Consider the following 57,671-nt stretch of genomic DNA (forward strand, 5'->3'; position numbering starts at 1 on the left):
TTCTTCCGCCGTGACATTCCCAAGGCCTACGACCCTGAACAGCTTGAACATCCGGAAACCGCCATCCACGACAAGGCCACGTTCTACGCCGGTTGGGCCGTGTTGCTGATTCTGTTGATCGGTTGTTTCGCGCTGGAGCCGCTGGGGATTCCGATCAGTGCGATCTCGGCGGTGTGCGCGGCGCTGTTGCTGGCGATCGCCGCGCGCGGGCACAAGATTTCCACGCGCAAGGTGATGAAAGAGGCGCCCTGGCAGATCGTGATTTTCTCGCTGGGCATGTACCTGGTGGTCTACGGACTGCGCAACGCCGGGCTCACCGATTATCTGGCCGGGTGGCTGGATGTGTTCGCCGGGTACGGTGTGTGGGGCGCTGCGATGGGCACCGGGGTGCTGACGGCCTTGCTGTCATCGATCATGAACAACCTGCCGACGGTGCTGGTCGGGTTGCTGTCGATCGATGCCAGTCAGGCCACGGGTGTGGTGAAGGAAGCGATGATTTACGCCAACGTGATCGGCAGCGACCTGGGGCCGAAAATCACCCCGATCGGCAGTCTCGCGACCTTGCTCTGGCTGCATGTGCTGGAGCGCAAGAATATCCGGATCGGCTGGGGGTATTACTTCAAGGTCGGGATCGTGCTGACCGTGCCGGTGCTGTTGGTCACCTTGGCGGCACTCGCCGTGCGGTTATCCCTTTAGAACCAGTTGGCTTCAATCGCTAGCAAGCTAGCTCCCACAGGTTATGCGGTGAACACTGAACCTGTGGGAGCGAGCTTGCTCGCGAAGGGGCCAGATCAGACACAACAGAAATCAGGATTGGCCAGGCACGTTCGGCCACAGATCCGACACCAGAAACAGCCGCTCGGCTTCTTCCCATTCGCCCCGGGCATTTTCGGTCAGGCGCACCATCAGTTGCGCCGGGGCCAGCGGTTCGAGTTCATCGAGCCAGGCCTGCAAGTGTCCGGTGCTCCAGGTCTGATCCACCGGGTAGTGCGCCGGCGCCAGCCAGGCGTGGCGGGGCAGGGGTTGCCAGCGCCCGTCCGGGCGCTGGGCGACAAATGCCGACCAGTCTTTCTGATGCAGCCAGCTGCCACGCAGATGCTGCGGGTGGGCGCCGCTGGGCGGCACGGACTGGCCGGGCCACGGATACAACAGGTACCCGCCAAGCCACAATTGCGCACTGAACGACCCGACATCCAGCGCCGCCAGCACTTCGCGGCTTTCCGGGCGCGCGGAGATCGGCAGCTGATGTTCGCTCAAATGCGCCAGTTTGCGATCCAGCCGATCATGACAGCCCGGCCCCAGCCATGACGCCGGATCATGACCGTTGCCGTTCTGCGGGCCGAGGTAGAGCTTGATCGCCAGTTCCAGGTGATGCACGCCGTCGCGGTCGCGCAGCAGCATGTCCAGCTCGCCGAGGGTGTGGCCTTCGCGGCGGATCGGCAGGTTGGCAGCGATCAGCTCGATGCCCGGCGCGTGTTCCACCGCAAATTGCCACAACCGCTCGTAATACAGGCCCAGGCGCCGGGTGCGGGCCTGGGACAGCCAGTGCAGCAGGCCGTAACTGTCGCGGTCGAGCTGGCGCAGCCAGTGTTCCAGGCGCTCGGGGTCGCTGACCCAGTCGCTGCCCGCCAGCGGATGGCGCTGCGGCCACGGGGTCGTGGCGAGCATCGGCGGGGCGAGGATCACCCACGCCAGATCACGCACCTCGGGGTGGCGTAACTGGTGGGGCAACTGCAGCAAATCGGGAAATAGGATCATCTTGCGAGCATAGCCTCAAACACCGGTGCATCCTCGGGGCTGAAAGGATTTTGTCTATCCGGCGCTTTCGCCCATAATCGTGTTTTTCGCCGTCTCAGTCCCCCGCAGGAGTCCCATGGAGCAATTTCGTAATATCGGCATCATCGGTCGCCTGGGCAGCTCCCAGGTGCTGGATACCGTCCGCCGACTGAAACGCTTCCTGCTCGATCGTCACCTGCATGTGATTCTCGAAGACACCATCGCCGAAGTCCTGCCGGGCCATGGCCTGCAAACCTCGTCGCGCAAGATGCTCGGTGAAGTCTGCGACATGGTCATCGTGGTCGGCGGTGACGGCAGCCTGCTCGGCGCGGCGCGGGCACTGGCCAAACACAATATTCCGGTGCTCGGGATCAACCGTGGCAGCCTCGGTTTTCTCACCGACATCCGCCCCGACGAACTGGAAATCAAGGTCGCCGAGGTGCTCGACGGCCACTATCTGGTGGAAAACCGCTTCCTGCTGCAGGCCGAAGTCCGTCGTCACGCCGAGGCCATCGGCCAGGGCGATGCGCTGAACGACGTGGTGCTGCACCCGGGTAAGTCGACGCGGATGATCGAGTTCGAGCTGTACATCGACGGCCAGTTCGTCTGCAGCCAGAAGGCCGACGGCCTCATCGTGTCGACCCCGACCGGTTCCACCGCGTACGCACTGTCCGCCGGCGGCCCGATCATGCATCCCAAGCTTGACGCTATTGTGATTGTGCCGATGTACCCCCATACCTTGTCGGGCAGACCGATCGTGGTCGATGGCAACAGTGAGCTGAAAATCGTCGTGTCCAAAGATATGCAGATCTACCCGCAGGTCTCCTGCGACGGGCAGAACCACTTCACCTGCGCGCCGGGCGACACCATTACCGTCAGCAAGAAAGCGCAGAAGCTGCGGCTGATCCATCCGCTCGACCACAACTACTACGAAGTCTGCCGCACCAAGCTCGGCTGGGGCAGCAAGTTGGGTGGTGGAGGCGACTGATGCTCGATCCCGCGCGCAGTTATGACCTGATTGGTGACGTGCACGGATGCGCCCTGACCCTGGAACACCTGCTGGACCGACTCGGTTACCACAAGCAGGGCGGGGTCTGGCGGCATCCATCGCGCATGGCCGTGTTTGTCGGCGACATCATCGACCGTGGCCCGCGGATTCGCGAGGCGCTGCACATCGTTCATGACATGGTCGAGGCCGGTCAGGCGTTGTGCATCATGGGCAACCACGAGTTCAACGCCCTCGGCTGGAGCACTCCGGCGCCTCCCGGCAGCGGCAAGCAGTTCGTCCGTGAACACACGCCGCGCCATGCCCGTCTGCTGCATGAAACCTTGACTCAGTTCGAAGACCATCCGGGCGACTGGCACGACTTCCAGCAGTGGTTCTACCAACTGCCGCTGTTCGTCGATGCCGGACGTTTCCGCGTGGTGCATGCCTGCTGGGATGCCGGCCTGATCGAGCCGCTGCGCGCGCTGTTCCCCGATGGCTGCATCGATGAGCACTTCCTCCAGGCCTCGGCCGTGCCCGGCAGTTTCGCCTGCACCGTGTTCGATCGCCTGCTGCGCGGCACTGACATGCGCCTGCCGGATGGCCTGACCATGACCAGCGGCGATGGCCTGGTGCGTTCGTTCTTCCGCACCAAGTTCTGGGAAGACGACCCGCAAACCTATGGCGACATCGTGTTCCAGCCCGACGCACTGCCCGAACCGGTGGCGCAAAAGCCGCTGACCTCCAGCGAAAAGAATTCCCTGCTGCGCTACGGCGTCGATGAGCCATTGCTGTTCGTCGGCCACTACTGGCGCAGCGGCAAACCGGCGCCGATCCGCCCGAACCTCGCGTGCCTGGATTACAGCGCGGTGCTCTACGGCAAACTGGTGGCCTATCGTCTGGATCAGGAAACCCGCCTCGATCCGCATAAATTTGTCTGGGTCGACGTCGAGCGGCCGGAGGTGCTGCGATGAGTGCCATAGCCGTCTTGCGTGTGCCGTTGGCGGCGGACCTGAGTGGTTTCGTCAAACTGCTGCAACGCATGCAAGTGCCCCATCGCGTCAGCGAAGAGGCGGGCGAGCAGGTGTTGTGGGTGCCCTCGGAAATCAGCGACGACGTACGCTCGCTGTACGAGCGTTTCCCGGCGGGCGACCCGGATCAGCAACTGGAAATTCCGGCGGCGCCGACGTTCAAGCGCCCGAGCTTTGCCGAGCAACTGAAACACGCCAAGGCCACCGGGTTCATTCTGCTGCTGAGCCTGATCGTCGGCGGGTTGACCTTCCTCGGCGATAACCTCGAGACGATGCGCTGGCTGACCTTCCTCGATTTTCGCGTAATCGGCGACTACATCCACTTCACACCGCTGGCCGACAGCCTGGCGGCGGGGCAGTGGTGGCGCCTGTTCACGCCGATGCTGATTCACTTCGGCATCCTGCACCTGGCCATGAACGGCATGTGGTACTGGGAGCTGGGGCGGCGCATTGAGTCGCGCCAGGGCAGCGTCAACCTGATCGGCCTGACGCTGCTGTTCGGCCTGGTTTCCAACTATGCGCAGTTCGCGTGGGGCGGCCCGAGCCTGTTTGGCGGCCTGTCCGGCGTACTTTACGGGCTGCTCGGTCACTGCTGGATCTTCCAGTTGCTGGCGCCGAACCCGGCCTATCGCCTGCCGCGCGGCGTGCTGGCAATGATGCTGGTGTGGTTGCTGGTGTGCATGTCCGGGCTGGTCTCGATGATCGGCTTCGGCGAAATCGCCAACGCCGCCCACGTCGGCGGGTTACTCATCGGATGCTTCACCGGTTTGTTGGGCGGTTTGTACAACCGCCGTAAACTGGCCGCCTGAATTTTTTGAATAAAGAGCACGGAGACCCTGATGTCCTCTTTTAACGATTTGATCAAGAACATCACCCCCGACATCTACCAGAGCCTGAAACTGGCCGTAGAGATCGGCAAATGGTCGGACGGTGGCAAGCTCACCGCCGAACAGCGTGAACTGTCGTTGCAGGCGATGATCGCCTGGGAAATGCAGAACCTGCCCGAGGAAGAGCGCACCGGTTACATGGGCCCGCAGGAATGTGCGTCGAAGTCGATCGAAGTGCCGAACATTCTGTTCAAGTCGGACGCCCTCCATTGATCGAGCTCGGCCGCGGTGCAATCAGCAAAATGTCGGCGCGCCTGGACGGGCCGAACGTGCAGTACGCGTTTCGTCTGGATGACGTCGAGGTGCCGGTCAACCCGTTGATCGGCAGCACGGTGCGTCTGGAATACCTGGGGGCGATTCACTGCACCCATTGCGGGCGCAAGACCAAGACCAGTTTCAGTCAGGGTTACTGCTACCCGTGCATGACCAAACTCGCCCAGTGCGACATTTGCATCATGAGCCCGGAGCGCTGTCACTTCGAGGCCGGCACCTGCCGTGAGCCGGAGTGGGGCGAGAAATTCTGCATGACCGACCACGTCGTCTACCTGGCCAATTCGTCGGGGATCAAGGTCGGCATCACCCGCGCCACCCAGTTGCCGACCCGCTGGCTCGACCAGGGCGCCAGTCAGGCGCTGCCGATCATGCGCGTTTCGACGCGGCAGCAGTCGGGCTTCGTCGAAGACCTGTTCCGCAGCCAGGTGGCGGACAAGACCAACTGGCGCGCCTTGCTCAAGGGCGACGCGGCGGCGGTGGATCTGGCGCAGGTGCGCGATCAACTGTTCGAAAGCTGCGCCCCGGGCCTGCAAGGTTTGCAGGAGCGTTTCGGCCTCCAGGCCATTCAGACCATCGCCGATGTCGAGCCGCTGGAAATCCGCTACCCGGTCGAGCAGTACCCGGCCAAGATCGTCAGCTTCAACCTGGACAAGAACCCGATTGCCGAAGGCACGCTGCTGGGGATCAAGGGCCAGTACCTGATCTTCGACACCGGCGTGATCAACATTCGCAAGTACACGGCCTATCAGCTCGCCGTGCATCAATAAGGACTTCAGCATGCGCACCGAACAACCGAAGATGATTTACCTGAAGGACTATCAGGCGCCCGAGTACCTGATCGATGAAACACACTTGACCTTCGAGTTGTTCGAGGACCACAGTCTGGTCCACGCGCAACTGGTGATGCGCCGCAACCCGGCCCGTGGCCCGGGCCTGCCGCCGCTGGTGCTCGACGGCCAGCAGCTGGAGTTGCTCTCGGTGACCCTGGCCGACCAGGAACTGAGCGCCGCCGACTACCAGCTGACGGAAAATCACCTGACCCTGCAACCGGCCAGCGAAACCTTCACGGTCGACACCAGCGTCAAGATCCACCCGGAAACCAACACCGCACTGGAAGGCCTGTACAAGTCCGGCACGATGTTCTGCACCCAGTGCGAGGCCGAAGGCTTCCGCAAGATCACCTATTACCTCGACCGCCCGGACGTGATGAGCAAGTTCACCACCACCGTGGTCGCCGAACAGCACAGCTATCCGGTGCTGCTGTCCAACGGCAACCCGATCGCCAGCGGCCCCGGCGAAGACGGCCGGCACTGGGCGACCTGGGAAGACCCGTTCATGAAACCGGCGTACCTGTTTGCGCTGGTGGCCGGTGACTTGTGGTGCGTTGAAGACAGCTTCACCACCATGACCAATCGCAACGTGGCGCTGCGCATCTATGTCGAGCCGGAAAACATCGACAAGTGCCAGCACGCGATGAACAGCCTGAAGAAGTCGATGCGCTGGGACGAAGAGGTCTACGGTCGCGAGTACGATCTGGACATCTTCATGATCGTCGCCGTGAACGACTTCAACATGGGCGCGATGGAGAACAAGGGCCTCAACATTTTCAACTCCAGCGCCGTGCTGGCTCGCGCCGAAACCGCCACCGACGCCGCGCACCAGCGGGTCGAGGCGATCGTCGCCCACGAATACTTCCACAACTGGTCGGGCAACCGCGTGACCTGCCGCGACTGGTTCCAGCTGTCGCTCAAGGAAGGCTTCACGGTGTTCCGCGACGCCGGTTTCTCCTCTGACATGAACTCGGCCACGGTCAAGCGCATTCAGGACGTGGCGTACCTGCGTACCCACCAGTTCGCCGAAGACGCAGGTCCCATGGCCCACGCCGTGCGCCCGGACAGCTTCATCGAGATTTCCAACTTCTACACCCTGACCGTGTACGAAAAGGGCTCGGAAGTGGTCGGCATGATCCACACCCTGCTGGGCGCCGAAGGCTTCCGCAAGGGCAGCGACCTGTACTTTGAACGCCACGACGGCCAGGCCGTGACCTGCGATGACTTCATCAAGGCCATGGAAGATGCCAACGGCGTCGACCTGACCCAGTTCAAGCGCTGGTACAGCCAGGCCGGCACACCGCGTCTGGCGGTGAGCGAGTCTTACGACGCCGCTGCGAAAACCTACAGCCTGACCTTCCGCCAGAGCTGCCCGGAAACCCCGGACAAGGTTGAAAAGCTGCCGTTCGTGATTCCGGTGGAGCTGGGCCTGCTCGACAGCCAGGGCAACGAGATTGCCCTGCGTCTGGCCGGCGAAGCCTCGGCCCAAGGCACTAGCCGAGTGATCTCGGTGACCGAAGCCGAGCAGACGTTCACCTTCGTCGACATCGCCGAACAACCGCTGCCGTCCTTGCTGCGTGGCTTCTCGGCGCCGGTGAAACTGAGCTTCCCGTACAACCGCGATCAGTTGATGTTCCTGATGCAGCACGACAGCGATGGTTTCAATCGTTGGGATGCCGGCCAGCAACTGTCGGTGCAGGTGCTGCAAGAGTTGATCGGCCAGCAGCAGAAGGGCGAAAGCCTGGTGCTCGACCCACGTCTGGTTTCCGCGCTGCGCACCGTGCTGTCGGACGAGTCGCTGGATCAGGCAATGGTCGCGGAAATGCTCTCGCTGCCAAGCGAAGCCTACCTAACCGAAATCAGCGAAGTCGCCGACGTGGACGCGATCCACACCGCCCGCGAATTCGCCCGTCAGCAACTGGCGGACAATCTGTTCGAGGCGCTGTGGCTGCGTTATCAGGCCAACCGCGACCTGTCGAAGCAAACCCCGTACGTGGCCGAGGCCGAGCACTTCGCCCGTCGCGCGTTGCAGAACATCGCGCTGTCGTACCTGATGCTCAGCGGCAAGCCGGAAGTGCTGGCGGCAACGCTGGAACAGTTCGACAGCTGCGACAACATGACCGAGCGCCTGACCGCGCTGGCGGTGCTGGTCAACTCGCCGTTCGACGACGAGAAGGCCAAGGCGCTGGCCAGTTTTGCCGAGCACTTCAAGGACAATCCGCTGGTTATGGATCAGTGGTTCAGCGTGCAGGCCGGCAGCACGTTGCCGGGCGGTCTGGAACGCGTGAAAGCGCTGATGCAGCACCCGGCGTTCAACATCAAGAACCCGAACAAGGTGCGTGCGCTGGTCGGTGCTTTTGCCGGGCAGAACCTGATCAACTTCCATGCGGCGGATGGCTCGGGCTATCGCTTCCTCGCGGATCTGGTGATCGAACTGAACGGCTTCAATCCGCAGATCGCTTCGCGTCAATTGGCGCCGCTGACCCGTTGGCGCAAGTATGACGGCGCTCGTCAGGCGCTGATGAAGGCGGAGCTGGAGCGGATTCTCGCGTCCGGTCAGCTGTCCAGTGATGTGTATGAGGTGGTCAGCAAAAGCCTGGCGTAAGGGCTTTTGGCAACATTGCGGTCACCAGCAAAGAGAGCGTGTCAGATGACAAGCTGTCGTCTGACACGCCGGATGCGCTAGCAACTGGTTCCCTGACTGACACACGTCAGTTGATCAATCGTGTCAGGCAACGAAGCGGCAACACACGCATCCGTTGCCGCCCTCAATTTCTTTGCTTTGCGATATACCCATCGCGCCATTGCGCCCATTCCAGGTAAGCCTTCGCCACCTGCTGCAAGTGCTCATCAGGATGTCGAGTGCATTTCGCCATGAAGCGTGGCAGGCGACGACACCGGTCCACATATTCGATGGCGCCCAACCAAAAGGCGGAAGGTGTCAGGTTCATGTTGTCGCTTTGTGCAAGCTCAATGGGTGCCCAAGGCTCAAGCGCCAAGGAAAGTTGATGCGATAGCTTCGCAAAGTCCGACGAAGATTGACTGGCGCTGGTCAGTGCCAAGCGAATGAGGACACGCCACTCAGGGTCATCACTCACCATTCCGTAGGTAAGTTGAGCCAGAGTTTCACCTCTGATCTCTTTTCTGAACGAGCCAATTACCGCGTCCGCAAACGAGTCGGAAAACTGGCCTAGAATCATCCCCAGTCTCAAGTGGTTTTCAAGCCGTTCACTGAAATCCTGCGCAAAGTTGTTGAACAGAGCAACGTTGCCGCCCAGTTTTTGTATCGAGTGTGCAATGGCGTTGAAGAATTCCGGTGTTGGCTGGAATATTCCCGCCAACACTTGCCGTGGTGCTGCGACTATTTGCCGGGCAGTGTTTATCGCCTTGAGTGAGCTGATTCTGAGATATTGAGTTGCATTGGTGATTTCCTCTCTTTTTTCGATCCAGCGGGAGGTGTCGTGATTGACGGTCAGTTCGAGATGATGCTGCGGGTCAATGATTGCCTGAAAATAAATGTTCTCGAGAATCGTACCTGTCAGAAATGGACTGTTGGCGTAGCTCAAACCTTCGACTTGTTTGTTTATCACTTGCGCCAGGACATTCAACATGGCGGTTGATTGAGCTGGATCGATTCGACGCAGAACCCCGGCCAGGAGGTAGTGATAAGAAAGGTACTGATCGGATGAAGAAAATGTTTCTTCGTTGATCGGTCTCATCTCATGCCATCTTCCTGACTGAAAAATGGCGGTTGCGTACCAGTGTCCAGGCGTTTGATTGGGGACAAGTTCGTTCCACATGTCGATTGTCTGCGAGACCTGACCCAACCGAATCTGTTCATTTGCGCGCTCCGTCATCCATGTCGTGCGACGAATCTCGGGTAGCAGCCGGGCATCGGCAAGGGTTAGTTTTCGTTTGAGTTGATCAAGGATCAGGACGCGCTTGGTGGGGCTGAAATCACCAACAGAGTTAACCAGGCGTGCCAGCGATAATCTGCTCGCCGTTCTAACTAGCCAGTCTGCCTCGTTCGGATCGGCAAGCGTAATGGCATGATACAGGGCCTCGGCTTTGTCTTCGTCCGAACGGTCAGCACCGGCATACCATTGCACGGCTGCCTGGTGAATGTAGCGGATCTTGTCACTGTACAGTGGGTCGGCATTCATCATGTCAAGCATCACACGCCGTATCTGCGGCACATGCATCAGCACCCCATCATGCATTTCGACCAGCCAGACCTCTCGAGAAAGCTTTTGAAATATGTTGTCGGCGCTCTCAAGTGAAAGCTCACCCAGATTACAGGGTATGGCTAAGACATCTTTGATGAGTTGCGGCGTCACCTGTCGGAGCGCGAGCCCCGGGTGAGCCAGCTTTCTGGCTTGCGGGTCAACGATATGATCGAGGAAGCGTTTATAAAGAATGCCTTGGCAGATGATGCTGCTTACCCCTTTGAGCTCAGTGTTCGCACCCTCGAGAAAAGACGCCTGCGAATCTTTCGACAAATTGTTGAAATAACGAGCCGCCAGTTTGAGTGACAGCGGAATGCCACCAACGATCGCGGCCAGGCGGCTGGCAGCCTTTGCCGGTACGTCGAGCGATTTAAGGAGTGCGCTGCTTTCAGTGTTATTCAGGTGTTCAAGTTCAATGGAAGCACTGACGATTCCACGCTTTCTGGACGAAACCGATGCGCGCCCGCTGATAATGATGCCAACCGCGAGATTCCATTCATTCTGCACAGAGCTTAGCCAATCCAGAATGCGATTGAAGGGCGCCTCAGCGTCAGAGCGGTCGTAGTTTTCACGCTGCCACTCCTCAAACGTATCGATCACGAGAATCAAGGCGCGCTTGTCGATGCGATAGAGTTCGATGATGTCTCTCGCCCGCCAGTCGAACTCAGAGCCTTGCCGCGAAAAGGCTTCGGTGCCTGCATCGACTGAACTCTTGGAGTGTTCGCCACGCTCAACACGTTCACGACCCGTTTGCTCGCGAAGTTGTTCAAAGGCGTCACTGGCGGCGGGTACGATTTGCCCCAACTGGCGGGTCAATTCAAAAGAGAGTTCCAGTTCCGCACCGATCAGGAACGCTCGACGATCGAAGTCGAGATAGACGATCATCGGCGCGGAAATATCTTCAAAGGATCGGATTGTCAGTGGGCGCAGAGCCGCAGCCAGTAATGTCGATTTACCAGAGCCGCCAACTCCCGTGATGGACAGTATGGAAATCCGGCGCTCGGCGGTGAGTGCGGTGGCAAACGCGTGAATTCGGGAGATTTCCGCACTTCGGCCAAAAAAACCATCCTTGAGCAAGTAATCGTATGAACTGAGCAATGACGCCAGATACGCGTCCCGGCGCAGGGCTTTGAGCTGCGGCTCGATGTCGGGTCTCACGGGCAGGGCCCAGGTCAGCGCTTGCAAGTCTGCATCAACATTGGCGGGCGACAGCAAGGTCGGTGAGGTGTCGGCTTTGAGGGTCTGGCGCAGTGTTTCGCCACTCTGGTCAGTGGCGATTGCTGAAGCCTTCTCCACCAGGACCTGTAGCTCGGCGGGGTCGAGGTTTTTCAGAATCCGGGTTCGCCGATCGCTTTTCAGCGTCCAGAGCCATGATTTATCGCCAAGAGTACGGTCAAAGCTCGGCGCCAGTTGGTCGAGCAGTTGATGACGCAGCGGGGGAGGGACGCCCGCCACCAAGTCCTTGGGTTGCAGGGCGCCGGAGAGTGCCGCATGCCGTTCGATCGAGGCAATCAGGTCAGCATCCAGAGGTATAGGCGTCGATGGTTCGACGCTCGACAGGTTTTCCGTCTCCAAGGCAGGCTTGAACTGGGGATAGTTTGCAGTGGCTTGTTGCACGGAAGTGTCGGACGATGCGTCATCACTTTGCTCTTCCACGGCCTCGCGAGCCCAGGCGCTAGCTGTCTCGTCCATGCCGATAGCGGGGGCTGATTCCGAATCAATGAGTGCGTCCGGTGACACCCCGGTCGACTCCGCGAAGGCGTTGCGTTCCGAAGGCGAGCGGGTGCTCCAGGCGCTTTTCAATACTGCCCCTAACAGCTCCAGTTGGGTATCGTCGGTCGAGAATGTCATCCGGTTTCACCTTGCGGGGCAGCGTGAATATAGGGATCAAGCAGGTTGCGGATTGTCGTTGCCGCGATGGCGACTGCCGCGATCGCCCGAGCGTAAGGTTCGCCGGGTGGTTGAGCACTGAGTGTCTGAGTAACAAAAGAGGTCAGCATCAGTGGCATTCCGTCCGGAGGTTCAAAGCCGGGGGGCGCAAGGGTCAGCCAGAGATGATCAACGATTTCTGTAATTTGAGGTGCGCTGGAGAGTATTTCGAGGTACTTGGTTTCTACCGTGCCTTTCCACCCGATAAGCACCAGTTTCAGATGAGGGGCAGATTTGAGCCCGCTGATCAAACCTTCAACCACTTGAGAGAGTGCGGCCGCAGTGGCGTCACAGATTTCCAGCCCATCCAGCACGATCCACAACGGTTTGCCGGCAGCCGCCAGTTCAATTTCCCGAAGCAATCCAGGCAAGAGCTCGTTCTGCAAGTTGCGAAGAACGGTGGTCAGGCCAGACGTTTCCAGCACGGCGCCGCTGGAGGACGTTCCCAGACTGCCCAGGATTCTTTGCACGAACTGCGGCACGCTGTCCGTCTGCATGTTGCGCACATCAAGTGATGTAATCCGGCATCCTGCTTGCTGGGCAAGTTCCGCCAGAATGCAACCGGTAAATGTCTTGCCGGAGCGTGGCGGCCCCTGGATCACGAAGAGTTGCTCATTGGATTGTTCTGCATCGGTCATGGTCCGCCATGCCCGGGCTTGCAGCAGTTTGCGCCCGAACACAGGGGTACGAACCCGGTTTTCATCCAGTGCATGGGTCAAATAAGGTGTCGGATCAACGTCCTTGACCTTCAACAGATGATCGACGTTATCTGCCCAGGCATAGATGGGGACGGCACGATTCCTCTGCGGCGTCGTCGTGATGATCTTCGTCCCTGCCTGGTGCAGCGCCACCACGCGCCATTCGGTATCGAAGCAGGGCGCTCCAGAGGAGCCGCCATCGGTATTTGCGTTATGGAGCCAGCGCAATGGTGTCGGCTCACCCAAATAATCAGTGACCGTACCTATCGACCAGAGCAAACCCATTGGTGCTCCCATGGGGTTACCGGGGTGGTGCAGGATATGCACGCCTGTCTCTTCCCTTAATGAGGCCCGTCTCATGCGATGTCCGGACAGCCCGGCGCGCGGCGGTGCGCTCAGTCGCATCAGGGCGAGATCCCAAGGGCCATCCGGGGCTGCAATGCCCGCCGTACAATCGATTGCGTACGCCTCATCGCTTTCATTCGGTGCGGGCGGACTGTAATGGATAAGCCATTGTTGATGAAGTGAGGCAGTGATCGGTTTCGCCGCTTGCACTACACCGTCTGCGAGCAGGTCATCGGCATCAAAAAAGGTGATTTCCAACCGTTTGAGACTGTCGGGAGTGGATTGCCCGGTATCAGTCAACAGTCGTGCAATGACGTGTCCGGCGGTAGCCACTACATTAGGTCGGATAAGGATGCCCGATCCTCGGTGCTTGCCATCTATGGCGATGCGGCAAACATGGTCGCATGCCTGCATCAATCGACGTCCGCCAATAAGCGCATTCTGTGGTGTCCACTCACCGTTGACGAACGATTGAAAATTGAAGCCGGTCCCGAGCAAGGGCGCGGCGGCGTCATTCAGTGAGTCGTTGGTGACGCCGCTTTCGGCAAGTCGATTGAGCAAGGCGCGCAAGTGCCCGCCGCCATACGCCAACCAATACGCCTGCCTCAGAAAACTGTGGCGGTCGCTCTCCACCTCGGTATGAAGGTGATAGTTGTACTTCCCGCGAAATTCATTCCAGACGGTCAGAACGGTCGACCATTCCCCGTTCGTTGCATCGGCGAGCGCGACGAATCTTGGATCTGTGAGTTGGGTCATCTTTACGCACCGTTTACCGTTTACGCTTTGCATCAAGCCATGCAATGGCGGTTGCGTTCATACGACAACGTCGCGGGCCATCAATGCTTCACGCAGGCTTCGCTGATCGGGAATGGTTTCGGCACTCAGGCAATCTGCGAGCAGATGCGCCCAATTGGCCCGCGCCCCTTGCCAGGTTCCGCCATAGTGCAAGCCAATCGCATCAAGTGCACCGGCGCCTTTCATAATGGTGAGCGGGGAGCCTGAGTTGCCGTTTATCGTGGTCGCATCATGGGTCAACGTCCAACCGGGCGGGTTGTCGAGCATTCCGGTAAATTCTCCCGGAGCCAGGCGTTTCGATCCGCTATCCCCTTCCAGCAGCCGGGCGATGACCGTTTCGTATTGTGATTGCAGCACAAGGGGGGCGAAGCGCCTCCAGTCGCCAGGGAAACCAACTGTCGCCAGCACCATACCGTCGGTGACGGGGTCGGCATGCGTGCCGATCTTCAGGAACCGTTGGGACAAATCTTCAGACAGTGTCGATTTCGATAACTCCAATACGGCCAGATCCAGCTTGCCGTGATCGACGGGCTGGACTATGGACGCTGTCCCGGCAAACACGATGCTGCGTACCTGGCGGCGATCGTAACTGGAGCGTCCCTTATATTCCCGGCCAAAGTCGACATTGACGTGGTCTTTTACGGTCATCTTCTGCCCGTCGAATTGAGCGATAAGTTGTGCGACATGACGATTGGTGATTGCGAGAGTAGGGGAGATCAAAAAGACGCTACCGATCCCGCTCTCACCTATCTCGACCCGTCCCACACAGGCTGAAAAGTCAGCGAGTGATTCCTGAAACGGGCTCAACGTGGTTCTCCATTGGCTGGTGCACCAGGAGGAATCGAAGTCGATACGGTCCTCCTTTAGAATGAAGGAAGGTCGAGAACCGTCAAAGGCGACAATAGCTTCCAGTGAAGCGTATTCATCATCCGTAGGCGCGCGCTCGTCTTGTGCGAGAACGCTCGCTGCCTCTTGGCTGCTGACTTCAATCTTGTCCACGGTGTCGAGCAGCGCCTGATCTGCGCCGAATTGTTCGATGACAATGCGGCGCATGCGTTCTTTTGCCAGACGAATGCGATCATCGAGTGCAATAAAGTGGGCGTCCGATTCCAGGCTGGATTCCAGCGTGCCGCCCGCGGCGGTCCTGTCGAGTTGCAGTTTTCGGCGCCAGGCGTTTTGACGGATATCGTTTGACTCCATTATTGCGTTCCTCCTATGCCTATTTGGGGCGGCGGGAAAAAACCACATACGAAGAGTAGATAATTTTTCAGCAACTTCCTGCGAGTTGTACTAAATACTTTCAGGCGCTCATCAATATTCAGCTGCGGCTTGAAAGGAGTTAAGTCATGTCACTTCGTGTTCGTGCTCCCGCCCCTCCGTCGGAGTTGGAAAGCGGTTCATTGCCAGAGTCGCCAGACGGATGGGCGACCCGTCTGGCCAAGTTGATGCCCGCTGAGGCGCTGGGCCTCTACGGGGCGGCCGCTGGGCTTGTTCCAGCAGCGTCCGTGGAGTTGACCGTCAGCGCCAGAGTCAATGTGTTGTGGGGCGTGGCTATCGTTTGTCTGCTTTTTTCGGCGGCTATTCGATGGCAAGCCACAAAGCAAAATAGTCAACCTCAAATAATGGCTATCGCGATTTCGTCTATCTCATTTCTTATTTGGTTGATGGCATTGGGTCCTCCTAATTCGCCCATACAACTTTCAAGTGGCTTCGCTTTTGTCGGGCCGCTTATCGCGGTTTTATGGGCAACTGTTGTTTCTTATTTCTATCGTGGTGACTAAACGCTAAATCGAGATATTGATAGATAGCTAGCTTTTAGTTTCACCACTTTAATTGCAATCCACGAAAAAAGGCCATTTCCTATGAATAACAAAGAGCAGTGGCGGCAAAGGTGCACTCAAGAAATTGGCAAGCCCTATATCTGGGGGGCTGAAGGTCCGGATGCTTACGATTGCTCTGGATTTGTCCAGTGGGCATTGCGCCTTTTGAATATGGATCCTTCGGGAGACCAGACCGCAGAAGGCCTCTACCGTTTTTTCTCAAAGGGGCGAAGTCGGCCGGTAGAGACTCAAGAAGCCGATCTGGGCGATCTGGTTTTTTTCGGCACCGAAGATTCGATCACGCACGTAGCCCTGGCGTGGGGTGGCGAGCAGATGCTCGAAGCTGGTGGTGGAGGGCGCAAGACAACCAGTGCCGCGATTGCCAAGCAACAAGGCGCCGCCGTCAGGATACGTCCGGTCAACCGACGCAAGGATCTAGTAGCGATTTTGCGCCTTGACGGGCTGCAGTGGCAGGTAAACGCAGAGCTCGAAGCCGCATTTGGGTACGGTCGATATACCGATGCCCCACCCCTGACTGAGTGGCTTGATGATGGCCGGCATATGCAGTTGAAGCGTCCATTCGGTTACGTTCAGGAAAATGGTAACGAATGGCCCGTACCCACCAATGCCATCGTTGATGGTGCGTCTATTCCGAAGGTGTTCTGGTCGCTGATTGGCGGGCCTTTTGAAGGGCTTTACCGCAACGCCTCGATCGTCCATGACTTCTACTGTAACGAGCGTTCTCGCCCCTGGAGACAAACCCATCAGATGTTCTATGACGGCATGGTGTGCAGTGGTGTCGAGGAGGTCAAAGCCAAAGTCCTGTATTACGCCGTGTATCGATTTGGTCCGCGCTGGACTCTCGGGCCGGCAGCCATGCTGGATCGATTCGAGGCGGCGGGAGAGTTCGAGCAAGTGTCGGCGCCACTGCCAGCCGAGGCATTCGACCCTGCCAGTTTCGAAGCCGATGCGTCTTTTATCATTAAGGCAAATCCTGATCTGAACGCTATCGAGGTATTGGCGGATGGTCGCGGTGTTGCAGGCGCTGGTGAGCCACCGGAGCTGCAGGAGCTGTCGCTGGAAGCCGCCGCTTTGACGGCCCGCAGACCACTACTGGAAAGGTTGGTAAATCTTCAGGAGGGAACGGCGGGCCTGACTGTGGATTCTGGCGAGGGCGATCTGTTGAGCCGTTACAACCGATTCGTTCAGGACCCCGTTCAGACGGTCGAGCTGGAAGCTGCGCCGCTGCTCGAAAGTCTGAGAAGCGAATACGAAATGCTCTACGCCAGTTGTCAGATTCGCCCGGAGCACAAAGGTGAGGTGGCCTGGCACCGGCAGAAATTACTGCAATATCGTGCGCGTTATGAGTCGGTTGCGGCCAAGACAGGCGCTCCGTGGTGGTTTATCGGGATTGTCCATGCCCTGGAAGCAAGCTTCAACTTTAATGGACACCTCCACAATGGCGATCCACTGAGTGGCAGAACGAAACAAGTGCCGAAAAACCGGCCTGCGATCTGGAATCCTCCAAATGACTGGGAATCCAGCGCCATTGATGCGATCAACTATCAGCGGTTCGATGGCCTGAAGGACTGGGATCTGGCCACTGCACTGTACCGATGGGAAAGTTACAACGGGTGGGGATACCATCCTCGAGGCATCCCTTCACCCTATTTGTGGAGCTTTTCCAATCACTACACCAAAGGTAAATATGTGAGCGACGGCAAGTTCGATCCAGAGGCAGTGTCCAAACAATGCGGGGCGGCGGTCATGTTGCGAGCTTTGCAAGACGCGGGCGTCGAGACGATTTAGCGGCGAGTCTGCCTTGAGAAGTTAGCGACCTTACCCACAAAAACGCCGCTCAATGAGCGGCGTTTTTGTGGGTGGATGAAAAAGGTTTATTGCCGCAAATCAAACCGATCCAGATCCATCACCTTCGCCCAAGCCGCAACGAAGTCCGTGACGAACTGCTCTTTCGCATCGGAACTGGCATACACCTCCGCCAACGCCCGCAGTATCGCGTTGGAACCGAACACCAGATCGACCCGGGTCGCCGTCCATTTCACGCTGCCGGTTTTACGGTCGCGGCCTTCGAACTCGGTTTTCGACGTCGGTTTCCATTCCACGCCCATGTCCAGCAGGTTGCGGAAGAAGTCGTTTGTGAGGGAGCCGGGTTTGTCGGTGAACACCCCGTGTTTCGTCTTGCCGACGTTGGTGTCCAGCACGCGCAGACCGCCGATCAGCACGGTCATTTCCGGGGCGGAAAGGGTCAGCAGTTGTGCCTTGTCGATCAGCAACGCTTCGGCCGGCACGCGGTAGGTGTTGGCGGCGTAGTTGCGGAAGCCGTCGGTATGCGGCTCGAGGAAGCCGAATGACTCGACATCGGTTTGCTCCTGAGTTGCATCGGTGCGCCCCGGATTGAACGGCACGGTCACGGTATGCCCGGCGTTTTGCGCCGCTTGCTCGACACCGGCGTTACCGGCCAGCACGATCAGGTCCGCCAGCGAGACTTGCTTGCCTGTCGCTCCAGTGTTGAACTCGTTTTGAATGCCCTCGAGGACTTTCAGCACCTTGTCCAGTTGCTCCGGCTGGTTGGCCTGCCAGAATTTCTGCGGTGCCAGACGCAGACGCCCGCCATTGGCGCCGCCGCGTTTGTCCGAGCCCCGGAAGGTCGATGCGGCCGCCCAGGCAGTGGAAACCAGTTCCGAAACGGACAGCCCCGACGCCAGTACTTTGCCTTTCAGCGCCCTGATATCGCTGTCATCCACCAGTGGATGTTTGGCTTCGGGAATCGGGTCTTGCCACAGCAGTTCTTCCTGGGGCAATTCCGGGCCGAGATAACGCGAGAGCGGGCCCATGTCACGGTGGATCAGTTTGTACCAGGCGCGGGCGAAGGCGTCGGCCAGTTGATCGGGATTGGCCAGGAAGCGCCGCGAAATTTTCTCGTAGGCCGGGTCGAAACGCAGGGCCAGGTCAGAGGTGAGCATGGTCGGGTCGATGCGTTTGTTCGGGTCGTGGGCGTGGGGAATGGTGCCGGCCCCGGCGCCGTTTTTCGGTTTCCACTGATGGGCGCCGGCGGGGCTCTTGGTCAGTTCCCACTCGAAGCCGAACAGGTTTTCCAGGTAGTTGTTACTCCACTTGGTCGGGGTGGTGGTCCAGGTCACTTCCAGGCCGCTGGTGATGGTGTCGGCGCCCTTGCCGGTGCCGAACGTACTTTTCCAGCCCAGGCCTTGTTCTTCAAGGCCGGCTGCTTCCGGTTCCGGGCCGACGTTATCGGCCGGGCCGGCGCCGTGGGTCTTGCCGAAGGCGTGGCCACCGGCGATCAGGGCGACGGTTTCCTCGTCGTTCATGGCCATGCGGCCGAAGGTTTCGCGGATGTCCTTGGCCGAGGCCACCGGGTCGGGATTGCCTTCCGGACCTTCCGGGTTCACGTAGATCAGGCCCATCTGCACGGCGGCGAGCGGATTCTCGAGATTGCGTTCGCCCTGGTTGGTGCGGCTTTCCTCATTACCGTGTTCGGCGGGTTCGGCCACCAGCGTGCCTTCGCCCGGCGGCTGCATGGATTCCGGGTCCTTGCCGTAGCGGTTGTCGCCGCCCAGCCATTTGTTTTCCGAACCCCAGTACACATCTTCATCGGGTTCCCAGACGTCTGCGCGGCCACCGGAGAAACCGAAGGTCTTGAAGCCCATCGACTCCAGCGCGACGTTACCGGTGAGCACGATCAGGTCAGCCCAGGAAATGTTGCGGCCGTATTTCTGTTTGATCGGCCACAGCAGGCGGCGGGCCTTGTCGAGGCTGACGTTGTCCGGCCAGCTGTTGAGCGGAGCGAAGCGTTGCTGGCCGGAGCCTGCGCCACCACGGCCGTCAGCGGTGCGATAGGTGCCGGCGCTGTGCCAGGCCATGCGGATGAAGAGCGGGCCGTAGTGGCCGAAGTCCGCTGGCCACCACTCCTGGGAGTCGGTCATCAGCGCCGTCAGATCGCGTTTGAGGGCCTGGAAATCGAGGCTTTTGAAAGCCTTGGCGTAGTCGAAGTCCTTGCCCAGCGGATCGGATGCGGGCGAGTGCTGACTCAGGATTTTCAGGTTCAGTTGATTCGGCCACCAATCGCGGTTCGTCGTGCCACCGCCGGCGGCGTGATTGAACGGGCATTTCGATTCATTTGCCATGTTCGGGTCCTTATCAGGTCTTCTGCGGCCGGCTCGTGCCGACTTCGGACTAGTAAGGCTAGACCCGACTTGGCAAGTCAGCTAATAGGCCGACTATTGGTGCCTGATAGGCGCAGTCTCTTATGCGAAGTGCGGGGAACCTGCAGGGGCAGGGCGCTGAAATTCCCGTGCTTGAGCGCTGGTTTGCATTTGTCTGGGCGAAACGGGATGGTCATTGGAAATGTTATTGTATAACATAAAAATGATTTCATCTGATTGCCGCCGGTAATACACCCTCTGTAGCGCCGGCATCGATCCTCTCTTTTCTGCCTGACGGATTTCTGAAATGCCTTCCCGTTTCCACACCTTCCAACCCCGCCTGACGCTCATGGCCTCGGCGCTGCTGATCGCTTCGCCCGCATTCGCCGCCGACCCGCTGGAACTGCAACCGCAAGTCATCACCGGCAATCCGCTGGGCAGTCAGACGCTGGCCTCGCCCTCGACCGTGTTGAGCGGCGACAGCCTGACGCTGCAGCAAAAGGGCAGCCTCGGCGAAACCCTGAACAAGCAGCCGGGTGTGTCGTCGTCCTACTTTGGCCCGGGTGCGAGTCGCCCGATCATTCGCGGGCAGGACGGTGATCGCATTCGCATCCTGCGCAACGGCGTCGGCGCGCTGGACGCCTCGTCGCTGTCCTACGATCACGCGGTGCCGCTGGATCCGGTCAACGTTGAGCGCATCGAAATCGTCCGTGGCCCGGCGGCCTTGCTGTACGGCGGCAGCGCCATCGGCGGGGTGGTCAACACCTTCGACAACCGCATCCCGACCGAAGCCATCGAAGGCATTCACGGTGCCGGCGAGTTGCGCTACGGCGGCGCCGACACCACCCGCAGCAGCGCCGGCAAGCTCGAAGCCGGTAACGGTCAGTTCGCCTTGCACCTGGACGCCAGCGCCCGCGAATTCAATGACCTTAAAATCCCCGGCTACGCCAAGACCGGTCGTGAGCGGGCGAACGACGATGGCGATTCGAAGAAACATCGGCTGGCCAACAGCGACGGTCGTCAGGACGGCGGTGCGGTGGGCGGGTCGTACACCTGGGATGACGGTTACGCGGGGCTGTCGTACAGCAATTACGATTTCAACTACGGCTCGCCGGCCGAAGACGACGTGCGCATTCGCATGGAGCAGGAGCACTACGCGTTCGCCTCGGAAATCCGCAACCTCGACGGCCCGTTCAGCTCGGTGAAACTCGACGCTGGCTACACCGATTACCAGCACCGGGAAATCGAGGGTGGCGAGGTTGGTACTACGTTCAAGAACAAGGGCTACGAGGCGCGGGTCGAGGCCCGGCATCAGCCGCTGGGGCCGTTCAACGGCGTGATTGGCGCGCAAGTCAGCCGCAACGAGTTCTCAGCGCTGGGCGAAGAAGCGTTCGTGCCTCACACCGATACCGACGCCGGTGCACTGTTCATTCTCGAAGAGCTGCAAGCCACGGATCGCCTACTGTTCACCCTCGGCGGACGCCTTGAACACACCACGGTCGACCCGGACGCCAAAGGCAACGAGCGTTTCGCCAATGCCGATCGCTCCAGCAGCTTCACCGCCGGCAGCCTGTCATCCGGCGCGGTGTACACGCTGACGCCGGTCTGGTCGGTCGCCGCCACGCTGGGCTACACCGAACGCGCGCCGACGTTCTATGAGCTTTACGCCAACGGCGCCCACGTCGCCACCGGCACCTATGAAGTCGGGGACGCGGGGCTGTCGAAAGAGAAAGCCGTCTCCAGCGACCTGGCCCTGCGTTTCGACAACGGTACGCACAAGGGCAGCGTCGGCGTGTTCTATAGCCATTTCTCCAACTACATCGGCCTGCTCGGGACAGGGCGCACGCTGAATGACGAAGGGGAGGAGGACGCTGACGGCATCCCCGAATACACCTACTCCGGCGTGCGGGCGCGCTTTAGCGGCATCGAAGCGCAGGATCGCTGGACCCTCGGCGAGAACGCCTACGGCAAGTTTGCGCTGGAGCTGTCGGGCGACTACACCCGCGCCAAGAACCTCGACAACGGCCAGGACCTGCCACGCATCGCACCGCTGCGGTTGAACACCGGGCTGTTGTGGGAGCTGGATCGCTGGCAGGCGCGCATCGATGTGGAACACGCCAGTTCCCAGCACCGGGTGCCGGACAATGAAAGCAGCACCGACGGCTACACCACGCTGGGGGCGAATGTGGGTTATCACTTTGATGTTGGCCAGAGCAAATGGCTGGCCTTCGTCAATGCCGAGAACCTGACCAACCAGACCGTACGTTATGCCAGCTCGATCCTGCGGGATATTGCGCCGGCAGAAGGGCGCAGCATTCAGGTCGGTCTGCGCACCACGTTCTGATCGTTCACACCGGATAGGGCGCCAGCGTCGTTGCGACGCTGGCGTCGACCTCAACTCGATTGAGCGGTGTCTTCTTCCGGGATCTCGTCCAGCAGATCCTGTTGCCCCGGCAGTTCGGTGATCACGCTGAAATCACTGACTTCCACGGCGCCCAGGCCATAACCCAGCAAGTGAAACGAGAACGCCTTGCGCGGTTGCGGGTTGTCGAAACTGAAATCCATTTCCAGCGGCTGATCCGCCGTGGCGACCATCTCGGTCGGCAGGCCCAGTTGCACGTCCTGTTCGAACTCCTTGGCCTTGAGCTGAATGTACGCCGCCTGCTGCGGATCGACCGAGCGCACGGTCAGGCGCACGCGGGTGTGGGAGCCTTTAGGCATCTCCAGATATTGCGCGCCGATCAGGTTGTCGGCCCAGTCGTCCTTGATCTGCGCTTGCAGCGGGATGACGTTGGCGCTGCCGAACTGATAGCGCTGGTTCAGCGGGGTACGCAGCAGCGACAGATCCAGGGCCGAGGCGCGGGCGGCGATGTCCCGGGCATTCTGGCCGCTGGCGTTGCCCTTGAATGTGGCGCTTTCGGCGATGAAACCTTCGCTGGCGTAATTGCGGCAACGGCGCGGCATGTCGCATTCGGTCAGGAGGCCGCGACCGTCGTGATAGCGCAGCTTGCCGTTGGTGAACGACATGATTTCGCGGCCTGAATCGTAATCGCGAAACAGCGAGCGACCGCTGAGGGCGGAAGGCACCGGAAAATCGAAGTAATCCAGAATCGACGCGCTCAGATCGACGTGACCGTAGACCCCGGCGTTCAGGCGCGGCAACTGCGCCTGTTCTGGCGCGAGGGTCAGGTTGAAACCCCAGGACGACGCGAGGCGGACGCCGTCGATGCCGTGGGATTCGTCCGAGGTGATGACCACCAGCGTGTCTTTCAGCACGCCCTGGCGTTCGAGGCCGCTGAGAAACTGCTCCAGCGCATCGTCCAGATAACCGACGGCGGCCTGCTTCGGCGTGTCGTAGCGTTGCAGGTAGTCCTCGGGCGCGGAGTAGGGCTGGTGAGTGCCGACTGTGAGCAGCGTGAGCATCCACGGCTGCTTCTGCTTTTTCAGGTCGCCGACGTATTTCAGCGCGCCTTCGAAGAACGCCTTGTCATCCTTGCCCCACGGGAATTCCAGGTAGTTGGCGTTGGTGAACCACTCCAGGCCATGGGTCGCATCGAAACCGATGTGCGGCATGATCTTGTCTTTGGCCATGAACCGCAGCCCTGCGCCTTGCAGGTAGTGCGTGGCGAAACCGTGCTGACGCAACTGGGCCGGCAGACAGGCCTGATTGCGCTCGTGCTGGGTCAGCATTTCCACGCCTTTGGGCGTGCCGTTGTCGAGTTTGTCGTAATCGCCGCAGAGCATGGCGTACAGACCGCGAATGGTCTGGTGGGTGTGCAGCACGTAATCCGGGGTGTTCATGCCGCGCTCGGCCCAGCGGCTGAGGTTGGGCATCAGGTCTTCCTGATAATGGCTGCCGATGGCCTGGCGATTGGCGCCGATGTAGGCGCCGGGAATGCCTTCGAGGGCGACGATCAGCACATTGCGCGCCTGGCCCTTGGTCGCCAGCAACGGGTGACCGTTCAGATCGACATCGGTGAGCCCGGCCATCGGTGGGGGAGCGACTTTTGTATCGCCTTCCAGCCATTCTTCGGCCTGCATCTGCACGTCGGCAACCTGCGCGGCCAGCAACTGGTGCGGCAGGTTGTACAGGCGCCACGGATCGGCATCGCTCGGGTTCAGGTGTTGCGCGCCCCAGTATGCGGAGAACAGCAGCACCGGCGTCGCCCAGGCTGCGCGGGGCAGAGCGGGGGTGGTTGTCGCGCGTCGAGCCCAATGACTCAACAACCACAAGGCCAAAGCCACCAGCAGCGCAACCGCCACGCCGGGATGGGCGAAGCCGCCGCCGGTGGAGTTTTCCACGAACTGCGGGTCGATCAGGTAATGCAGGTCCGCCACGGTCGGCAGGCGACCGACCGCGCTGACCAGCTCGGCGGTTGCTACGGCCAGCAGTCCCCAGAACAGCAGTACCGGCAGCGCCAGCCACCAGGGGCGACGATGCAACAGCACCACCAGCAGACTGCCGATGGCCAGATCCGACAGGTAACCGAACAGGCTCGACCAGCCAAGTGCCGCGCGAAGGCACACCGGCACGATCAGTACCAGGAAAACCAGAGAAAGAAGACGGGCATCCAGGCGCCGCAGCCGTTGAAAAAGAGCGCTCACAAAAAGACCTTCCAGCCATCAAATCGTCATAAAAGTGTGGGCGATGATACCAAGGGTGGGCTGTCTGATCGCCTTTTTAAACGGATGGCTGATCCGGTCACGGAAGTCGCCGTGAGCGGCCCGAACGAGCAGGGGCCTTGATCGGCGACCGTCCTGGCGGTTTTCCGGCCTGAACGCGGCGGCGGTTTTATTGTTTCAGGCTGTTTAACCGGCCTTTGATCCGTTCGTGCTGCATTTGCGAACCAGTGCGATTTACAATGCGCGACCTCTGATGGAGATCAAGCTCCGTGGATGTCCTCACGCAACTCTCTGCGCAGCTCAGCCGCTGGGTGATCGATCCGGTCACCGAGCAGTTCCTTGGCCTGTTCGATTTGAACGGCCGCCTTGGCGTGGTGTTCTTGCTCACGTCCTACGGCGTGGCGTACGGCCTTTATCGCCACCGAAAATCCCGGCATCTGACGCAGGCCCGATCCTTTTGGCAATTTGTCGGCGGCGGTCGCGTTCACGGGCATCGTTCGGCCTGGCTGGATTACCGTTATTACTTCATCAAGGCGATTCTTCGGGTGACGCTGGTGTTGCCCGTGGTCGGCCTCGTCGATCCGCACATTCTGCGTTCAGGCGACTACGCGCAGTTTTTCACTCAGCTCTGGGGCGCGCGCGAACAGGTGCCAGATCATCCGTTGATCGCGTTGTTCTACGGACTGGGCGTGTTCCTATTCAGGGATTTTCTGCATTACTGGATTCACCGCGCCTTCCACTCCCGCTATCTATGGGAATTTCACAAGGTTCACCATTCGGCGCCGGTGCTGGTGCCGGCCACCGCCAGCCGGATTCATATTGTCGAATCGATCGTTGAACGAATCGTCATCACCGCCGGCCTCGGCGCGTTTGCCGGTGTGGTCTGGTACGCCTGCGGCGGCGAGGTCAGCCGCTATACGTTGTTTGGCGTAACGTGGCTGGTGCTGATCATCAACAGCCTGGGCTCCAATCTGCGCCACAGCCATGTCTGGCTGTCGTTCGGGCCGGCGGTCGAACATGTGCTCAACAGCCCGGCCCAGCACCAGATCCACCACAGCGACGCCCCGCGACATTTCAACAAGAACTTCGCGATCAACCTGTCGCTGTGGGACTGGCTGTTCGGCACGCTGTACGTCACCACCTCGAAGCCCGAAGTCCTGCGCTTCGGCACGGGCGAGCAGGACCGCACGCGTTATCTGACGCTGTACAGCCTGATCGTCACACCATTCGTGGACACCGCCAAGCGCTTGTCGTCGAACGCCGGCGGGCTCAGAACCTGGTTCAACCAGCGTACGCCATGAGGGCTTCGCCGAAGGCCTGCGGGGTCGGGCTCTGCGGCCAGCTCGGCAGCCCCTCGGGCAATTTCAGCCAGGGTTGTTTGTGACTGACCCAGATGTGCGCCATCGGTTGCAGTGAGCGACTTTCATCGAGCGTGCCGGCGCGCAGCACTTTCATCCCCGGCGCGGCTGTCGTGGTGTTGCACAGACGCGTGTGGCAGACGCTGCACACCTGATGTTCGGAGCGCTGCCCATTGAGATCGTAGGCATAAGTGGTCAGCGGTCCGCTCAGCGTCAGGGCGTCGGCGGGCAGCAGCGCATGCAGGGCAAAGGCGCTGCCGCTCCAGGTCTGGCAATCCGTGCAATGGCAGGCGTAGATCGCCGGCGGCACGTCGGTGTTCAACTGATAGCGGACGGCACTGCAGCGACATTGGCCGGTGAGTGTCATGGGCAAGGCTCCTTCAACTGCGGGTTCGATGCCGGGCGCAAGGCCCGTGCGGTATGCTCGCGCAGCATGCCGCAGACCCCGGTGAATGAACATCGGCCAAAACTGCCCAACCGCTCACAGGAAATGTATGAACGCTCCACAACTTCAATGGGAAACCCAGCGCGCCTTTCTCGCGGTACTGCGCACCGGCAGTCTGTCCGGCGCCGCGCGCTTGCTGGGCATCGCCCAGGCCACGGCGCGACGGCGGATCGAGGCGCTGGAGCAGAGCGTCGGTGTCAGTCTGTTCATTCGCTCGCCGTCGGGACTGTTGCCGACCGAGACCGCCAGGGAGTTGATCGGCCACGTCGAAGCCATGGCCCTGGCCGCCAACGCCTTCAACCGCGCCGCTTCCGCCGACGTGGCGCAAACCGGCGGCACCGTGCGCCTGACGGCCGGCAAACTGTTGGGCGTCGAGATCCTGCCGCCGATGTTGCGCCGCCTGCGTCAGCAGCACCCGCAATTGGCGCTGGAACTGAACGTGTCGAATCGTCTGCAAACCCTCTCACGGCAAGAGGCCGACGTCGCCGTGCGCATCCGCCGCCCGACCGAAGCGTCGGTGGTGGCGCGCAAGGTCGGCGACCTGCACGTCGGCCTGTACGCCACGCCGGAATTGCTGGCGGAGCAGGGCGTGCCTGAAACGCCTGAGGACTTGCGCCGTTTTTCGCTGATCGGCCCGGATCGCAATGCGGGCGAGATCGAATTCCTGCGCGAGCGCGGCTTCGATTGTTCAGCCGAGCACACGGCCATCCGCACCGATGATCATCTGGCGCAATGGGCGGCGTTGCGTGCCGGGCTGGGGATTGGCGTGAGTTCCCGGCAACTGGCCGAGCGCCATGGTCTGATACGAGTTCTGCCCGCAGACGTGGATTTTACGATGGATGTGTGGATCGCCATGCATCAGGACATGCGCCGGGTGCAGCGGGTTTCAGCGGTGTTCGATGGCTTGGGGTCGGAATTGCACGCGTTTCTGGAAGGCTGACGTTCAGGTGATATCAATATGCGATAACGGTATTTAAATTTCGTTTTTTATAGCGATAGAGTCCGGCCTCACAGATTTCCCGGTAAATCACTGCGAGGTTGTCATGGCCCTACCGTTCAAACGTTCTGCACTGACGCTGCTGGCGGCTTCGCTGGCTGGTGCGCTGCTCGGAAACACTGCTCAAGCCGAAGGCAAGATCAGCATCGCCCAGCAATTCGGCATCGGTTATCTGATTCTGGATGTGGTGCGCGATCAGCAATTGATCGAGAAACACGGCAAGGCCCAGGGCCTGGACATCAAGGTCGACTGGAACAGTATTTCCGGCGCTACCGCCATGAACGAAGCGCTGCTCACCGGATCCCTGGACGTGGTCTCGGCCGGCGTGCCGCCGATGCTCACCGTGTGGGATCGCACCAAGGGCAAGCAGAACGTCAAGGCCATCGCTTCGCTGGGCTCGATGCCTAACTACCTGCTGACCAATAACCCGAACGTGAAAACCCTCAAGGACTTCAGCGACAAGGATCGCATCGCCGTACCGGCAGCGGGTGTGGGCTTCCAGTCCCGCACGCTGCAGATCGAAACGGCCAAGGAATTCGGCAATGACCAATACAAGAAATTCGACGACATCTCCGTCAGCCTGCCGCACCCGGATGCCACGGCCGCATTGATCGCCGGCGGCTCGGAAATCAACGCGCATTTCTCCAGCCCACCGTTCCAGTACCAGGCGTTGCAGAATCCCAACGTGCATAAAGTGCTGAGTTCCTACGACGTGCTCGGCGGCCAGGCCACGTTCAACGTGCTCTACACCACGGAAAAATTCCACGACGAAAACCCGAAAACCTACAAGGCGTTCTACGACGCCCTGGCCGAGGCCGAGAAGATCATCAAGGCCGACAAACCTGCGGCGGCCCAGGCCTATATCCGTGTCGAGCAGTCGAAACTGCCGTTGGCGCTGGTGGAGAAAATCGTCACCGACCCGGAAATCGATTTCACCGTGGTGCCGCAACGCACCTTTATCTATGCAGAGAAATTGCAGGAGCTGGGTGTGCTGAAGAACAAGGCGGACAGCTGGAAGGATTATTTCTTTGAAGAGGCGCATGGCGGGGCGGGGAGCTGAACACTCGTCCTTTCTGAACGGCCCGCCCGGCAGCCTGTGCTGACGGGCGGAGTTTTCGAATCAACTCACTGTGTCATCGAAGATACTCTCAATCGGCATCTCGAACGCCCGGGCAACCTGGAATGCCAGAGGCAGGCTCGGGTCGTAGCGTTCGTTTTCAATCGCATTGATGGTCTGGCGCGAAACGTTCAAGCGTTCGGCCAGATCCACCTGCGACCACTTGCGCTCGGCGCGCAGTTCCTTGAGCCGGTTCTTCATTGGTAGCGGCGCCGCGCGATGCGCAGGCCGACCATCCACATCGCGCCCATCACCGGCCAGACCCAGAACCACGGGATATGGGGGGCGCCGACGTTCTCCAGAAAACCGTAGCTGAAGGTCAGCAAGGCCGAGGCAGCGAAGGCGAAGCCGAGGGCTTCGAACTGGATGCGCAGATACATTTCGTCCAGACGCCTCATGTCGCGTACCACGCTCCAGCACACCAGTGCGGCCGGAATCATCGGCGTCAGAACAATGAGCGTGCGCAGGTAAATGTTGGCGTCCTCCAACGACTGCAGCGCAACCGTCGAGGCAATCAGCACGACGGCATACAGCACCAGCGCGCCGCCCATTTCGAGATGGAATCGATTCATGCTTCACTTCCTGTGTAAAAGACCCTTTACATAGTTACTGAAGCCACTAGTTATGTAAAGCACGCTTTCCATCAGGACTCGATCAACCCTCGGCATTCATCGACCGGATCAGGTTGTTGCGCAACTTGACGATCGATTTCTGCATCTGCGTGAACTCTTCCGTGGTCAGCCCCGTCGCCTCGAACAGGCTCGTGCCCGAAGACACGTTGCGCAGGTCACGGCCACTCTGGGTCAGGCTGATCCGCACCTGGCGTTCATCTGCCGGGTCACGCTGGCGTTGCACATAACCCATGGCCTGAAGTTTTTTCAGGATTGGCGTGAGGGTGTTCGATTCCAGGAACAGCTTCTCGCCCAGGCCGCCGACGGTCTGGTTGTCCTGCTCCCACAGGGAGACGATGGTGATGTACTGGGTGTATGTCAGACCGAGTCGTTCGAGGATCGGTTTGTAGGCCTTGCCGAACGCCAGGTTGGTGGAGTAGACGGCAAAGCACAGGAAATCGCTGAGTTTGAGATCGGTTGGTGCGGTATTGGCGGTGGAATTCATGTTCATCCTCGTGGGTCGGGTGACCGGTGAAACGTATGGGGCGAACTATACGTCGGATGCGATTCTATCGGGAGTGTTGATCATGTTGCCTGAAGTAACCGGTTCGCCATTCTCAGCGCGAACCGGTTAGTTATTCCTTATGCGCCTAAATCGCATGCGATGAGTTTTGTACCAAAAAATTACTCGGTGATGACGTTCAGTGCCACCTCGATGTTGCCGCGAGTCGCCTTGGAGTACGGGCAGATCTGGTCAGCGGTGTGGGCCAGGTTTTTCGCGATGTCCTCAGCGATGCCCGGGACGCGCAGGGTCAGGCGAGCCTGAAGGAAATAGGCGGGGCCGGTCTGGCCCAGATCCACTTCGATGTCTACCGACATGTCGGCCGGCAGCACCACGCCCAGGTCATTGGCCACCAGGCCGACGGCGGCGGTGTAGCAGGACGACCAGGCACCGGCGAACAGTTGCTCGGCGGTCGGGTGGGGCAGGACGTTGGCAAACACGTGCGCCAGTTTGGCACTGCCGGGCGTCGAGAGCTGAATGTCCAGATTGCCGTTGTGACCACGGGAGGTGAGACCGGCGCTGCTGGCGGTGGTGTGGGTTTTGCCGGTGGCCAGGACTTTTTCGATTTTGCTCATGGGGGAATCCTCAAGGTGTTGTGATTGGTTGTGATCGTATACGGTTAGATCGTATGCGATGTAATAATAATCCTCTCGCCCTCTGGTTCTGTCAACCCGCTTGGCGGTGCCAATACGACCGGCGGTTATCCGCAAGTCCGCCGGCCGGGTGAGCGGCAAACCCGCGTCTATAGTGAGAGGGCTGTGTGAAACGGGTGGCGCACCTCAAGGCTGCGACGGGAGGCGCCGAGTGAACAATCTGCTGTTTTTCATTCAGGAGATCGCCATGAGTCAGATCGAAAAAGTCCTCTACACCGCGAAAACCCACACCACCGGCGGACGTGACGGCGCATCGCGCAGTTCCGACGGGATCCTCGATGTAAAACTGTCGTCGCCCGGTTCCAGTGGCGGCGGGACCAATCCGGAACAATTGTTCGCCGCAGGCTGGTCGGCGTGTTTCATCGGCGCGATGAAAGCGGTGGCGGGGCAGCAGAAAATCAGCCTGCCAGCGGATCTGGCGGTGGATGCCGAAGTGGACCTGGGTACCAACTCGGGAGGGTATCTCCTGCAGGCGCGACTGAATGTGAGCCTGCCGGGTATGGAGCGCGGCGCGGCGCAGCAGCTGGTGGATGCGGCGCATCAGGTGTGCCCGTACTCCAAGGCCACGCGCAACAATATCGAGGTCGAATTGAAACTGGTCTGATATCCAGATGCAAAAGGGGCGGCATGATCATCGATCATGCCGCCCCTTTTGTTTTTTGAAACCGTGGATCTGTCAGTCAGCGATCAATGCATCTTGCTGTGATCGTGGCCTTCCATGGTCAGCGCCTTGACCGGCGCTTTCACTTCCACGGTTTCCTTTTCGCCCTTGGCATTTTCGATAGTCAGGGTCAGCGGCACGCTGTCGCCTTCTTTCAGTTGAGCGGTCAGGCCCATCAGCATCACGTGGTAGCCATTCGGGTCGAAGTTGACGGCTTTGCCCGCTGGCAGGTCGACCGATTTCACCGGGCCCATGCTCATCACGTCGTTCTTCATGGTCATTTCATGAATCTGCACGTCCTTGGCCGCAGGCGAGGCAACGCTGAGCAGCTTGCTGTCGCTGTCGGCGGTGACGGTCATGAACGCGCCGCTGGCCGACTGGTTCGGCACGGTCGCGCGCACCCAGGCGTCGTCGACCCTGGTCTGCGCCGATACCTGGAAAGCCAGGCCCAGCAGGGACAGGCCCAGTGCGGCACGTTTGATGTTGTTCAGAAAAGGGTTCATCAGCAGACCTCCATGACGGTAAGCAAATCTTCCGTGCACTCTTGTGCAGAAAGCGATTGAGACAGGCCCACGCGCAACGTGCCCCGGGTGTCGTAGACATAGCTGGTGGCGGTGTGGGAGAGGGTATAGGTGTCGCCGGCCGGGACCTTTTCGTAGAACACGTCGAATTCCTTGGCGGTGGCCTTGGTTTCTTCGAGGGTGCCGTACAGCGCGACGAAGCTTGGATCGAAAGTCTTGACGTAGGCGTCGAGGATTTCCGGGGTGTCGCGTTCCGGGTCGAGGGTGATGAATACCACTTGCAGGATGTCACCGTCCTTGCCCATCAGCTTCTTGATTTTTGCGGCGCGGGCCAGCGTCGTGGGGCAGATCGCCGGGCACTGGGTGAAGCCGAAGAAGATCATCGGCATCAGGCCGCGAAAGCTCGACAGCGACACGGTGTTGCCTTCGGTGTCCTTGAGCTTGAAGGTGCGTCCGAGGATCTTGTCGCTCAGATCCTTGCCGTACTTGTACGACAGTTCGCCGCGGGTGTCGCAGCCGGCGAGCAGGCCGAGACCGAGTACGCCCATTCCCGCAAGCACCTTGCGGCGAGTCAACAAAGCCGTCATTTCATACCGCCCTTTGGAGCCCGCCAGTCGGCAGGACAGGCGGGCGGGTTAACCGTAAAAGCGGCGCATGATACCAAAATGATCCGCTGCGCCGGTTTTCGATCGCCGGGCAATGTGGGATCTGGCGACAAAAGGTGTAAGAAAAAATGACGCAGGGTAAGGAGTGCGATCTCACTGGTTGTATCAAGGGACGATTTTCATATCGTCAGCGATTACAACTCCGCTGGGCGATGATCGGAACAGGCAGTTGACGACAGCGCCCAGGTTGTTCATCAAAAACCATATGGGAAGTGTGCATTCCATCATCGGAGTACTCAGGAAATTCGTCATGTGCAGATCTACCGAACTGTTAGCTCCCGTAAAGATAAGTCTCTCTATGTTTGAGTCGGCCGGGGCTTGAATCTTCGCTCCGGGCGGGCTAATCCGTGCCACTGAGAGAGTCTTTGTCACAGCATCGAAACCTTCGATGTTGTAGGGCAGGAATTTCGTGATTTTATCCGCCATCGAATGTGCTCCCTTCGTTGATCTCGGCAAATTCCGAGTAAAGGGAGCATATGATTCCACCTATTTACCTTCTACTGTCATTTCTGACAGTTGCTCAGACTGATAGGAAATGGTGGGCAACTCCATTTATTGGCTTCGAATATATAGCGTTACTGATGATTTGATCCCTCACCAGCACTCCAGCCACCACCCAGCGCGGTGTACAGGTTCACTTGCGCCACCAGTTGCGCCAACCGGTCGGTAATCAGTCCTTGCTGGGAACTGAACAGCGAACGCTGGGCATCGAGGAACGTCAGGCTGCTGTCGACGCCGCTTCGATATCGGTGCTGCGCCATGTCGTAGTAGTCCTGGGTCGCCTGCACCAGATCGCGTTGGGCCTGGAGTTGTTGTTCGTAGGTCTGGCGCGCCGCGAGGCCGTCGGACACTTCCTGGAATGCCGTCTGAATGGTCTTTTCGTACTCGGCGACGGTGATGTCTTTTTGCAGCTTCGCGTAATCAAGGCTCGCACGCAGACTGCCGGCGTTGAAGATCGGCAGGTTGATCTGCGGCTGGAACGTCCAGGCCCCGGAGCCGCCCTTGAACAGCCCGGAAAGGTCGCGGCTGGACGTCCCGGCATTGGCGGTCAGGCTGACACTCGGGAAAAACGCCGCCCGCGCCGCGCCGATGTTGGCATTGGCGGCGCGCAGCTTGTATTCGGCCTGGAGAATGTCCGGCCGGCGTTGCAACAAATCCGACGGCAACCCGGCCGGCACGGTTGCCACCAGATCACTGTCCAGCGGACGCGCTGGCAGGTGCTCGGGCACCGGCGCGCCCACCAGCAGCGTCAGGCTGTTCAAGTCCTGGGCAACCTGACGCTGATAACGGGCCAGGCTCGCGCGGGTGCTGTCGACACTGGTCTGCGCCTGAATCTGGTCCAGCGCCGAAGACTTGCCGGCCTCGCGGTTGCGGGTGGTCAGGTGCAGGCTTCGTTCGTCGGCGGCCAGCGTCTCCCGGGCCAGCGCCAGCAACTCCTGATCGGCGCGCCACGTCAGGTAGGCGTTGGCGACGTTGGCCACCAGACTCAATTGCGCACTGCGCCGGGCCTCTTCGGTGGACAGCCAGGTCAGCAGCGCCTGCTCGCTGAGGCTGCGCACCCGGCCGAAGAAGTCCAGTTCATAGGCGCTGATGCCCAGGTTCACCGAATAGGTCGAGGTGATCGCCGCCTTGGTGCGGGTCACGCTGGACGGCACCCGCTGACGCAATTCGTTGGCGTTGGCCGACACCGCCGGCAGCAGATCGGCACGCTGGATGCGGTACTGCGCCTGAAACGCCTCGACGTTCAGCGCGGCCACCCGCAGATCACGGTTGTTGACCAGTGCGCTTTCGATCAATTGCTGCAACGCCGGGTCATTGAACAGCGCGCGCCAGTCCTCGACCCGGGGTGTGACCGGGGATTGCGCGGCATACGCCGGACCTTGGGGATACTGCGCCGCGCTCGGCGATGCCGGTCGCTGATAATCGGGAATCAACGAACAACCGCCCAGCAGCAGCGCGGCGGACAGCAGGGAAATCGGCAACCTGGACATCAAACAGCCTCGTTCACGAATGAGAGCGGACGCCGGGCGCCCGTGATGAGAAAAACGCCGGATCAGGCCCCGGCCATCCATTTCGCCAGACCATGACGGCCGCTGACCCCAAGCTTGGCGGCTGCGCGCTTGAGGTAGGTCTCGATCGAGCTGTTCTTGACCCGCAGCTTTTCTGCCATTTGCGGCACGGTGCCGCCGGTCAGCAGGCCCAGGCAGACCTCTTTTTCGCGCACCGACAAGGTGATGTCGCCCAACGCCAGGCGTTCGTCGAACACCTGTTGCAACGGTGTTTGTGGTTGATCGGCTTGTGGCGCGCGGGGTTGGCGGGCGATGGCTTGTCGACTGATGTGCGCGTGGCGCTCGATCAGGGGCAGCAGGGTGTCGGACAGGCGCTTGAGGAACGACAGCTCCGGCAGGGAAAACACCCGATGCGTGTGGGGACGGTAGAACGAGATGACGCAACGGCGGTTGGACGTGCGGGACACCAGATTGCATTGGTGGACGCTGTGGTGCGGGTGTCGATGCTGGAGCGAGGCTTTCAGTTGAATCAGTAGCGAGTCGTTCATCTCGATCATCTGTTGCAGCAGCGGGTGGTCGTCCGGGTGCTGCAACGGCTCCGGGGGCGGGAAGGTGTCCGGCAAACCGGCACTGCCCAACGCCTTGATCTCGACCACGCTGGCTTCCCGCTCATCCAGGGTCCACTCACTGAGATGGACGCGATTGACCGGCACGAGGTTGTCGACCAACTGGAACATGTTCGTGGCAAAACGCTCGTTGCCGGTGCTGGCGATCAGTTCACCCAGTTGCCAGTAGAAGTGCGGATTTTCCATGTTGCGAAGACTGCCGGTCAGATTCATATCCTTGTCATCCTTGATTTAGAGCCATTGCCGAATCGTCTGCCGTGCATGCACCCGTGAAACGCCCACCCAGTCTTTTCTCCTTGAAATCGATCTGGAGCGGGATTTAAGCCTATGCATTTGTCCTACGTCTGTAGGGGAAAACAGGGACACAAAGTGCCACCATTTCCGAAAAAATGGCGTCACGTTTCTGTCAGATCAATGTGCAAGCTCTCGTAGTCCATGACTGTACGGTCTAGTGCGAACCCCGAAATCCGGGGCTCGGACCGACGCGCCCTACAATTGCGAGGCGCTAGTCGGTAGCAGCGAGTGGCGATTGTCCTACAGAATTTTCAGCCATTTCTTTCCGAACTTTTAGGGGGATCGCTGACTTATCCGGCCCTGTTGGCTCGCAGGACTGTACGAAGTGGGCAGGGTTGTCCGGGTTTCACGTGTCACGCCGATTTCGGGGCCGATGCTTGAATACGCGCCAAATCACGTGAGATGGATCTTATGAACCAATTTGCTGCCGACGCGGCGGACGGTCTGTCCGCGATTTCCGAGGCTTTCCCGCTGACCGCTGCCCAGCGCGACATCTGGCTCGATCAAGTGCGTCAGGGAAACTCGCCGATGTACAACATCGGTGGCTATGTCGAACTGACCGGGCCGCTGGATCCGGCGCTGATGCAGGCGGCGCTTGAAGGGCTCGTGGCCCGGCATGACGCCATGCGCACCAGCCTGCTGCCGGGGGCCGGCGAGCATGGGCTGCCGTTGCAGCGTTTCGCGCAATCGATGCCGGTGCCGATGCCGGTGCACGATTTTCGCAGCCATCCCGACCCTTATTCCGCCGCACGCCAACTGACTCAGGAATGCATTGAGCAGCGGTTCACACTGAACGGCGGGCCGTTGTTCCGGTTTTGCCTGATCTGCCTCGATGACGACTGCCATTGGCTGTCACTCCAGGCACATCACCTGATCGTCGATGGCTGGGGTTTCGGCGAGATGCTCAAATCCCTCGACGAGATTTACAACGCGCTGGCGCTCGGGCAGCAGCCGCCCGATTCGGCACCGTCCTATGTCGATTTCATCCGTGATGATGCGCGGTATTTTCAGTCCGCCCGTTATGCCCGTGACCGTGCGTACTGGCTGGACAAATACCAGCACCGTCCCGAGCCGCTGTTGTTGCCGCGTTATCAGGAACGCTTTGCCGGCGCTGCGGCACCGACGCGGATTTTCTCGCAAGTCTTTCCGGCACGCCTGCATGAACGCATGAAGCAGGTGGCCCGAGAGTACGGCGCGTCGGCGTTTCATGTGCTGCTGGCAGCGATCCATGTGTACTTCAGCCGCAGCGCCCAGCGTGACGAATGGGTGGTGGGCGTGCCGCTGCTCAACCGTTCCGGCGCCCGGTTCAAATCGACCCTGGGGCTGTTCACCCAGGTCAGCGCGGTGCGCATGGGGTTCGGTCGCGAGTTGTCGTTCAAGGCACTGGTCAAGGCGATTGGCGATGAACTGAAACAGGATTTCCGCCATCAGCGTTTCCCCCTCAGCGAGATGAACCGCGCACTCGGTCTGCTGCGCGAGGATCGCTCGCAGCTGTTCGAAGTGACCGTGTCCTATGAGCGCGACGCGCATGAATACCGCTATGGCGATGCGCAGGGGCGGGTGGTCAAAGTGTCGAACCACGAAGAGGGCACGCCGCTGTCCGTGCACCTGCTGAGCAGCCGGGGCGACGACGAGGACAGTTTGTACATGGTGTACAACGAAGCCTACTTTGACGCCGACGAAATCGCGGCGCTGAGCGGGCGCTTGCTGTGGGTGCTGGAGCAGGGGCTTGAAGAGCCGGCGCTGGCGGTGGGCGATTTCAGCCTGAGCCTGCCGGCTGAAACGGCGCTGTTGCAGCAGTGGAATGACACACGCGTTGAATTCCCCAATGACCTGACCATCCACCAGCGCATCGAAGCGCAAGCGGCGATGCGACCGGATGCGGTGGCGGCAGAGTTCCAGGACTTGCGGCTGACCTATGCCGACCTGAACCGACAGGCCAACGCTCTGGCCCATCATTTGATCGGGCTCGGCGTGCGACCCGATGACCGCGTGGCGCTGGTCGCCCGCCGAGGGCTGGACACACTGGTCGCGCTGCTGGCGATCCTCAAGTCCGGCGCCGGTTACGTGCCGGTCGATCCGGCCCATCCGGCGGAACGTTTGAGCTATTTATTGAGCGACAGCGCTCCGGTTGTGGTTCTGACCCAGCGCGATCTGCGCGAACGCTTGCCGGTGCTGGACGTGCCGGTGATCGAAATCGATTCGCGCGGCTGGCCGATCAACGATCTCAACCCCGACGTCTCGGGACTGACCACCGCGCACCTGGCCTACGTGATCTACACCTCCGGCTCCACCGGCCAGCCCAAAGGCGTGATGGTCGAGCATCACACGTTATCGAACCTGGTCGACTGGCATTGCACAGCCTTCGATCTGTGTGCCGGTCGCCACACTTCAAGCCTCGCCGGCTTCGGCTTCGACGCCATGGCCTGGGAAGTCTGGCCCGCGCTGTGTGCCGGCGCGACCCTGCACCTGGCGCCTTCCCGCGACGGCGGCGAAGACATCGACGCGCTGCTCGACTGGTGGCGCGCGCAGCCGCTGGACGTGAGTTTCCTGCCGACCCCGATTGCCGAGTACGCCTTCAGTCGTCACCTCGAACACCCGACCTTGCGCACGCTGCTGATCGGTGGTGATCGCCTGCGTCAGTTCAATCGCGAGCAGACGTTCGCGGTGATCAACAACTACGGCCCGACCGAAGCGACGGTGGTCGCCACCTCGGGCCGAATCGAACCGGACCGGACGCTGCACATCGGCAAACCCGTGAGCAATGCCACGGCCTATCTGCTGGATGACCGACAGCGTCCGGTGCCGATTGGCGTGGCCGGCGAGCTGTACGTCGGTGGCGCCGGCGTGGCGCGGGGTTACTTCAACCGTCCGGAGCTGACCGCCGAACGCTTTCTCGACGATCCATTCAGCCGCCAGCCAAACGCACGTATGTACCGCACCGGCGACCTCGCACGCTGGCGCCAGGACGGCACTATCGAATACCTGGGCCGCAACGACGATCAGGTGAAAATCCGTGGCGTGCGCATCGAGCCCGGCGAAATCGAAGCCGCGTTGAGCAGCCATGAGTCGGTGCGCGATGCGGTGGTGCAGGTGCGCGACGGGCAGTTGCTGGCCTGGTTCACCGAACGCCAGCCGCTGGATATCACGCAACTGCATGCTCACCTCAAGCCCCGTCTGCCCAGCGCGATGCTGCCATCGGCCTACGTGCGTTTGACGGCGTTGCCGCTGACGGCCAACGGCAAACTGGATCGCCAGGCGTTGCCGGCACCGGGGCCTGAGGCGTTGATCCGCCGCGAATATGAAGCCCCGCAAGGCGATGTCGAAATCCTCCTGGCGCAGATCTGGGCCGAGGTGCTGCAAGTCGAAAAGGTCGGGCGTCACGATCACTTCTTTGAACTGGGCGGGCACTCGTTGCTGGCGGTCAACCTGATCGAACGCATGCGTCAGCTCGGCATGAGCAGCGATGTGCGCGTGCTGTTCGGCCAGCCGACATTGGCGGCGCTGGCCGCGTCGGTGGGCAGTGGCCGCGAGGTCGAAGTGCCGGCCAACCGCATTCCGCAAGGTTGCACGCGGATCACGCCGGACCTGTTGCCGTTGGTTGAACTGGATCAGGCCACCCTCGACCGGATCATCGCCACGGTGCCGGGCGGGGCGGCCAACGTGCAGGATATTTATCCATTGGCGCCGTTGCAGGAAGGCATTCTTTATCACCACATCACTGCCGCGCAGGGCGATCCGTACCTGCTGCAATCGCAGCTGGCGTTCGACAGCGTCGAGCGGGTCGAGGCCTATGCGGCCGCGTTACGTCAGGTCATGGCGCGCCACGACATTCTGCGTACTGCGGTGGTCTGGGAAGGTTTGACCACCCCGGTGCAGGTGGTCTGGCGCGAAGCCGAACTGCCGGTGCAGGAAATCACCCTCGATCCGGCCGAGGGCGATGTCCTCGCGCAACTGCACGCGCGCTTCGATGCCCGACGTTATCGCATCGACGTCAGTCAGGCGCCGCTGATCCGGCTGATGTATGCCCGCGACCCGGCTCATGGGCGGATCGTGGCGATTCTGTTGTTCCATCACCTGGCGCTGGATCACATCGCGCTGGAAGTCTTGCGTCAGGAAATGCGCGCCAACCTGTTGGGGCTCGATGAACCGCTGCCGCCAGCGGTGCCTTATCGCAATTACGTGGCCCAGACCCGGCTCGGTGTCAGCGAACAGGAACATGAAGCGTTCTTCCGCGAGATGCTCGCCGACATCGACGAGCCAACCTTGCCGTTCGGCTTGCAGGATGTGCAGGGCGACGGGCGCGGTATCGACGAAGCCGTGCGCACGCTTGCGCCGGAACTGGATCGGCGTTTGCGCCTTCAGGCGCGGCAGGCGGGCGTCAGCGTGGCCAGCCTGATTCACCTGGCCTGGGCGCAGGTGCTGGCGGCGACCTCGGGGCAGGAACGTGTGGTGTTCGGCAGCGTTTTTATGGGCCGGATGCAAGGCGGCGAGGGTGCCGATCGAGCGCTGGGGGTGTTCATCAACACCTTGCCATTGCGGGTGGACATGGACCGGGGCGCGCGCGATGCGGTGCCGCTCACCCACGCCCGACTGACCGAGTTGCTCGGGCATGAACACGCGTCGCTGGCGCTGGCCCAGCGTTGCAGCGGTGTCGCGTCACCGGCGCCGCTGTTCAGTGCGTTGCTCAACTATCGGCACACCGACCTTGAGGCGCAGGAATCGGCGTCGGACCAAGCCTGGCAAGGCATTCAGACCCTGGAGAACGAAGAGCGCACCAACTACCCGATGACCCTGAGCGTCGATGATCTGGGCAGCGCTTTGCAGATCACCACGCGGACCCTGATGAGCATCGGTGCGCAGCGCATCGGCGACTACGTGCAAACCGCGTTGCAGGCACTGGTCGATGCCCTGGAGCAAACCCCGCAACAGCCGCTGAATCGCTTGCCGATCCTGCCGGCGGCGGAGCTTGAACAACTGCTGGTCGAGTTCAATGCCAGCGAAGTCGATTGCCCGCTCGATCAGCCGCTTCAGGTGCTGTTCGAGCAACAAGTGCAACGCAAGCCCGACGCCATCGCATTGCAGGCTGGCGAGCAACAGCTGACCTATCGCCAGCTGAACGAACAGGCCAACCGTCTGGCGCATCATTTACGCGAGCACGGCGTGCAACCCGATTCGCGGGTGGCGATCTGCGTCGAGCGAAGTCTGGATCTGATAGTCGGCCTGCTCGGCATTCTCAAGGCCGGCGGCGCGTATGTGCCGCTGGATCCCGACTATCCGCTGGATCGATTGCATTACATGTTGCAGGACAGCGCGCCGGTTGCGGTGCTGGTACACGAAACCACCCGCAATCTGTTGGGCGATCCGGGTGTGCCGGTCATCGATTTCGACCGTTGCATCTGGCAGGGCGCATCGACTGAAAACCTACAAGTACCGGGTCTGAGCGCTTCAAACCTGGCCTACATGATCTACACCTCGGGCTCCACCGGCACGCCGAAGGGCGTGATGGTCGAGCACCGAAGCGCCTGCAACATGGTCCACTGGGGCTCGCAGATCAGCCCGCCGACCGAGCACGGCGCGCTGTTACAGAAGGCGCCATTCAGCTTCGACAGTTCGGTGTGGGAGATTTTCTGGCCGCTGTGTTCCGGCCTGCGGCTGGTGCTGGCGCGCCCCGACGGCAACCGCGATTCGGCCTATGTGACTCAGGTGATTCGTGAACGGCAGATCACCGTGGTCAAGTTCGTGCCGGCGCTGCTGCAACAGTTCATCGAACAGGATGATGTCAGCCAGTGCACCAGCCTGACCGACGTGCTCAACGGTGGCGGTGAGCTGACCGCCGCACTGGCCCGGCGTGTCCGCGAACGCCTGCCGTGGGTGCGTCTGCATAACGTCTACGGCCCGACCGAAACCACGGTCGACAGCACCGGCTGGACGCTGGAACCGGATCAACCGGTGCCGGAAACCGTGGTGCCGATCGGCAAGGCCCTGAGCAACACCCGGCTCTATGTGCTGGATGCCCACGATCAACCGGTGCCATTCGGCGTCAGCGGTCATTTGCACATCGGCGGGGTCGGGGTTGCGCGGGGTTATCGGGGATTGCCGGATATGCAGGCCGAGCGCTTCATCGACAGCCCGTTCGTGGCCGGTGATCGCCTGTACCGCACTGGCGATCTGGTGCGCTACCGGGCGGATGGCAACATCGAATTCCTCGGCCGCAACGACTTCCAGATCAAGCTGCGCGGCCTGCGTCTGGAGCCGGGGGAAATCGAAGCGCGGCTGATCGAGCACCCGGCGGTGCGTGAAACGGTGGTGCTGGTGCGGGACGAGCGACTGGTGGCGTATTTCACCGTGCGCGAAGGCTTCGACGCGCCCCCCATCGAAACCTTGCGTGCCCATGTGCTGGAGCGTTTGCCGGAGTACATGGCGCCGGGCGCTTACGTGAAACTCGACGCATTGCCCCTGACCCCCAACGACAAGGTCGACCGCAAAGCCTTGCCGGCACCGGGGGCAGAGGCGGTGCTCAGTCGCCGCTATGAGGCGCCCGAGGGCGAAGTCGAAATCCGGCTGGCGCAGATCTGGGCCGAGGTGCTGCAACTGGAGCAGGTCGGGCGCAACGACCACTTCTTTGAGCTCGGCGGGCATTCGTTGCTGGCGGTCAGTCTGGTGGCGCGCATGCGTCAGGCCGGGCTGCACGTCGATGCGCGGACGCTGTTCAGCCAGCCGACCCTGGCCGCGCTGGCGGCGCAGACCTCGGCGCAGGCAAAACAGGTGGAAGTCCCGCAAACCACCATACCGACGCTCAATCGCAAACGCCGGCTCTGAGGCGACATCGGCGTCGATTCGCGGTTCCCGCGGATCGACGCCATGACTGTCCGGTCACGGGGCTTGTCCCTGCTTCCCATGTCAGACACCCAAGCCCCGATGTTTTAGCTTTTCCAGGCTGCGCGCGGCCGCACGGACTCGCCGCTGCGCGCTCCTTTTTCCCGAATTTACAGCAGGTTACCCCCATGCAATTTCGCGAGCTGATGGCTGTTATTTCCACCCATGCGATCCGCCTTCAACAGGACGATGAAGACCTGGTCATTCTGGGCAACGACGACGCGCTGGACGACGCGTTGTGGGACAGCCTCGCCAAACACAAGGCGCAGTTGCTGGAACTGGTGGCGAGCCACGGCGGCGACTGGTCGAGCCCGGCGCTGCGCATCACCCCGGACATGCTGCCGCTGGTGCAACTGGATCAGCCGGCCATCGACCGCATCGTCGCCACCGTGCCGGGCGGCGTGGCGAACGTGCAGGACATTTATCCGCTGGCGCCGTTGCAGGAGGGGCTGCTTTATCACCATCTCTCCGCGCCGGAGGGGGATCCCTACGTGTCGCAGGCGCGGTTCACGTTCGACAGTCGCGGACGGCTGGATACATTCACCGACGCGCTGCGTCGGGTGATCGGGCGCCATGACATTTTGCGCACCGCCATCCTCTGGGAGCATCTGGACGATCCCGTGCAGGTGGTCTGGCGTGAAGCCCCGCTGGTCTGTGAGGAAGTCGATTTGAATGACCGCGAGGACGTACTCGCGCAATTGCTGGCACGCCACGACCCGCAGTACTTTCGCCTCGACCTGCAACAGGCCCCGTTGTTGCGGTTGGTGTTCGCCGAGGATCCGGCCAACGACCGGGTGGTCGCATTGTTGCTGTTCCATCACATGATCATGGATCACGTCGCGCTCGATGTGGTACGCCGGGAAATTCAGGCCTACCTGTCAGGCCGCGATGCCGAAGTAGCGAGGGCGGTGCCGTTTCGCGACCACCTGGCGAGGGCACGTCTGGGCTCGGATGAGCAAGCGCACCAGGCATTTTTCCGCGAGATGCTCGGCGACATCGACGAGCCGACGCTGCCCGGTGGCTTGCACGATGTACAAGGTGGCGGTCAGGGCATCGAGGAAGTCTCGTGCATGCTCGACAGCGATCTGAGCCAGCGCCTGCGTACCCAGGCGCGACAATCAGGCGTGAGCGTGGCGAGCCTGATGCACCTGGCCATGGCACGCGTGCTGGGGCAGTTGTGCGGGCGCTCGGCGGTGGTGTTCGGCACCGTTCTGCTGGGACGGATGAACGCGGCTGACGGTGTCGAGCAAGCATTGGGGATGTTCATCAATACGCTGCCTTTGCGGGTGGATGTCGGCGGGTCGAGCGTTCATGACGGCGTGCTGGCGACGCACCGGCGTCTGACCGCGCTGCTCGCCCATGAGCAGGCGTCCCTGGCACTGGCCCAGCGTTGCAGCGCCGTGGCGGTGCCGACGCCGCTGTTCAGCGCCATGCTCAACTACCGCCACAGCAGCGTGGAGGAAGTTGCCGAGGTGATCGAGCTGTCTCCGGGGGTGCACGTGTTGGGCGCCCGCGAGCGCACCAATTACCCGTTGACGGTCAACATCGATGACCTCGGTCAGGACCTGCGCATCACGGTGCTGGCCGACGCGACGCTTGGCGCCTCCCGAATCGCCGGATACCTGCGCACGGCACTGGACAGTCTAGTCGATGCGCTGCAGAACAACCCGCAAGCCGCATTGCACAGCCTCAACATCCTGCCGCCCGCCGAGCGTGAGCACTGGTTGTATGGCGTCAATACACCGAGGGCGAGTTTTCTCGACACGCCGTTGATCCATCAGCAATTCGAAGCGCATGCGCACACCCGGCCCGAGGCAGTCGCGTTGCTGTTCGAGGGCAGGACTTACAGTTATGAGGCACTCAACCGACAGGCCAACCAGGTGGCCCATCGTTTGCTCGCCCTCGGCATTCGTCCGGATGACCGGGTAGCGATCTGCGTTGAGCGCGGCCCGCAAATGATCGTCGGCCTGCTCGGTGTGCTCAAGGCGGGCGCCGGTTATGTGCCGATCGATCCGGCTTATCCGCTGGAGCGGATCACCTTCACCCTGCAAGACAGTGCGCCGGTGGCGGTGCTGATGCAGGCAGCGACTCTGGATCGGATTGCCGGGCTATCCGTGCCGCAGATCGACCTCGATAACGACGGTTTGCAGACCGAACCTGAATTCAACCCGCAGATCCCGGACTTGAATCCGGCGCATCTGGCCTACGTGATCTACACCTCTGGCTCCACCGGGCTGCCCAAAGGGGTGATGGTCGAGCACCGCAACGTGGCACGCCTGTTTGGCGCGACCCACGATTGGTTCCGGTTCAATGCGCAAGACGTCTGGGCGTTGTTTCACTCGTTTGCCTTTGATTTCTCGGTCTGGGAAATCTGGGGCGCGCTGGCTTACGGCGGTCAGTTGCTGGTGGTGCCGCAACACATCAGCCGCTCGCCGGACGAGTGTTATGCGTTGCTCTGCCGCACGGGGGTCACCGTACTCAACCAGACGCCGAGCGCTTTCCGTCAGTTGATCGCCGCCCAGGGCCGCAGCCCGTTGCAACATTCGCTGCGCGAAGTGATTTTTGGCGGTGAAGCGCTGGAGCCAGGATCGCTCAAACCCTGGTATGCGCGGGTCGGCAACGCCGGCACCCGGCTGGTGAACATGTACGGCATCACCGAAACCACGGTGCATGTGACCTATCGACCGTTGGTGGCGGCAGACGCGCAATTGACCGCCAGCAGCCCGATCGGCGTGCGCATTCCCGACCTGCAGCTATACGTCCTCGATGCTCGGCGGGAGCCAGTGCCAGCCGGGGTGACCGGTGAGTTGTATGTGGGTGGCGCCGGGGTTGCCCGTGGTTATCTGAATCGTGAGGCGTTGACCGCCGAGCGCTTTATCGCCGATCCGTTCAGCGAGCATGCCGAAGCGCGTTTGTACAAGACCGGCGATCTGGCTCGGTGGACGGTGGAGGGCGAACTCGAATACCTGGGACGCAACGACGATCAGGTGAAAATCCGCGGTTTCCGTATCGAACTTGGCGAGATTCAGGCACGTCTTGCAGCCTGCGACGGCGTGCGCGATGCGCTGGTGATCGCCCGCGAGGACAGCCCCGGCGACACGCGTCTGGTGGTCTACTGGCTGGCCGCCGAAGGTGTCGAACCGAGCGTTGCGCAATTGCGAGATCACCTGCTGGCATCGCTGGCCGAGCATATGGTGCCGGGCGCGTTCGTGCGCCTCGATGCCTTCCCGCTGACGGCCAACGGCAAACTCGATCGCCGGGCGTTGCCGCAGCCGGACAACGAAGCCTTCGCCCGGCGGGCATTTGAAGCACCGCTCGGCGAAATCGAAACCCGCATCGCTGTGATCTGGCAGACCTTGCTCGGACTGGACCGGGTGGGCAGGCATGACAATTTCTTCGAGCTGGGCGGGCATTCGTTGCTGGCGGTGAAGCTGATCGAGCGCATGCGTCAGCAAAACATGCAGTGCGACGTCCGTGTGCTGTTCGGCCAGCCAAGCGTGGCGGCACTCGCCGCGACGCTGGGAGGGGACGCCACGATCAGCGTGCCGGCCAACCGCATCGAACCCGGTTGCACCCGCATCACCCCGGACATGCTGCCGCTGGCCACGCTGGATCAAGCGGCCATCGACCGTATCGTCGAGACCGTCGATGGCGGTATCGACAACGTGCAGGACATCTACGCCCTGGCACCGTTGCAGGCGGGAATCCTCTATCACCATCTGGCCATCGCCGACGGTGACCCGTACGTGCTGCAAGCGCAATTCGCCTTCGACGGACTGGCGCAGATCAAGGCGTTCGTTCGCGCGTTGAACAGTGTCATCGCCCGGCACGACGTCCTGCGTACCAGCGTGGTAAGGGAAAACCTTGACGAGCCAGTGCAAGTTGTTTGGCGTTCGGCGCCGCTGGCACTGGAGCGGGTGGATGCCGATCCGCAGGACGGTGATGTGTTGCAGCAAATGCAGGCGCGCTTCGATCCGCGACACTATCGCCTGGACTTGCAGCGTGCGCCGTTGATGCGCTTCGCCTACACCGAAGACCCGTTGCAAAACCGCTGGGTCGGAATCCTGCTGTTGCACCACATCGTGCTCGATCACACCGCGCTCGAGGTGTTGGTGGCCGAGATGAGCGACGCACTTGACGGGCAAGTCGGCGCGCTGCCGCCCCCCGTGCAATACCGCAACTATGTCGCTCAGGCCCGTCTCGGTTCGAATGCCCAGGCACATGAAGCGTTCTTTCGCGAGATGCTCGGCGACATCGTCGAACCGACCCTGGCGTTCGGCCTGCGAGACGTACTCGGCGATGGCACAAACATCGTGGACAGCGAACTGGCACTGGATGAGGGTCTTGCCGGGCGCCTGCGCAAACAGGCCCGCACGCTGGGCATCAGTGTTGCGAGTCTGGTGCATCAGGCCTGGGGTCAGGTACTTGCGCAGGTCTGCGGGCGCGAGGAGGTGGTATTCGGTACGGTGCTGCTGGGGCGCATGCAGGGTGGAGAGGGCGCCGACCGTTCGTTGGGTATGTTCATCAACACACTGCCGCTGCGGGTCCATGTCGGGGCAACGACGGTGGAGGCGGGTGTCAGGTCTACCCACGAGCGTCTGGCGCAACTGCTGGTGCATGAGCAGGCGCCGCTGATACTGGCTCAACGTTGCAGTGGCGTGACGGGTTCGGATCCGCTGTTCAATACCTTGCTCAACTATCGCCACAGTGCGCAACAGACGGCTACGCCGGGATGGGAAGGCATCCGGATTCTCGATTCTCGTGAGCGCAGCAACTATCCGCTGGTGGTCAGCGTCGACGACCTTGGACAGGGCTTCCGGCTTTCTGTGCAGGCAGTGCCCGAAGTGGATGGCATGCGGGTCTGCGACTACCTGCAAGCGGCATTGCACAATTTACTGAGCGCGCTGGAACAAGACCGCAATGCGCCATTGAATCAGGTGTCGATTCTGTCGGCGGCCGAACGCCAGCGCGTGCTGGTCGGTTTCAATGTTACCGGTCGCGACTTTGCCCACGGCCATGTGGTGCACCAATTGTTTGAAGCGCGAGCAGCGACCCAACCCGACGCTGTAGCAGTGGTGCAGGGCGGGCAAAGTCTGAGCTACGACGGGTTGAACCGCCGCGCCAACCGCCTGGCCCATCACCTGATCGGCCTCGGTGTGCAACCGGACGATCGCGTCGCGCTCTGCGTGCAGCGTGGTCCGCAGATGCTGGTCGGGCTGCTGGCGATTCTCAAGGCTGGCGCCGGTTATGTTCCGGTCGATCCGGCACATCCGGCAGAACGGATCACTTATCTGTTGCAGGACAGCGACCCGGTGGCGGTACTGGCACAGACAGTCACCCGCGACCTGCTGGGCGCCGTGCCGGTGATCAATCTTGACAGCGACGCCTGGCAGCACCTGCCGGACAGCAATCCACAGTTGCCGGAACTGACCCCGGCACATCTGGCCTACGTGATCTACACCTCCGGCTCCACCGGCCAGCCGAAGGGCGTGATGGTCGAACACGCGACCCTGGAAAACCTTGTCCACTGGCACACCGAAGCCTTTGACCTGCACGCCGGCAGCCACACCGCCAGCGTGGCCGGGTTCGGTTTCGATGCGATGGCCTGGGAAGTCTGGCCGGCGCTGTGCGTCGGCGCGACCCTGCACCTGCCGCCGGGATCGGTGAGCAACGAGCATCTGGACGAACTGCTCGACTGGTGGCGTGCGCAGCCGTTGCAGGTCAGTTTCCTGCCAACCCCGGTGGCCGAATATGCGTTCAGCCGTGAACTGCAACATCCGACCTTGCGCACTTTGCTGATCGGTGGTGACAAGCTGCGTCAGTTCAATCGCGAACAGAGTTTCGCGGTGATCAACAACTATGGCCCGACTGAAGCCACGGTGGTCGCCACCTCCGGCCGGGTCGAAGTCGGCCAGCCGCTGCACATCGGCCGGCCGATTGCCAACGCCAAGGTCTATTTGCTGGATGAGCAGCAACGCCCCGTGCCAGTGGGTGTGACGGGGGAGTTGTACGTCGCCGGCGCCGGCGTGGCGCGGGGTTACCTGAACCGTCCCGATCTGACCGCTGAACGCTTCCTGAATGATCCGTTCAACGAAGGACGCATGTACCGCACCGGCGACCTCGCACGCTGGCTGGCGGACGGCAACATCGAGTACCTGGGCCGCAACGACGATCAGGTGAAACTGCGCGGCGTGCGAGTTGAACTGGGGGAAATCGAAGCGGCGCTGGCCAGCCATCCGGCAGTGCAGGACGCAGTGGCGCTGGTGCGCGACGGGCAGTTGCTGGTGTGGTTCACCGAGCGTGCGCCGACCGATATCGAAACCCTGCGCAATCATCTGCAAACCCGATTGCCGCAAGCGCTGATCCCGGCGGCTTACGTGCGCCTCGACGCCTTGCCGCTGACCGCCAACGGCAAACTCGACCGCAAGGCCTTGCCGGAACCGGATCAGAACGCCTGGCTCAGCCGCGAATACGAAGCCCCGCAAGGCCCGGTGGAAACTGCGTTGGCGCAGATCTGGGCCGATGTCCTGAAGCTGGAAAAAGTCGGTCGCCACGACAACTTCTTCGAACTGGGCGGCCACTCGCTGCTGGCCGTCACCCTGATCGAACGCCTTCGCCAGATCGGCCTGAGCACCGACGTGCGCGTGCTGTTCAGCCAGCCAACTCTGGCAGCCCTGGCCGCGGCGGTGGGCAGCGGTCGCGAAATCGAAGTGCCGGCCAATCGCATTCCTGCCGACTGCACCCGCATCACTCCGGAGTTGCTGAGCCTGACCGAACTGGATCAGCCGAGCATCGACCGGATCGTTGCCACGGTGCCCGGCGGCGCCGCCAACTTGCAGGACATTTACCCGCTGGCGCCGTTGCAGGAAGGCATCCTCTATCACCACTTGAGCGCGGAGCAGGGCGATCCGTATCTGCTGCAATCATGTCTGGCCTTTGCCAGCGTCGAGCGCCTGCGCGCTTTTGCCAACGCCTTGCAAAAGGTGATTGCGCGCCACGACATCCTGCGCACCAGTCTGGTTTGGGAAGGATTGCCGAACCCGCAGCAAGTGGTATGGCGAGAAGCCGCGCTGGCGGTGCAATCGGTCGATTTGAGTCCGCTGGATGGCGATATCCTCGATCAGTTGCGCGCACGCTTCGATGCCCGGGATTATCGCCTCGACCTCGGTCAGGCACCGCTGATCCGTTTGGTGTATGCCGAAGATCCGCTGCATGACCGGGTGGCAGGCGTGCTGTTGTTTCATCACGTCGTGCTGGATCACACCGCGCTGGAGGTGGTTCGCCGGGAAATGCAGTTGTATCTGCCGGGGCAGGTTGAGTCTTTGCCGCCTGCCGCGCCCTACCGCAACTACGTCCATCAGGCTCGCCAAGGCATCAGCGAGGAAGAACACGAAAGCTTCTTTCGCGAGATGCTCGGTGATATTGACGAGCCGACCCTGCCATTCGGATTGCAGGACGTACAGGGCGACGGCCGCAACATCGAGGAGCATTCGCTGGCGCTGCCGGTGGAATTGAATCGGCACCTGCGCAGCCAGGCACGGCAATACGGGGTCAGCGTCGCGAGCCTGTTTCATCTCGCCTGGGCACGGGTGCTGGCGGCGACCTCCGGACGCCGGGACGTCGTGTTCGGCACGGTGCTGCTGGGCCGCATGCAAGGCGGTGAGGGCGCGGATCGGGCATTGGGGATGTTCATCAACACCTTGCCGCTGCGCGTGGAGGTTGCCGGGCAAAGTGTGAGCGAAGCGGTTCGAACGGTTCATGAGCGGTTGGCGGCTTTACTGGGACATGAGCATGCGTCGCTGGCACTGGCTCAGCGTTGCAGCGCCGTGGCCGCCCCTTTGCCGCTGTTCAGCGCGGTACTCAACTATCGGCATGGCGGCCACGACGCTGCGCGAGAGCCTGTTGATCCGGTCTGGCAAGGCATCGAATTCCTGGCCCAGGACGGGCGCACGAATTATCCGCTGACCCTGAGCATCAACGACCGGGGTGATGGCTTCAATCTGTCGGTGCTGACCCCGGATCATGTGGGGGCGCAGCGGGTCTGCGAGCTGATGCACACCGCTCTGACGGAGCTGGCGACAGCGTTGGCTGACAACCCCGGACAGGCCTTTGAACGTCTCAACGTCCTGTCCGCGGCGGCGCGCGAGCAGCTGCTTGGCGACTTCAATGCGAGCTCCGCCGTTTACCCGTCAGCGCAAGGTGCTCATCATCTGTTCGAAGCGCAGGTTGCGCGCACGCCGGATGCCGTGGCGGTTCAGGCGGGCACGCAGCGCCTGACTTTCTGGCAATTGAACCAGCGCGCCAATCGCCTGGCCCATCATCTGCAGGGGATGGGTGTTACCACCGATACGCGAGTGGCGATCTGTCTCAAACGCAGCCCGGAAATGCTGGTCGGTTTGCTGGCGATCCTCAAGGCCGGCGCCGCCTATGTACCGGTCGACCCGGCTTATCCACCCGAGCGAATCGCTTACATGCTGGCCGACAGTGCGCCGAGGGTGGTACTGGTTCGCAACGTCGATTTGCCGAATCAGTCGGGCGTGCCGGTGATCGATCTCGCCCATGAAACCTGGTCAGGCCTGTCGGTTGCTGATCCGCAGGTCGCCGATTTTACGCCGGACAACCTGGCCTATGTGATCTACACCTCGGGCTCCACCGGCCAGCCGAAGGGCGTGATGGTCGAACACGCGACCCTGGAAAATCTCGTGCACTGGCACGCCGAAGCCTTTGACCTGCACGCCGGCAGCCACACCGCCAGCGTGGCCGGGTTCGGTTTCGATGCGATGGCGTGGGAAGTCTGGCCGGCGCTGTGCGTCGGCGCGACGTTGCACCTGCCGCCGGAATCGGTGAGCAACGAGCACCTGGACGAACTGCTCGACTGGTGGCGGGCGCAGCCGTTGCAAGTGAGCTTTTTGCCGACTCCGGTGGCCGAATATGCGTTCAGCCGCGAACTGCAACATCCGACCCTGCGCACCTTGCTGATCGGCGGCGACAAGCTGCGTCAGTTCAATCGCGAGCAGACCTTCTCGGTGATCAACAACTACGGTCCGACCGAGGCTACGGTGGTCGCCACGTCCGGGCCGGTCGAAGTCGGCCAACCGCTGCACATCGGCCGGCCGATGGCCAACGCCCGAATCTATCTGCTCGATGACCAGCAACGTCCGGTGCCCGTGGGTGTGACGGGCGAGTTGTACGTCGCCGGCGCCGGCGTGGCGCGGGGTTACCTGAACCGTCCCGATCTGACCGCTGAACGCTTCCTGAATGATCCGTTCAACGAAGGACGCATGTACCGCACCGGCGACCTCGCACGCTGGCTGGCGGACGGCAACATCGAGTACCTGGGCCGCAACGACGATCAGGTGAAACTGCGCGGCGTGCGAGTTGAACTGGGGGAAATCGAAGCGGCGCTGGCCAGCCATCCGGCAGTGCAGGACGCAGTGGCGCTGGTGCGCGACGGGCAGTTGCTGGTGTGGTTCACCGAGCGAGCGCCGACTGATATCGAAGCTCTGCGCAATCATCTGCAAACCCGGTTGCCGCAAGCGCTGATCCCGGCGGCTTACGTGCGCCTCGACACCTTGCCGCTGACCGCCAACGGCAAACTCGACCGCAAGGCCTTGCCGGAACCGGATCAAAGCGCCTGGCTCAGCCGCGAGTACGAGGCCCCGCGAGGGCCGGTGGAAACCGCGCTGGCACAGATCTGGGCCGATGTCCTGAAGCTGGAAAAAGTCGGTCGCCACGACAACTTCTTCGAACTGGGCGGCCATTCGCTGCTGGCCGTCACCCTGATCGAACGCCTGCGCCAGATTGGTCTGAGCACTGACGTGCGTGTGCTGTTCAGCCAGCCAACGCTGGCTGCACTGGCTGCGGCGGTGGGCAGCGGTCGCGAAATCGAAGTGCCGGCCAACCGCATTGCTGCCGACTGCACCCGCATCACTCCGGAGTTGCTGAGCCTGACCGAGCTGGATCAGTCGAGCATCGACCGGATCGTTGCCACAGTGCCCGGCGGCGCCGTCAACGTGCAGGACATTTATCCGCTCGCGCCGTTGCAGGAAGGCATTCTTTACCACCACTTGAGCGCCGAACAGGGCGACCCGTATCTGCTGCAATCGCGGCTGGCCTTCGACAGCATCGAGCGTGTGGAAGCGTTCGCGACGGCGCTGCGTCAGGTCATTTCCCGTCACGACATCCTGCGTACAGCGGTGATCTGGCAGAAATTGGCCGAGCCAATGCAAGTGGTCTGGCGTCACGCAGATCTGCCTGTGCAGGAGATCGTGCTTGATCCGGCGGATGGCGACATCCTCGAGCAATTGCACGGGCGTTTCGATGCCCGTCACTACCGCCTCGACATCAGCCAGGCACCGTTGCTGCGTCTGGTGTATGCCCGTGATCCGGCCCACGACCGGGTGGTCGCGATGCTGCTGTTCCACCATGTGGTGATGGATCACACCGCGCTGGACGTGGTGCAGCACGAAATGCTCGCCTGCCTGCAAGGGCACGAAGCTTCGCTGGGCGCGGCGGTGCCTTACCGCAACTACGTAGCGCAGGCGCGGCTGGGTGTCAGCGAGCAGGAGCACGAAGCGTTCTTCTGCGACATGCTCGGCGACATCGACGAGCCGACCTTGCCGTTCGGTTTGCAGGATGTGCAAGGTGACGGTAGCGACATCGAGGAAACGCGACAGGCCCTGACCGAAGCGACCGGCCAGCGTCTGCGCAGCCTCGCACGGCAATTGGGCATCAGCGTGGCCAGCCTGTTCCACCTTGCGTGGGCACAGGTGCTGGCGGCGACGTCCGGGCAGGAGCGGGTGGTGTTCGGCACGGTGCTGATGGGCCGGATGCAGGGCGGCGAGGGGGCCGACCGGGCGTTGGGGATGTTCATCAACACCTTGCCGCTGCGGGTCGATCTGGGGGCAACCCCGGTGCGCGAAGGGGCTCGGGCGACGCATGCGAGACTCAGCGCATTGCTCGGCCATGAGCACGCGTCACTAGCACTGGCCCAGCGTTGCAGCGGCGTGGCCGCGCCGTCGCCGCTGTTCAGTTCGATGCTCAACTACCGGCACAGCGCTGATGAAGCTCAACAGCAAAACCTTCGTCAGGCCTGGCAAGGCATCGAGACCCTGAGCAGCGAAGAACGCACCAACTATCCATTGAGTCTGGGCGTCGATGATCTGGGCAGCGGTTTTGTGCTCACCGCCATGACCCCGGCGAGCATCGGTTCGCAGCGGATCTGCGACTACATGCAGACCGCGCTGGAGACACTGGCGGAGGCTCTGGAACAGGCACCGGATCAGCCGCTGAACCGCTTGCCGATCCTTGACGGCGCAGAACGTCAGCGGGTGCTTTACGACCTCAATGTCACCGGCACTGACGACAATCTGGAGCAAACCGTTCACGGGCTGTTCGAGGCGCAAGTGCAACGCACGCCGCAAGCCGTTGCTTTGCAGGCTGGTGAGCAGCGGCTGACTTACGCCGAACTCAACGCACAGGCCAACCGTCTGGCCCATCACCTGCGCGAGCTGGGCGTGGGGCCGGATTCTCGGGTGGCAATCTGCGTCGAGCGCGGGCTGGAACTGATGGTCGGTCTGCTCGGCATTCTCAAGGCTGGCGGCGCCTATGTGCCGCTGGATCCGGCGTACCCGGCAGAACGTCTGGATTACATGCTCAAGGACAGCGCGCCGATAGCGGTGCTGGTGCACGGGGCGACGCGTGAGTTGCTGGGCGAGAGCACTGCGCTGGTGATCGATCTGGATCAGACTCACTGGACATTCAATCCGGACGACAACCCGCAAGTGCCGGGCCTGAGTGCTTCGAACCTGGCCTACGTGATTTACACCTCCGGTTCGACCGGTGCGCCGAAAGGCGTGATGGTCGAGCATCGCGGCGTCGGCAATTTGCTGCACTGGAGTTCTCAGCTGTGTCCTGCCGTGACGGACGGCGCCCTGTTGCAGAAAACCCCGTTCAGTTTCGATGCCTCGGTCTGGGAGCTGTTCTGGCCGTTGAGCGCCGGTTTGCGTCTGGTGCTGGCGCGTCCTGACGGGCACCGCGAGCCGGCGTATCTGGCGCAGGTGATTCGCGAGCAGCGGATCAGCGTGATCCAGTTTGTGCCGGTGCTGTTGCAACAGTTCCTCGAGCAGGACGATGTCAGCCAGTGCAGCAGTCTCACCGACGTGTTCTGTGGCGGTGGCGACCTGACGCCGGCGCTGGCCCGCCTTGTGCGCGAGCGTTTGCCGCAAGTGCGCTTGCACAACGTTTACGGCCCGACTGAAGCCACGGTCGACAGCACGGTGTGGACGCTGGAGCCGTCGATGCCGGTGCCGGACAGCGCGTTGCCGATCGGGCGGCCGATCAACAACACTCGTCTGTACGTACTCGACGCCGCCGAACGGCCGGTGCCGATGGGCGTCATCGGTCAATTGTTCATTGGTGGTGCCGGGGTTGCGCGGGGTTATCTGGGGTTGCCGCAGTTGATGGCTGAACGGTTTATCCCGAGCCCGTTCGTTGCCGGCGATCGGCTGTACGCCACGGGCGACCGGGTGCGCTACCGCGCCGATGGCCAGCTCGAATTCATCGGGCGCAACGACTTCCAGGTCAAGCTGCGTGGCTTGCGTCTGGAACCGGGTGAGATCGAAGCGCAACTGTTGAGCCATCCAGCCTTGCGAGAAGCCGTGGTGCTGGTGCGTGAGGAGCGTCTGGTGGCGTACTTCACCTGGCACGCCGAAGCCGGGCAACCGGGGATCGAGGCGTTGCGCGAACACTTGCTCGCACGCTTGCCCGATTACATGGTGCCGTCGGCATTCGTCGCGCTCGACAGCCTGCCGCTGAGCCCTAATGGCAAGGTCGATCGCAAGGCGCTGCCCGCACCGGATTCGGCTGCAGTCAGCATTCGCGAATACGAAGCGCCGGTCGGCGAGATGGAAATCCTCCTCGCGCGACTGTGGTGTGAATTGCTCAAAGTCGAGCGCGTCGGGCGACAAGACCATTTCTTTGAGCTGGGTGGGCATTCGTTGCTGGCGGTCAGTCTGATCGGGCGCCTGCAACAGGAAGGTATCGAAGCCGATGTCCGGACGTTGTTCGAGCAACCGACTCTGGCTGGTTACGCGGCTATCACGGAAAGAATGGAGATCGTCCTGTGAACCTGAATGAACTGTTGGCGACGCTGAAGACAAAAGACATCCAGTTGGCAATCACGGACGGACAATTACGGGTCAATGGCAACAAGCAGGCCCTGAGTGAACAGGCCTTGCTGGCCGCATTGCGCGAGCACAAACCGGCATTGATCGAGCTGATCGAGGCGGGCGGTTACTCGCCCGCACGGGAAGGGCAGATTGCAGTGCCGGTCAATGGCATTTCACCGGGCACAACACGGGTTACCCCGGCGATGCTGACAATGGTTGACCTGAGCCAGGACACCCTCGATCAAATTGTCGCGCAGATCCCTGGCGGCGGCGCCAATGTCCAGGACATCTATCCGCTGACGCCGTTGCAGGAGGGCATCCTCTACCACCACGCGAGCGCTGCACAGGGTGATCCGTATGTGATGCAGGCGAAATTCGCGTTCAGCGGACCTGAGCGATTCGGGGCATTCGTCCAGGCCCTGCAGACCGTCATCGAACGCCACGACATTCTGCGCACCGCCATCGTCTGGGAAGGACTGGATACGCCGGTGCAAGTGGTCCTGCGACGTGTCGGGTTACCTGTGGAAGAAGTGCAGCTCGATGTGGCTCAAGGCGATGTTCTGGAGCAGTTGCATGCGCGATTCGACGCCCGGCATTTTCGTCTCGACGTGACACGTGCGCCGCTATTGCAGCTGGCCCATGCCCGGGATGCAAAGACCGGGCGTATCGTCGCGATGTTGCTGTTTCATCACATGGCGATGGATCACTCGGCGCTGGCGGTGGTCAGCGAAGAAATGCAGGCTTGCCTGTCAGGGCAGAGCGCCAGACTGGGAGCGCCCGTACCGTTTCGCAATTATGTCGCCCAGGCGCGGCTTGGCATCAGCGAGTCGGAGCACGAGGCGTTTTTCCGCGAGATGCTGGGTGACATCGACGAACCGACGTTGCCGTTCGGCCTGCAAGGCGTGCATGGCGACGGCAGCGACATCGAAGAATGCAATGTGCCACTTGACCCACTGCTGGGGCAGCGCCTGCGAGCCAGTGCCCGTTCGCTCGGCGTGAGTGTCGCGAGTCTGTTCCACCTTGGCTGGGGGCAGGTCCTGAATGCACTCACCGGCAAGTCTCCTGTCGTGTTCGGTACTGTGCTGATGGGGCGGATGCAAGGCGCGGAATCTACCGATCGCGCGCTCGGCATTTTCATCAACACCTTGCCGCTACGGGTCGAGGTCAGCGCGCTGGCAGCAAGCGAGTCGGTGAAGGCCACACAGGCACGTCTGACGAGCCTGATGCGCCATGAGCACGCACCACTGGCGCTGGCCCAGCGCTGCAGCGGGGTGGTCGGGTCATCGCCGCTGTTCAGTTCGCTGCTCAATTATCGGCACAGCACCTCGAGTGCCAATGCCAGTGCCGAGGCGCTTTCGGCCTGGGAGGGGATCAGCGTCCTGCATGCGGAGGAACGCACCAATTACCCGCTGACCTTGAGCATCGATGACTTTGGCGATCACTTCAGCCTGACGCTGCTGGCCAGCCGTGAGGTCGAGGCGCAGCGGATCTGCGGCTATATGGTGTGTGCCATGGAAAACCTGTTGCAGGCGCTGGCGCTCGCGGCGGATACGCCGCTGAGTCAACTGTCGGTGTTGCCCGCCCCGGAGCGCGAACAGCTGTTGACGGGGTTCAACGCCAGCGATGTCGAATACCCTCGCGGACAGACGATTCATCAACGCTTCGAGGCGCAGGTCGTCGCGCGACCGCAAGCGCTGGCGGCGGTGCACCTGGACAAGCAACTGACGTTCCACGAACTGAACCGCCAGGCCAACCGTCTGGCGCATCGCTTGATCGATCTGGGTGTGCAGCCGGATGACCGGGTCGCAGTCGTCGCCCGGCGAGGACTGGATACTCTGGCCGGATTGCTCGCAGTCCTCAAGGCAGGCGCCGGGTATGTGCCGATCGACCCCGCGCATCCGGCCGAACGCCTGAACTATCTGCTGAGTGATTGCGCACCGGTGGCGATCTTGACTTCACGTGACCTCCTTGCACGGCTGCCGACGCAGGAGCTGCCGGTGATCGATCTCGACCCGCGCACCTGGCGCTCAGGCAATGACGCAAACCCCGTGGTACCGGGTCTGTCCGAGGCGAACCTGGCTTACGTGATCTACACCTCGGGCTCCACCGGTTTGCCCAAGGGCGTGATGGTCGAACACCAGACACTGGCCAATCTGGTCGACTGGCACAGCAACGCGTTTGACCTGTGTGCCGGCCGCCATACGTCGAGTCTGGCCGGGTTCGGCTTCGACGCGATGGCCTGGGAAATCTGGCCATCGCTGTCCGTCGGCGCGACCCTGCACCTGGCGCCTGCGCAGGACGGCGGCGAAGACGTCGACGGGCTGCTGGCCTGGTGGTGCGCGCAACCGCTGGACGTGAGTTTCCTGCCGACGCCCGTCGCCGAATACGCCTTCAGCCGGCATCTCGAGCACCCGACATTGCGTACCCTGCTGATCGGCGGCGACCGCTTGCGTCAGTTTTCGCGCAATCAGCATTTCGATGTGATCAACAACTATGGCCCTACCGAAGCCACCGTAGTCGCCACGTCCGGACGGATCGAGGCGGGGGAGGCGCTGCACATCGGCAAACCGGTGAGCAATACCTCGGTGTACCTGCTCGACGACCAACAGCGTCCGGTGCCGATCGGCGTATCCGGCGAGCTGTATATCGGTGGCGCAGGCGTGGCGCGCGGTTACTTGAACCGTGCGCAACTGACCGCCGAACGC

General features: G+C 61.5%; 33 protein-coding genes (2 of these 33 running past the window's edge). 17 read left to right on the forward strand and 16 right to left on the reverse strand.

Annotation, left to right across the window (positions count from 1 at the left end):
* Nucleotides 1-696: the 3' portion of an arsenic transporter gene (locus tag K5E37_RS02915; RefSeq protein WP_221533094.1), read on the forward strand. The gene continues 588 nt to the left of window position 1, outside the view; only the last 696 of its 1,284 coding nucleotides appear in the window; the start codon falls outside the window, past its left edge; it ends in the stop codon at nt 694-696.
* A gap of 111 nt (nt 697-807) precedes the next feature.
* Here the strand turns inward: K5E37_RS02915 and K5E37_RS02920 are convergent, their stop codons facing one another.
* Nucleotides 808-1,758, reverse strand: coding sequence for a DUF1853 family protein (locus K5E37_RS02920; RefSeq protein ID WP_221533095.1), 951 nt, complete (start codon nt 1,756-1,758; stop codon nt 808-810).
* Between the two features lie 115 nt (nt 1,759-1,873).
* Here K5E37_RS02920 and K5E37_RS02925 point away from each other — a divergent pair, with 115 nt between their 5' ends.
* Genes K5E37_RS02925 through pepN form a run of 6 tightly spaced genes read left to right on the forward strand, consistent with a single transcriptional unit; the run spans nt 1,874 to nt 8,387 of the window.
* Nucleotides 1,874-2,764 (forward strand): NAD(+) kinase, encoded by an 891-nt coding sequence (locus K5E37_RS02925; protein WP_007956919.1) that lies wholly within the window; start codon nt 1,874-1,876, stop codon nt 2,762-2,764.
* Nucleotides 2,761-3,735 (forward strand): metallophosphoesterase, encoded by a 975-nt coding sequence (locus K5E37_RS02930; RefSeq protein ID WP_169432621.1) that lies wholly within the window; start codon nt 2,761-2,763, stop codon nt 3,733-3,735. The genes K5E37_RS02925 and K5E37_RS02930 overlap by 4 nt, the downstream gene beginning before the upstream one ends.
* Entirely contained in the window at nt 3,732-4,601 is an 870-nt protein-coding gene (locus tag K5E37_RS02935; protein WP_221533096.1) for a rhomboid family intramembrane serine protease, read from the forward strand. The genes K5E37_RS02930 and K5E37_RS02935 overlap by 4 nt, the downstream gene beginning before the upstream one ends.
* Nucleotides 4,602-4,631: 30 nt before the next feature.
* Nucleotides 4,632-4,892, forward strand: coding sequence for a YeaC family protein (locus K5E37_RS02940; protein ID WP_011333626.1), 261 nt, complete (start codon nt 4,632-4,634; stop codon nt 4,890-4,892).
* A complete protein-coding gene (locus K5E37_RS02945) occupies nt 4,889-5,719 on the forward strand; it encodes a DUF2797 domain-containing protein (protein ID WP_064382278.1) in 831 nt (276 codons plus the stop codon). The genes K5E37_RS02940 and K5E37_RS02945 overlap by 4 nt, the downstream gene beginning before the upstream one ends.
* 10 nt (nt 5,720-5,729) lie before the next feature.
* Nucleotides 5,730-8,387, forward strand: a complete 2,658-nt coding sequence (gene pepN, locus K5E37_RS02950; protein ID WP_221533097.1) for an aminopeptidase N — start codon at nt 5,730-5,732, stop codon at nt 8,385-8,387.
* 163 nt (nt 8,388-8,550) lie between these two features.
* Here the strand turns inward: pepN and K5E37_RS02955 are convergent, their stop codons facing one another.
* Genes K5E37_RS02955 through K5E37_RS02965 form a run of 3 tightly spaced genes read right to left on the reverse strand, consistent with a single transcriptional unit; the run spans nt 8,551 to nt 14,975 of the window.
* Nucleotides 8,551-11,859, reverse strand: coding sequence for an ATP-binding protein (locus tag K5E37_RS02955; RefSeq protein ID WP_221533098.1), 3,309 nt, complete (start codon nt 11,857-11,859; stop codon nt 8,551-8,553).
* Nucleotides 11,856-13,736, reverse strand: coding sequence for a serine protease (locus K5E37_RS02960; RefSeq protein ID WP_221533099.1), 1,881 nt, complete (start codon nt 13,734-13,736; stop codon nt 11,856-11,858). Before K5E37_RS02960 ends, K5E37_RS02955 begins: the two co-directional genes overlap by 4 nt.
* 57 nt (nt 13,737-13,793) lie before the next feature.
* The gene (locus K5E37_RS02965) at nt 13,794-14,975 is read right to left on the reverse strand and encodes a serine protease (protein ID WP_221533100.1); all 1,182 of its coding nucleotides are present in this window, start codon (nt 14,973-14,975) and stop codon (nt 13,794-13,796) included.
* 146 nt (nt 14,976-15,121) lie between these two features.
* Between K5E37_RS02965 and K5E37_RS02970 the strand changes: the two genes are divergently transcribed.
* Both K5E37_RS02970 and K5E37_RS02975 read left to right on the forward strand, forming a co-directional pair.
* Nucleotides 15,122-15,556, forward strand: coding sequence for a hypothetical protein (locus K5E37_RS02970; RefSeq protein WP_221533101.1), 435 nt, complete (start codon nt 15,122-15,124; stop codon nt 15,554-15,556).
* 81 nt (nt 15,557-15,637) lie between these two features.
* Nucleotides 15,638-17,404, forward strand: a complete 1,767-nt coding sequence (locus tag K5E37_RS02975; protein ID WP_221533102.1) for a DUF1353 domain-containing protein — start codon at nt 15,638-15,640, stop codon at nt 17,402-17,404.
* Nucleotides 17,405-17,490: 86 nt separating this feature from the next.
* Here K5E37_RS02975 and katG read toward each other — a convergent pair whose 3' ends face one another.
* On the reverse strand, nt 17,491-19,758 hold the full coding sequence (gene katG / locus K5E37_RS02980) for a catalase/peroxidase HPI (RefSeq protein WP_221533103.1): 2,268 nt from the start codon (nt 19,756-19,758) through the stop codon (nt 17,491-17,493).
* Between the two features lie 325 nt (nt 19,759-20,083).
* Here katG and K5E37_RS02985 point away from each other — a divergent pair, with 325 nt between their 5' ends.
* Nucleotides 20,084-22,120, forward strand: coding sequence for a TonB-dependent receptor (locus tag K5E37_RS02985; RefSeq protein WP_221533104.1), 2,037 nt, complete (start codon nt 20,084-20,086; stop codon nt 22,118-22,120).
* 50 nt (nt 22,121-22,170) lie between these two features.
* Here K5E37_RS02985 and K5E37_RS02990 read toward each other — a convergent pair whose 3' ends face one another.
* Nucleotides 22,171-24,381, reverse strand: a complete 2,211-nt coding sequence (locus K5E37_RS02990; RefSeq protein ID WP_221533105.1) for an LTA synthase family protein — start codon at nt 24,379-24,381, stop codon at nt 22,171-22,173.
* A 287-nt stretch (nt 24,382-24,668) separates the two neighbouring features.
* On the opposite strand from K5E37_RS02990, the gene K5E37_RS02995 reads away from it, so the two are divergent.
* The gene (locus K5E37_RS02995) at nt 24,669-25,700 is read left to right on the forward strand and encodes a sterol desaturase family protein (protein WP_221533106.1); all 1,032 of its coding nucleotides are present in this window, start codon (nt 24,669-24,671) and stop codon (nt 25,698-25,700) included.
* Here the strand turns inward: K5E37_RS02995 and K5E37_RS03000 are convergent.
* Complete coding sequence (locus tag K5E37_RS03000; RefSeq protein WP_221533107.1) at nt 25,681-26,124, reverse strand: GFA family protein; 444 nt, start codon at nt 26,122-26,124, stop codon at nt 25,681-25,683. The two genes, K5E37_RS02995 and K5E37_RS03000, sit on opposite strands and share 20 nt — an antisense overlap.
* Nucleotides 26,125-26,251: 127 nt before the next feature.
* Between K5E37_RS03000 and K5E37_RS03005 the strand changes: the two genes are divergently transcribed.
* Together K5E37_RS03005 and K5E37_RS03010 are read left to right on the forward strand one after the other, a co-directional pair.
* Nucleotides 26,252-27,142 carry a LysR family transcriptional regulator gene (locus K5E37_RS03005; RefSeq protein ID WP_221533108.1) on the forward strand — a complete coding sequence of 297 codons (891 nt, stop codon included), beginning with the start codon at nt 26,252-26,254 and terminating at the stop codon, nt 27,140-27,142.
* Nucleotides 27,143-27,245: 103 nt separating this feature from the next.
* Nucleotides 27,246-28,259, forward strand: a complete 1,014-nt coding sequence (locus K5E37_RS03010) for an ABC transporter substrate-binding protein (protein WP_085608945.1) — start codon at nt 27,246-27,248, stop codon at nt 28,257-28,259.
* Nucleotides 28,260-28,319: 60 nt separating this feature from the next.
* Here K5E37_RS03010 and K5E37_RS03015 read toward each other — a convergent pair whose 3' ends face one another.
* From K5E37_RS03015 to K5E37_RS03030, 4 genes are all read right to left on the reverse strand, one after another.
* Nucleotides 28,320-28,517, reverse strand: a complete 198-nt coding sequence (locus tag K5E37_RS03015) for a helix-turn-helix transcriptional regulator (RefSeq protein WP_221533109.1) — start codon at nt 28,515-28,517, stop codon at nt 28,320-28,322.
* Nucleotides 28,514-28,888 carry a hypothetical protein gene (locus K5E37_RS03020; protein ID WP_221533110.1) on the reverse strand — a complete coding sequence of 125 codons (375 nt, stop codon included), beginning with the start codon at nt 28,886-28,888 and terminating at the stop codon, nt 28,514-28,516. The genes K5E37_RS03015 and K5E37_RS03020 overlap by 4 nt, the downstream gene beginning before the upstream one ends.
* Nucleotides 28,889-28,970: 82 nt before the next feature.
* Nucleotides 28,971-29,432: a MarR family winged helix-turn-helix transcriptional regulator gene (locus tag K5E37_RS03025; RefSeq protein ID WP_085608943.1), complete on the reverse strand. Its 462-nt coding sequence runs from the start codon at nt 29,430-29,432 to the stop codon at nt 28,971-28,973.
* A gap of 179 nt (nt 29,433-29,611) precedes the next feature.
* A complete protein-coding gene (locus tag K5E37_RS03030) occupies nt 29,612-30,064 on the reverse strand; it encodes an Ohr family peroxiredoxin (protein WP_221533111.1) in 453 nt (150 codons plus the stop codon).
* Between the two features lie 265 nt (nt 30,065-30,329).
* Between K5E37_RS03030 and K5E37_RS03035 the strand changes: the two genes are divergently transcribed.
* Nucleotides 30,330-30,746: an organic hydroperoxide resistance protein gene (locus K5E37_RS03035; protein WP_007956881.1), complete on the forward strand. Its 417-nt coding sequence runs from the start codon at nt 30,330-30,332 to the stop codon at nt 30,744-30,746.
* 83 nt (nt 30,747-30,829) lie between these two features.
* On the opposite strand, the gene K5E37_RS03040 is transcribed toward K5E37_RS03035, so the two are convergent.
* The 5 genes from K5E37_RS03040 to K5E37_RS03060 form a co-directional block, all read right to left on the reverse strand.
* Nucleotides 30,830-31,306: a copper chaperone PCu(A)C gene (locus K5E37_RS03040; RefSeq protein ID WP_221533112.1), complete on the reverse strand. Its 477-nt coding sequence runs from the start codon at nt 31,304-31,306 to the stop codon at nt 30,830-30,832.
* The gene (locus K5E37_RS03045; RefSeq protein WP_179695470.1) at nt 31,306-31,911 is read right to left on the reverse strand and encodes an SCO family protein; all 606 of its coding nucleotides are present in this window, start codon (nt 31,909-31,911) and stop codon (nt 31,306-31,308) included. The genes K5E37_RS03040 and K5E37_RS03045 overlap by 1 nt, the downstream gene beginning before the upstream one ends.
* Before the next feature lie 183 nt (nt 31,912-32,094).
* The gene (locus tag K5E37_RS03050; RefSeq protein ID WP_221533113.1) at nt 32,095-32,415 is read right to left on the reverse strand and encodes a hypothetical protein; all 321 of its coding nucleotides are present in this window, start codon (nt 32,413-32,415) and stop codon (nt 32,095-32,097) included.
* Nucleotides 32,416-32,564: 149 nt separating this feature from the next.
* Nucleotides 32,565-33,980 carry an AdeC/AdeK/OprM family multidrug efflux complex outer membrane factor gene (adeC, locus tag K5E37_RS03055; RefSeq protein WP_221533114.1) on the reverse strand — a complete coding sequence of 472 codons (1,416 nt, stop codon included), beginning with the start codon at nt 33,978-33,980 and terminating at the stop codon, nt 32,565-32,567.
* A gap of 62 nt (nt 33,981-34,042) precedes the next feature.
* Nucleotides 34,043-34,837 carry a helix-turn-helix transcriptional regulator gene (locus K5E37_RS03060; protein ID WP_085608940.1) on the reverse strand — a complete coding sequence of 265 codons (795 nt, stop codon included), beginning with the start codon at nt 34,835-34,837 and terminating at the stop codon, nt 34,043-34,045.
* A gap of 492 nt (nt 34,838-35,329) precedes the next feature.
* Here K5E37_RS03060 and K5E37_RS03065 point away from each other — a divergent pair, with 492 nt between their 5' ends.
* From K5E37_RS03065 to K5E37_RS03075, 3 genes are all read left to right on the forward strand, one after another.
* A complete protein-coding gene (locus K5E37_RS03065; protein WP_221533115.1) occupies nt 35,330-41,740 on the forward strand; it encodes a non-ribosomal peptide synthetase in 6,411 nt (2,136 codons plus the stop codon).
* A 185-nt stretch (nt 41,741-41,925) separates the two neighbouring features.
* Nucleotides 41,926-54,924: a non-ribosomal peptide synthetase gene (locus tag K5E37_RS03070; RefSeq protein ID WP_221533116.1), complete on the forward strand. Its 12,999-nt coding sequence runs from the start codon at nt 41,926-41,928 to the stop codon at nt 54,922-54,924.
* On the forward strand, nt 54,921-57,671 hold the 5' end (the start) of the coding sequence (locus K5E37_RS03075; RefSeq protein ID WP_221533117.1) for a non-ribosomal peptide synthetase. The gene runs 5,550 nt beyond the window's last position; 2,751 of the gene's 8,301 nt are visible here — the first part of the coding sequence; the start codon lies at nt 54,921-54,923; its stop codon lies off the right edge, out of view. Before K5E37_RS03070 ends, K5E37_RS03075 begins: the two co-directional genes overlap by 4 nt.

The organism is Pseudomonas sp. RIT778 (assembly GCF_019718735.1).
GTDB classification, from domain to species: Bacteria; Pseudomonadota; Gammaproteobacteria; order Pseudomonadales; family Pseudomonadaceae; genus Aquipseudomonas; species Aquipseudomonas aphyarum.

What these genes read in the sequence shown, in the direction of transcription:
- K5E37_RS03005 (WP_221533108.1), top strand. Translation starts at nt 26,252, where the DNA reads ATGAACGCTCCACAACTTCAATGGGAAACCCAGCGCGCCTTTCTCGCG.
- K5E37_RS02975 (WP_221533102.1), top strand. Translation starts at nt 15,638, where the DNA reads ATGAATAACAAAGAGCAGTGGCGGCAAAGGTGCACTCAAGAAATTGGC.
- K5E37_RS02970 (WP_221533101.1), top strand. Translation starts at nt 15,122, where the DNA reads ATGTCACTTCGTGTTCGTGCTCCCGCCCCTCCGTCGGAGTTGGAAAGC.
- K5E37_RS02965 (WP_221533100.1), bottom strand. Translation starts at nt 14,975, where the DNA reads ATGGAGTCAAACGATATCCGTCAAAACGCCTGGCGCCGAAAACTGCAA.
- K5E37_RS03050 (WP_221533113.1), bottom strand. Translation starts at nt 32,415, where the DNA reads ATGGCGGATAAAATCACGAAATTCCTGCCCTACAACATCGAAGGTTTC.
- K5E37_RS03030 (WP_221533111.1), bottom strand. Translation starts at nt 30,064, where the DNA reads ATGAGCAAAATCGAAAAAGTCCTGGCCACCGGCAAAACCCACACCACC.
- K5E37_RS03020 (WP_221533110.1), bottom strand. Translation starts at nt 28,888, where the DNA reads ATGAATCGATTCCATCTCGAAATGGGCGGCGCGCTGGTGCTGTATGCC.
- K5E37_RS02920 (WP_221533095.1), bottom strand. Translation starts at nt 1,758, where the DNA reads ATGATCCTATTTCCCGATTTGCTGCAGTTGCCCCACCAGTTACGCCAC.
- K5E37_RS03010 (WP_085608945.1), top strand. Translation starts at nt 27,246, where the DNA reads ATGGCCCTACCGTTCAAACGTTCTGCACTGACGCTGCTGGCGGCTTCG.
- K5E37_RS02960 (WP_221533099.1), bottom strand. Translation starts at nt 13,736, where the DNA reads ATGACCCAACTCACAGATCCAAGATTCGTCGCGCTCGCCGATGCAACG.
- adeC (WP_221533114.1), bottom strand. Translation starts at nt 33,980, where the DNA reads ATGTCCAGGTTGCCGATTTCCCTGCTGTCCGCCGCGCTGCTGCTGGGC.
- K5E37_RS02985 (WP_221533104.1), top strand. Translation starts at nt 20,084, where the DNA reads ATGCCTTCCCGTTTCCACACCTTCCAACCCCGCCTGACGCTCATGGCC.
- K5E37_RS02940 (WP_011333626.1), top strand. Translation starts at nt 4,632, where the DNA reads ATGTCCTCTTTTAACGATTTGATCAAGAACATCACCCCCGACATCTAC.
- K5E37_RS03000 (WP_221533107.1), bottom strand. Translation starts at nt 26,124, where the DNA reads ATGACACTCACCGGCCAATGTCGCTGCAGTGCCGTCCGCTATCAGTTG.
- K5E37_RS03045 (WP_179695470.1), bottom strand. Translation starts at nt 31,911, where the DNA reads ATGACGGCTTTGTTGACTCGCCGCAAGGTGCTTGCGGGAATGGGCGTA.
- K5E37_RS03065 (WP_221533115.1), top strand. Translation starts at nt 35,330, where the DNA reads ATGAACCAATTTGCTGCCGACGCGGCGGACGGTCTGTCCGCGATTTCC.
- K5E37_RS03060 (WP_085608940.1), bottom strand. Translation starts at nt 34,837, where the DNA reads ATGAATCTGACCGGCAGTCTTCGCAACATGGAAAATCCGCACTTCTAC.
- K5E37_RS03070 (WP_221533116.1), top strand. Translation starts at nt 41,926, where the DNA reads ATGCAATTTCGCGAGCTGATGGCTGTTATTTCCACCCATGCGATCCGC.
- K5E37_RS02935 (WP_221533096.1), top strand. Translation starts at nt 3,732, where the DNA reads ATGAGTGCCATAGCCGTCTTGCGTGTGCCGTTGGCGGCGGACCTGAGT.
- K5E37_RS02925 (WP_007956919.1), top strand. Translation starts at nt 1,874, where the DNA reads ATGGAGCAATTTCGTAATATCGGCATCATCGGTCGCCTGGGCAGCTCC.
- K5E37_RS03015 (WP_221533109.1), bottom strand. Translation starts at nt 28,517, where the DNA reads ATGAAGAACCGGCTCAAGGAACTGCGCGCCGAGCGCAAGTGGTCGCAG.
- K5E37_RS03035 (WP_007956881.1), top strand. Translation starts at nt 30,330, where the DNA reads ATGAGTCAGATCGAAAAAGTCCTCTACACCGCGAAAACCCACACCACC.
- pepN (WP_221533097.1), top strand. Translation starts at nt 5,730, where the DNA reads ATGCGCACCGAACAACCGAAGATGATTTACCTGAAGGACTATCAGGCG.
- katG (WP_221533103.1), bottom strand. Translation starts at nt 19,758, where the DNA reads ATGGCAAATGAATCGAAATGCCCGTTCAATCACGCCGCCGGCGGTGGC.
- K5E37_RS03040 (WP_221533112.1), bottom strand. Translation starts at nt 31,306, where the DNA reads ATGAACCCTTTTCTGAACAACATCAAACGTGCCGCACTGGGCCTGTCC.
- K5E37_RS03025 (WP_085608943.1), bottom strand. Translation starts at nt 29,432, where the DNA reads ATGAATTCCACCGCCAATACCGCACCAACCGATCTCAAACTCAGCGAT.
- K5E37_RS02955 (WP_221533098.1), bottom strand. Translation starts at nt 11,859, where the DNA reads ATGACATTCTCGACCGACGATACCCAACTGGAGCTGTTAGGGGCAGTA.